The sequence below is a fragment of the Streptomyces sp. NRRL F-5755 genome (assembly GCF_001279365.1).
In the GTDB taxonomy this organism is placed as follows: domain Bacteria; phylum Actinomycetota; class Actinomycetes; order Streptomycetales; family Streptomycetaceae; genus Streptomyces; species Streptomyces rimosus.
This window is the reverse complement of record NZ_LGCW01000297.1, coordinates 1-46351: the sequence shown is the minus strand read 5'-3', so window position 1 is coordinate 46351 and position 46351 is coordinate 1. Positions and strand designations below refer to the sequence as shown.

At 73.6% G+C, this 46351-nt stretch carries 41 protein-coding genes; 28 read left to right on the top strand and 13 right to left on the bottom strand.

The genetic code is table 11. The features are described 5' to 3' along the window. Positions 1–120: 120 nt before the first annotated feature. The 3 genes from ADK86_RS33070 to ADK86_RS33060 form a co-directional block, all read right to left on the bottom strand. The gene (locus tag ADK86_RS33070; protein ID WP_053699922.1) at positions 121–1059 is read right to left on the bottom strand and encodes a M56 family metallopeptidase; all 939 of its coding nucleotides are present in this window, start codon (positions 1057–1059) and stop codon (positions 121–123) included. A 163-nt stretch (positions 1060–1222) separates the two neighbouring features. Further along, a complete protein-coding gene (locus tag ADK86_RS33065) occupies positions 1223–1810 on the bottom strand; it encodes a DUF5134 domain-containing protein (RefSeq protein WP_053699921.1) in 588 nt (195 codons plus the stop codon). 209 nt (positions 1811–2019) lie between these two features. Beyond that, the gene (locus ADK86_RS33060) at positions 2020–2412 is read right to left on the bottom strand and encodes a VOC family protein (RefSeq protein ID WP_030598639.1); all 393 of its coding nucleotides are present in this window, start codon (positions 2410–2412) and stop codon (positions 2020–2022) included. Between the two features lie 196 nt (positions 2413–2608). Here ADK86_RS33060 and ADK86_RS33055 point away from each other — a divergent pair, with 196 nt between their 5' ends. Beyond that, positions 2609–3142, top strand: a complete 534-nt coding sequence (locus ADK86_RS33055; protein ID WP_053699920.1) for a GNAT family N-acetyltransferase — start codon at positions 2609–2611, stop codon at positions 3140–3142. A gap of 30 nt (positions 3143–3172) precedes the next feature. Here the strand turns inward: ADK86_RS33055 and ADK86_RS33050 are convergent, their stop codons facing one another. Next, positions 3173–3856 (bottom strand): glycerophosphodiester phosphodiesterase, encoded by a 684-nt coding sequence (locus tag ADK86_RS33050; protein ID WP_030598635.1) that lies wholly within the window; start codon positions 3854–3856, stop codon positions 3173–3175. 741 nt (positions 3857–4597) lie between these two features. Here ADK86_RS33050 and ADK86_RS33045 point away from each other — a divergent pair. From ADK86_RS33045 to ADK86_RS33030, 4 genes are all read left to right on the top strand, one after another. Next, the gene (locus ADK86_RS33045; RefSeq protein ID WP_053699919.1) at positions 4598–5995 is read left to right on the top strand and encodes a DUF6421 family protein; all 1398 of its coding nucleotides are present in this window, start codon (positions 4598–4600) and stop codon (positions 5993–5995) included. A 47-nt stretch (positions 5996–6042) separates the two neighbouring features. Further along, positions 6043–6804 (top strand): SDR family NAD(P)-dependent oxidoreductase, encoded by a 762-nt coding sequence (locus ADK86_RS33040; RefSeq protein ID WP_078952420.1) that lies wholly within the window; start codon positions 6043–6045, stop codon positions 6802–6804. Next, positions 6801–7871 carry a low specificity L-threonine aldolase gene (locus ADK86_RS33035; protein ID WP_324611433.1) on the top strand — a complete coding sequence of 357 codons (1071 nt, stop codon included), beginning with the start codon at positions 6801–6803 and terminating at the stop codon, positions 7869–7871. Before ADK86_RS33040 ends, ADK86_RS33035 begins: the two co-directional genes overlap by 4 nt. 224 nt (positions 7872–8095) lie before the next feature. Further along, positions 8096–8797, top strand: a complete 702-nt coding sequence (locus tag ADK86_RS33030; protein ID WP_053699916.1) for a B3/4 domain-containing protein — start codon at positions 8096–8098, stop codon at positions 8795–8797. A gap of 18 nt (positions 8798–8815) precedes the next feature. Here ADK86_RS33030 and ADK86_RS33025 read toward each other — a convergent pair whose 3' ends face one another. Beyond that, entirely contained in the window at positions 8816–9529 is a 714-nt protein-coding gene (locus ADK86_RS33025) for a lysophospholipid acyltransferase family protein (RefSeq protein ID WP_053699915.1), read from the bottom strand. Between the two features lie 319 nt (positions 9530–9848). Between ADK86_RS33025 and ADK86_RS33020 the strand changes: the two genes are divergently transcribed. From ADK86_RS33020 to ADK86_RS32995, 6 genes are all read left to right on the top strand, one after another. Beyond that, positions 9849–10139, top strand: a complete 291-nt coding sequence (locus ADK86_RS33020; protein ID WP_003986782.1) for a thioredoxin family protein — start codon at positions 9849–9851, stop codon at positions 10137–10139. Positions 10140–10349: 210 nt separating this feature from the next. Further along, a complete protein-coding gene (locus ADK86_RS33015) occupies positions 10350–10874 on the top strand; it encodes a flavin reductase family protein (RefSeq protein ID WP_003986783.1) in 525 nt (174 codons plus the stop codon). Between the two features lie 261 nt (positions 10875–11135). Beyond that, entirely contained in the window at positions 11136–11924 is a 789-nt protein-coding gene (locus ADK86_RS33010; RefSeq protein ID WP_078620445.1) for an electron transfer flavoprotein subunit beta/FixA family protein, read from the top strand. A gap of 58 nt (positions 11925–11982) precedes the next feature. Then, positions 11983–12945: an electron transfer flavoprotein subunit alpha/FixB family protein gene (locus ADK86_RS33005; RefSeq protein WP_053699914.1), complete on the top strand. Its 963-nt coding sequence runs from the start codon at positions 11983–11985 to the stop codon at positions 12943–12945. 201 nt (positions 12946–13146) lie between these two features. Then, positions 13147–13590, top strand: coding sequence for an ATP-binding protein (locus ADK86_RS33000; RefSeq protein WP_053699913.1), 444 nt, complete (start codon positions 13147–13149; stop codon positions 13588–13590). Next, on the top strand, positions 13587–14444 hold the full coding sequence (locus ADK86_RS32995; RefSeq protein WP_053699912.1) for an RNA polymerase sigma factor SigF: 858 nt from the start codon (positions 13587–13589) through the stop codon (positions 14442–14444). The genes ADK86_RS33000 and ADK86_RS32995 overlap by 4 nt, the downstream gene beginning before the upstream one ends. An 80-nt stretch (positions 14445–14524) precedes the next feature. Here ADK86_RS32995 and ADK86_RS43490 read toward each other — a convergent pair whose 3' ends face one another. Further along, the gene (locus ADK86_RS43490; RefSeq protein WP_053699911.1) at positions 14525–14731 is read right to left on the bottom strand and encodes a DUF5133 domain-containing protein; all 207 of its coding nucleotides are present in this window, start codon (positions 14729–14731) and stop codon (positions 14525–14527) included. Between the two features lie 285 nt (positions 14732–15016). Between ADK86_RS43490 and ADK86_RS32985 the strand changes: the two genes are divergently transcribed. Together ADK86_RS32985 and ADK86_RS32980 are read left to right on the top strand one after the other, a co-directional pair. Further along, complete coding sequence (locus ADK86_RS32985; protein ID WP_053699910.1) at positions 15017–16240, top strand: FUSC family protein; 1224 nt, start codon at positions 15017–15019, stop codon at positions 16238–16240. Beyond that, a complete protein-coding gene (locus ADK86_RS32980) occupies positions 16218–17273 on the top strand; it encodes a PP2C family protein-serine/threonine phosphatase (protein WP_053699909.1) in 1056 nt (351 codons plus the stop codon). The genes ADK86_RS32985 and ADK86_RS32980 overlap by 23 nt, the downstream gene beginning before the upstream one ends. A 27-nt stretch (positions 17274–17300) precedes the next feature. Here the strand turns inward: ADK86_RS32980 and ADK86_RS32975 are convergent, their stop codons facing one another. Together ADK86_RS32975 and ADK86_RS32970 are read right to left on the bottom strand one after the other, a co-directional pair. Then, positions 17301–17819 carry a DinB family protein gene (locus tag ADK86_RS32975; RefSeq protein ID WP_030371352.1) on the bottom strand — a complete coding sequence of 173 codons (519 nt, stop codon included), beginning with the start codon at positions 17817–17819 and terminating at the stop codon, positions 17301–17303. Between the two features lie 120 nt (positions 17820–17939). Beyond that, a complete protein-coding gene (locus tag ADK86_RS32970; RefSeq protein ID WP_053699908.1) occupies positions 17940–21698 on the bottom strand; it encodes a helix-turn-helix domain-containing protein in 3759 nt (1252 codons plus the stop codon). A gap of 310 nt (positions 21699–22008) precedes the next feature. Here ADK86_RS32970 and ADK86_RS32965 point away from each other — a divergent pair, with 310 nt between their 5' ends. Beyond that, positions 22009–23292, top strand: a complete 1284-nt coding sequence (locus tag ADK86_RS32965) for a DUF6986 family protein (protein ID WP_053699907.1) — start codon at positions 22009–22011, stop codon at positions 23290–23292. Between the two features lie 7 nt (positions 23293–23299). On the opposite strand, the gene ADK86_RS32960 is transcribed toward ADK86_RS32965, so the two are convergent. Continuing rightward, entirely contained in the window at positions 23300–24502 is a 1203-nt protein-coding gene (locus ADK86_RS32960) for a TolB family protein (RefSeq protein WP_159394019.1), read from the bottom strand. Positions 24503–24692: 190 nt separating this feature from the next. On the opposite strand from ADK86_RS32960, the gene helR reads away from it, so the two are divergent. The 4 genes from helR (at position 24693) to ADK86_RS32940 (ending at position 29499) form a co-directional block, all read left to right on the top strand. Continuing rightward, a complete protein-coding gene (gene helR, locus ADK86_RS32955) occupies positions 24693–26864 on the top strand; it encodes an RNA polymerase recycling motor ATPase HelR (RefSeq protein ID WP_053699905.1) in 2172 nt (723 codons plus the stop codon). 139 nt (positions 26865–27003) lie between these two features. Next, a complete protein-coding gene (locus ADK86_RS32950; RefSeq protein ID WP_053699904.1) occupies positions 27004–28197 on the top strand; it encodes a hypothetical protein in 1194 nt (397 codons plus the stop codon). A 61-nt stretch (positions 28198–28258) separates the two neighbouring features. Further along, positions 28259–29002, top strand: coding sequence for an alpha/beta fold hydrolase (locus ADK86_RS32945; RefSeq protein WP_053699903.1), 744 nt, complete (start codon positions 28259–28261; stop codon positions 29000–29002). Beyond that, positions 28999–29499 carry a hypothetical protein gene (locus tag ADK86_RS32940; RefSeq protein ID WP_053699902.1) on the top strand — a complete coding sequence of 167 codons (501 nt, stop codon included), beginning with the start codon at positions 28999–29001 and terminating at the stop codon, positions 29497–29499. Before ADK86_RS32945 ends, ADK86_RS32940 begins: the two co-directional genes overlap by 4 nt. 22 nt (positions 29500–29521) lie before the next feature. On the opposite strand, the gene ADK86_RS32935 is transcribed toward ADK86_RS32940, so the two are convergent. Next, positions 29522–30565 carry a LacI family DNA-binding transcriptional regulator gene (locus ADK86_RS32935; RefSeq protein ID WP_053699901.1) on the bottom strand — a complete coding sequence of 348 codons (1044 nt, stop codon included), beginning with the start codon at positions 30563–30565 and terminating at the stop codon, positions 29522–29524. A 345-nt stretch (positions 30566–30910) separates the two neighbouring features. Here ADK86_RS32935 and ADK86_RS32930 point away from each other — a divergent pair, with 345 nt between their 5' ends. Continuing rightward, positions 30911–31867 (top strand): ROK family protein, encoded by a 957-nt coding sequence (locus ADK86_RS32930; protein WP_053699900.1) that lies wholly within the window; start codon positions 30911–30913, stop codon positions 31865–31867. Positions 31868–31947: 80 nt separating this feature from the next. Then, positions 31948–33759: a serine/threonine-protein kinase gene (locus tag ADK86_RS32925; RefSeq protein ID WP_420718896.1), complete on the top strand. Its 1812-nt coding sequence runs from the start codon at positions 31948–31950 to the stop codon at positions 33757–33759. Between the two features lie 71 nt (positions 33760–33830). Here the strand turns inward: ADK86_RS32925 and ADK86_RS32920 are convergent, their stop codons facing one another. Next, positions 33831–35900, bottom strand: a complete 2070-nt coding sequence (locus ADK86_RS32920) for an NPCBM/NEW2 domain-containing protein (RefSeq protein WP_053699899.1) — start codon at positions 35898–35900, stop codon at positions 33831–33833. Between the two features lie 269 nt (positions 35901–36169). Between ADK86_RS32920 and ADK86_RS32915 the strand changes: the two genes are divergently transcribed. From ADK86_RS32915 to ADK86_RS32895, 5 genes are all read left to right on the top strand, one after another. Further along, the gene (locus ADK86_RS32915; RefSeq protein WP_053699925.1) at positions 36170–37429 is read left to right on the top strand and encodes an ABC transporter substrate-binding protein; all 1260 of its coding nucleotides are present in this window, start codon (positions 36170–36172) and stop codon (positions 37427–37429) included. A gap of 13 nt (positions 37430–37442) precedes the next feature. Continuing rightward, positions 37443–38393, top strand: coding sequence for a carbohydrate ABC transporter permease (locus ADK86_RS32910; protein ID WP_420718897.1), 951 nt, complete (start codon positions 37443–37445; stop codon positions 38391–38393). Beyond that, positions 38390–39295 (top strand): carbohydrate ABC transporter permease, encoded by a 906-nt coding sequence (locus tag ADK86_RS32905; protein WP_053699898.1) that lies wholly within the window; start codon positions 38390–38392, stop codon positions 39293–39295. The genes ADK86_RS32910 and ADK86_RS32905 overlap by 4 nt, the downstream gene beginning before the upstream one ends. Before the next feature lie 113 nt (positions 39296–39408). Further along, entirely contained in the window at positions 39409–39702 is a 294-nt protein-coding gene (locus ADK86_RS32900) for a hypothetical protein (RefSeq protein ID WP_053699897.1), read from the top strand. Positions 39703–39775: 73 nt separating this feature from the next. Beyond that, entirely contained in the window at positions 39776–40810 is a 1035-nt protein-coding gene (locus ADK86_RS32895; protein ID WP_053699896.1) for an NUDIX hydrolase, read from the top strand. A 113-nt stretch (positions 40811–40923) separates the two neighbouring features. On the opposite strand, the gene ADK86_RS32890 is transcribed toward ADK86_RS32895, so the two are convergent. Then, positions 40924–42291 carry a dipeptidase gene (locus ADK86_RS32890; protein WP_053699895.1) on the bottom strand — a complete coding sequence of 456 codons (1368 nt, stop codon included), beginning with the start codon at positions 42289–42291 and terminating at the stop codon, positions 40924–40926. A 188-nt stretch (positions 42292–42479) separates the two neighbouring features. Between ADK86_RS32890 and ADK86_RS32885 the strand changes: the two genes are divergently transcribed. From ADK86_RS32885 to ADK86_RS32875, 3 genes are all read left to right on the top strand, one after another. Then, the gene (locus ADK86_RS32885; RefSeq protein ID WP_053699894.1) at positions 42480–43685 is read left to right on the top strand and encodes a geranylgeranyl reductase family protein; all 1206 of its coding nucleotides are present in this window, start codon (positions 42480–42482) and stop codon (positions 43683–43685) included. A gap of 111 nt (positions 43686–43796) precedes the next feature. Further along, entirely contained in the window at positions 43797–45185 is a 1389-nt protein-coding gene (locus tag ADK86_RS32880; protein WP_078952419.1) for a sensor histidine kinase, read from the top strand. Next, entirely contained in the window at positions 45182–45847 is a 666-nt protein-coding gene (locus ADK86_RS32875; protein WP_030371371.1) for a response regulator transcription factor, read from the top strand. Before ADK86_RS32880 ends, ADK86_RS32875 begins: the two co-directional genes overlap by 4 nt. 149 nt (positions 45848–45996) lie before the next feature. On the opposite strand, the gene ADK86_RS32870 is transcribed toward ADK86_RS32875, so the two are convergent. Then, positions 45997–46242 (bottom strand): DUF6332 family protein, encoded by a 246-nt coding sequence (locus ADK86_RS32870; protein WP_003984461.1) that lies wholly within the window; start codon positions 46240–46242, stop codon positions 45997–45999. Positions 46243–46351 lie beyond the last annotated feature (109 nt).

Genomic DNA, 46351 nt, shown 5'->3' with positions numbered 1-46351 from the left:
GTGCGGGGGCGGGCCTGGAGAGCATGGGGAAATCTTCGCCGAGGGGAGCGGGAAGGGCCAGCTAGCCCCGTACGAAGGTACGTTCGTACGTCCGGGCGTCCTCCCCGCTCCCGCGCTCCCTCAGTACGTCAGCGCGCTCAGCCCCGGCATGAACGTCACCAGCAGCGGAACCGCCGGGACCAGCGCCGCGATCGCCGTCATCCGCAGGCGCCGGCCGGGTGTGAAGCGGGGCGCGGGGGCCAGCAGCCGGTGCACGCGGTCCGGGACCTCGGTGCACTGGGCGGGGCACGGGCCGAACACCCCGCGGTCCTCGTTGAGTTCGACCAGGGCCAGGGCAATCGTCAGCCGTCCGAAGCGGCGCGAGGCCACGTCGTCGGCGGCCAGCTCGACCAGCCGGTGCACCTGGTCGCGGAACGCCGCGAAGACCGGGACCTGCGGGAATCCGGCCGCCAGCGCCGACGCGCAGTGCAGCAGGACGTCGTGCCGGGCCCGCGCGTGGCCCTGCTCGTGGGCGATCAGCGCATCGAGTTGACGGCCCTTCAGTCGGCGCAACGCCGCAGTGGTGATGACCAGTTGGGGCGTCGCGCCGGGCAGCCACCACGCCTCGGGGCGGTCGCCCTCCAGGACGACGAGCCGGTCCCCGGCCCGCTCCTCGCCGGGCAGCAGCGGAGCGCGCCGCACCAGGTCCGTACGCCGCTGCCGCCGCCGGGCGCGGGCGCCGCGCACCTCCCGGGTGAGCATGACGGCCGTCCAGGCGCCGCCGCCCGCCAGTACCCCGGCCAGCACGCCGGACCAGGGCCCGTACGCCTTGAGCGCGTACGCCTCGACCACGACGCGCGGTGCGTGGCTGAACAGCTGGCTGCGTACGGCTTCCCAGGCGGCGGCGCCGCTCAGCGACATCGCCAGGACGCAGCACAGGAGAACGGCGGCGACCACGCACTGCCACACCCACAGGGCGAGCACCGGTTCGCGGTCGGGCCAGTCGGCGCGGGCCATCAGGCGCGGCGCCATCGCCGCAGCCAGCGCGCCGAGCATCATCAGCGCGAGGGGGACCATCATGGGCGTCAGCCTATGAGCGCGCGGCTGCCGCCAGGTATGGAACGGCACCGGAAGTGACGTATACCACCGGCGCCGGTGGCGCGGGTGGTGCGCGAGGGACGGACGGCCGCCCAACCGGCCCTGGCGCGCGCCGGTTCGGGGTGCCGGCGTCGGCAGCGGGACGTCAAAGAGTCAACAGCATCGCGAACATCCCGATGCCCATCGCCACGCGGCACGCGCCCACCACCTCCGGCCACGCGGCCCGCACGGGCGCGATCTCGGTGTCCGCCGTACCCGGGGCGGCCGAGGGGGCCAGGCGGACTCCGGCGGCGACGACGTACACCGCGTAGTACGCCAGCAGCAGCCCGGTGAGCAGCGGCAGCCCGCCAGGCCCCATGGAATCCATCCCCTCCATGCTTCCTGTGTGCGCTGCGTGCCCGCCGCTTAGCGGACTGCCGCCGGGGACGGCCACCATCGCCAGCGCCATGTAGACCATCGCCGCCGCGCCCACCGCGTGGTGCGGGTGCCGCCGTAGCAGCGCCCACAGACCTGCCGCGCCGAAGACGACGGCGAACACCCATGGCGTCCAGGGCGGCTGCGCCACCGTGGCGGCGGGGAGCGCCATCACCGCCATGCCGAGCCCCATCAGCGCTTCGCCGCGCGCTTCCCGGCGCTGCGCGGCCGTACCCCGGCGCACACTCGACAGGCAGTACGCGCCCGCCCCGGCGCACAACAGCACCAGCAGCCAGCCGACCCATGACGGTCCGTGCACGGCGTCCTCCCCGCAAGCCGTACGGCGGTCGCGTGCGGACCACGCACACAGCGCGCGGCGTCACACGGAGCCCGGTACAGCCGCATGGTGCCCCGCGGGCGGCCCGGAAACGCCCGCCGGAAACCGGGAACGGGGAGCGCACGGGCGCAAGAGGGGAGCACGGCGGCCCGGGAGGGGGCCGTGAGTACGGGTGGGGCCTGCCGGCGACCTCAGATGCCGGGGCGGTACCGCAGCGGGTGGTCCGCCGGGACCTGCGTCAGCACGATCCGGTGGCCGTCCGGGTCCGCGATCCACATCTCGATCAGCCCCCACGGCTCCTGCACCGGCGGGCGCAGGATCTCCACGCCGTGGGCCTTCAGCTCCTCGTGCGCGGCGGCGGCATCGGCGACCTGGAGCCACAGCTGGAGCGTGGCGGTCGGGGGCTCTGCGGAGCGGCCGGAGACCTCCAGGAAGCCGCCGCCGAGGAAGTACACCGTGCCGCGCTCGGGGCCGGTACCGAATTCGCGATAGATCTCCAGGCCCAGCGCGCGCCCGTAGAACTCCCGCGACCGCTCGGGGTCGGACGGCCGCACCAGCACCCTGCTGCTCAGTACATGCACCATGCTGCGGACCCTACGCCGCCGGGCCCGCGGGCCATGGCCGCGGGGCCGCATCCGGCCCGGCGAAGCCGCCGCACGCGGACCGGACCGGGCGGCGGGCCCGCGGGTCTTGTTAGCCTCCGGTACGGCCGTACGCGTGCGCCGCCCCGCACCCCGGTCCGTACCGCCGCGCCGAGCCACCGGAGAGGACGCCCCGCCCATGACGACCGTCGAGCTGACCTACCGAGCCGCCACCGAGGCCGACGTCCCGGCGCTCGTCGCGCTGATCGAGTCCGCCTACCGCGGCGACGCGAGCCGGGAGGGCTGGACCACCGAGGCGGACCTGCTGGAGGGGCAGCGCACCGATCCGGAGGGTGTCGCCGCGGTGGTGGGCGCCCCGGACAGCGTGCTGCTGGTCGCCGAGAACGCGGGGGAGGTCGTCGCCTGCTGCCAGCTCGAACACCGCGGTGATCATGTGTACTTCGGTATGTTCGCGGTCCGACCCGGCCTTCAGGGCGGCGGCCTCGGCAAGGTCGTCATGGCCGAGGCGGAGCGCACCGCGCGCGCCCGGTGGAACGCCGCCGAGATGCGGATGACCGTCATCCGGCAGCGCTCCGACCTGATCGCCTGGTACGAGCGCCGCGGGTACCGGCGCACCGGCACGATGTTCCCGTTCCCGTACGGCGACGAGCGGTTCGGCATTCCGCGGCGCCCCGACCTGGAATTCGAGCTGCTGGTCAAGACGCTGGACTAGGGCTGCCGGGCGGGCACCGCCCGGCCCGCCTCACGCCGTGAACCGCACCGCCCGCCGGATCTCCGGGAAGTCGGTGACCACGCCGTCCAGCCCGAGCCCGCGGCTGAGCCGCAGCTCGTCGTGGGTGTTCACGGTCCAGCCCAGGACGCGCAGGTCCGCCGCGTGGGCCCGCTCCACCAGCTCCAGGGTGAGCCGGCGGATGTCCAGGGAGAGCGCCGAGGCGCCGACGGCCAGCGCGCGGTCCACCACGTCGGTGCCGTAGTGCTCGGCGACCAGCGCGGTCCGTACGCCGGGCAGCAGCTCGCCGACCGTGGCCAGCGCCGCGTCGTGGAAGGAGATCACCTCGACCCGGGCGGTCAGGTCGCGGGCGCGCAGCACGTCCACGAGCGCCCGGGCGGCGGCCACGTCCTTGATCTCCGCCTGGAGCGGCGCCCGCACCGCGTCCACGATCTCCTCGAACACCGGGACGCGCTCGCCGTAACCCGCGTCCAGGTCGCGCAGCTCGGCGAGGGTGCGGTCGGCGACCGGTCCCGTCCCGTCGGTCGTGCGGTCCACGTCCGCGTCGTGCATGACCACGAGCGCGCCGTCCTTGCTCAGGTGCAGGTCCAGCTCGATGACGTCGAGACCTTCGCGTTCGGCGCGGACGAACGAGCGCAGGGTGTTCTCCGGCTCGACGCCCATCATCCCGCGGTGTCCGATGGTGAGAAAGGACAAGGCTGCCTCGTTTCTGTCGGTGTGCTGCCGGACCGGTGCCGCCCGCCGGCCACGGCTGCCCCGCCCGCGCCGCGCGTGGACCACCGGCTGCTCTCGAAACGGCGCACAGCCTAACGGGCGCCCCAAAGCGCCGGAACGGTGTCGGACAGCCCTGCGACATGGCCGGAACGGGGGCTTGCCACGCCCGGGGCGGGCGCCGGGGGAGCGCCGGAAGTCCGGTGCGGATCACGGGTGTTCGGGTGCCGCGGCTGCCGTGCGGCGGGCGGTGCCGTCCGATCCGTCCGGGGTGTCCGGTGACGCGTCGGTGTCACCCGTGCGTGGGCGAGTCCGCCGGGGGCTGACGCACCCGTACGACGCCGCGGCCGGCGCGGCCCCAAGAGGGCTCCTGCGTCGCCGGGTGCACGGAACCGGTCAGGGACACCAGCCGGGCGCCGGGGCGGCTGCCCGCCGGGCGGCCGGAATTCGACCGGATCCGGTCGCTTCCCGACCACTGCTGAGCGTCCCGCGTCCGTAGTCGCCACGTCGCGTCCCGTATACGGCGGCCGATTCCGGGTACGTGCTGCAGGATGCGCGGCAGGCATGGTTCCGTCGGACAGAAACTTCCGCATCTTCGCAAGCGGGCAGGAAAAAAGTGCGTGACCATGGGGGTCGGGCAGAACATTTTCCTCTGGAGCTCTTGAGAAGTCGAAGACCCCCTGGATACCGTGGCGGCACAACAGGATCTCCTGCCGGAGGGTAGTCATGACGGAAATTCTTTCGCCTGTGGGTGCCCCAGGCGCCACCGCCACCGCAGAGCGTGTGGTGCGGCACCCGGCGTGGCCGGTGCTGAAGGACGCCATCGAGACCATCCGCCCGTGGCAGTCCAAGGACGGCTCGATCGACTTCGCCGCCGAGGGCGCGCCCGCCGCCGACGCCGTCCGGCACGAGGTCGAGCGCGCGATATCGGCCATCGAAGAGCTGGCGCCGCTGCTCCCGCACGACGCCGCCTACCACCGGGCGCTGGTCGCGGACCTGCGCCGCTGGGCCGACGACGGCTTCGCCGTACCGGACTTCCTGGACTCCCTGCTGGCCTTCCACCCCGCGCGGCAGCGCTCCGACGGCCTCCAGCACCTGGTCGTCTTCCCCATGTACACGCAGAACGGCAACCCGGACCGCAACTTCGAGGCGGTCGTGCTGCGCATGGTCTGGCCCGAGTGGCTGGCCGACCTGGAGCGCACCCGCTACGACAACCCGATGTTCTGCGGCATCACCTTCGAGGACTTCACCGCCGGGTACGACACCAACTCCGCCGTCCTCTTCCCCGAGACCATCGCCGTGCGCGAGGCACCCGAGCGCTTCACCTGGGGCGGCATCTTCTGCGACCGCGAGGCCGCCCGCTTCCGCCGGGTCAGCGAGGCCGCGGTGGCGACGCTGGGCGTCGAACTGCCCGACGACATCCGCGCGATGCTCGCCGACCAGCAGCGCTGCCAGGAGGCGTTCGTCCTGTGGGACATGGTCCACGACCGCACCCACAGCCACGGCGACCTGCCCTTCGACCCCTTCATGATCAAGCAGCGGCAGCCGTTCTGGATGTACGGCCTGGAGGAGCTGCGCTGCGACCTGACCGCCTTCAAGGAGGCCGTGAAGCTGGAGGCCGAGGGCGTCCGCCAGGCCCGCGACGTCCAGTACGCGGTCATCTTCGACCGGCTGTTCCGCTTCCCCGTCACCGGTGACCGGGTACGCAACTACGACGGCCTCGGCGGCCAGCTGCTCTTCGCCTACCTGCACCGGCACGACGTCGTACGCTGGACGGACAACACCCTGCACATCGACTGGGAGCGGGCCCCGCAGGTCACCAACCAGCTGTGCGGCGAGATCGAGAAGCTGTACCGGGACGGCATCGACCGGCCCAAGCTGGTCCACTGGTTCGCCGCCTACGATCTCGTCTCGACCTACCTCGCCCCGCACCCCGGCTCGACCTGGGCCAAGGGGCCGGACGCCCTCGACCTCGACAAGCCGCCGCGCAAGCTCGTCGACGACGTCCTGCCGGACGAATTTCCGCTCAGCATGTTCTACGAGGCCCTCGCCAAGAAACTGCGCGGCGTGATTGCCTCCACGAAGGGCATCACGGCCCACAGCGACATGCCGGTGGCGGTGTGAGCGCCGGCGGCACCCAGGGCAGGCCGGAGCACGAGGAGACGAGGGACATGAGTACTGCGACCAACGGCCAGGGGCCACTGGAAGGCGCGGTCATCGCGGTGGCCGGGGCGGCGGGTCCCGCCGGGCGGGCGACGCTGCTGCGGCTGGCCGAGGCGGGCGCGACCGTGGTGGCCGCCGACGCGGACGCCGCGCGGCTGGCGGAGGCGGTGGACGCCGCGCGGTACGCGCACGGCGGCGCGACCGTCACCGGCGACACCGTCGACCTGCTGGACCTCGACGCGACGCGCGCCTGGGCCGACCGTACGGAGAAGGAGTTCGGCCGGATCGACGGGCTGGTGCACCTGGTCGGCGGCTGGCGCGGCTCCGCGTCGTTCGCGGAGACCGACCTCGGCGACTGGGACCTGCTGGAAAAGCTCCTCATCCGTACGGTCCAGCACACCTCGCTGGCTTTCCAGGCCGCGCTGGAGCGCTCCGGGAACGGGCGGTTCCTGCTGGTCAGCGCGGCGGGCGCGAGCAAGCCGACGGCCGGTAACGCCGCGTACGCCGCCTCCAAGGCCGCCGCCGAGGCGTGGACGCTGGCCCTCGGCGACGCCTTCCGCAAGGCCGGGGGCGAGGCGGGGCCCAAGGCGGCGGCTGCCATCCTGGTCGTCAAGGCGCTCGTCAACGACCAGATGCGCGCCGAGCGCCCGAATGCCAAGTTCGCGGGCTTCACGGACGTCAAGGACCTGGCCCAGGCCGTCAGCGGCGTCTGGGAGCGGCCCGCCCAGGAAGTGAATGGACAGCGTCTGTGGCTGACCCCCGAAGCGTGACCGAACGCAAGACCGACGCCCAGCGGCACCACGACCCGGCGGTGCGCGGTTTCGCCAGCGACAACTACGCGGGTGTGCACCCGGAGGTGCTGGCGGCCATCGCGCTCGCCAACGGCGGTCACCAGGTCGCCTACGGCGAGGACCAGTACACCGAGCACCTCCAGCGCGTCATCCGCAGCCACTTCGGGCAGACCGCCGAGGCGTTCCCGGTCTTCAACGGCACCGGCGCCAACGTGGTCGCCCTCCAGGCGATGACCGACCGCTGGGGCGCGGTGATCTGCGCCGAGAGCGCGCACATCCACGTCGACGAGTGCGGCGCCCCCGAGCGCGTCGGCGGGCTGAAGCTGCTGACCGTACCGACCGAGGACGGCAAGCTCACGCCCGAGCTGATCGACCGGCAGGCGTACGGCTGGGACGACGAGCACCGCGCCATGCCGCAGGTCGTCTCGATCGCCCAGAACACCGAGCTGGGCACGGTCTACACCCCCGACGAGGTGCGGGCCATCTGCGAGCACGCGCACGAGCGCAACATGCTGGTGCACCTGGACGGCTCGCGGATCGCCAACGCCGCCGCGTCGCTGGACGTCCCGATGCGGGCGTTCACCAACGCGGTCGGTGTGGACGTGCTCTCCCTCGGCGGCACGAAGAACGGCGCCCTGTTCGGCGAGGCCGTGGTGGTCATCAACCCGGACGCGGTACGCGCGATGAAGCACGTACGCAAGATGTCCATGCAGCTGGCCTCCAAGATGCGCTTCATATCCGCGCAGTTCGAGGCCCTGCTGGCCCGCGACCTGTGGCTGCGCAACGCCCGGCACGCCAACACGATGGCCAAGCGGCTCGCCGCCGGCGTCCGTTCGGTCGACGGTGTGGAGATCCTCTACCCGGTGCAGGCCAACGCCGTCTTCGCGCGTCTGCCGCACGATGTCACCGAGCGCCTGCAGAAGCGTTACCGCTTCTACTTCTGGGACGAGGCGGCCGGCGATGTCCGCTGGATGTGCTCCTTCGACACGACCGTGGAGGACGTGGACGGGCTGGTGGACGCCCTGCGGGAGGAGATGGGGCGGTAGGCCGCGCGACGGACGGCGCGCCTGGCAGCTGACCGCGGTCAGCTGCCAGGCGCGTTGCTGTCCGGTGCGGAGTGCACTGTGTTGGACTATCCAGTGCGGTTTGCTGAACCACGACCCGCTGTGCTCCAATGCCTCCCGGAGGCCGCCGACCGGTCCCGAAGCCCGTGGCGGCCGCATCCCCGCCGCCCGGCGCTTCTGCCCGACGATTCCCGAGGCACGCGACGATGACTCTCCCCCTGCACGTCTCCGACGAGGTACGAGCCCTGGCGCCCGGCTTCGGCTACCTCGCCGTCGAGGCGCACGGCCTGACCAACGGGCCCAGCGACGAGACCTCCTCGGCCCTCCTGGACGCCGCCGCCCGCAGGCTCGCGGAGCGGCTGGACGGCCGGGCGCCGCAGGACGACCCGCACATCGCCGCCTGGCGCGCCGCGTACACCGCCTTCGGCAGCAAGCCGTCCCGTACCCGCAACTCGGCCGAGGCGCTGGCCAAGCGGGCCCTCGCGGACGGCGGGCTGCCGCGCATCAACCGCCTCGTCGACCTCTACAACGCCATCAGCGTGGCCCACCTGATCCCGGTCGGCGGCGAGGACCTGGACCGCATCCGGGGCGGCATGCGGCTGGTGCGGGCCACCGGCACCGAGCCGTTCGTGACCGCGGCCGGCGGCGAGCGGGTGACCGAGCACCCGGAGCCCGGCGAGGTGGTGTGGTGCGACGACGAGGGCGTGACGTGCCGCCGCTGGAACTGGCGCCAGGGCGTACGGACGCGGCTCACCGACGCGTCCGTGAACGCGCTGTTCCTGCTGGAGCGGATGGCCCCGATGACCGCCGGGGAACTGACCGCGGCGGCGGCCGAACTCGCCGAGACGCTGGAGAAGACCTGCCCCGACGCGCGGATCGAGGTGGGGGAGCCGCGGCTCTTCGGCTGAGCCGCGGCCCCCGGCCGGTCAGGCCGTGGCCCCCGGCGCCGGTGCCGTGCCGCCGAGGTGCGCCGGGACCCACCAGGTGTCCTCGGGGCCCTTGGGGCGTACGGGATACGCGCGCTGCGCCGCCTCCAGCAGGTCCTGCACACGGGAGCGCAGCCGGTCGGTGATCTTCTCGGTCTGCTCGTCCGGCGACGCCTCCACCGGCTCGCCGACCCGGATGGTGATCGGGAAGTGGTTGCGGCCCAGGTCCCGCTTGTGGCCCTTGGTCCACAGCCGCTGGGTGCCCCACAGCGCCATCGGCAGCAGCGGCACACCCGCCTCCTGCGCCAGCCGGGCCGCGCCCGACTTGAAGGTCTTCAGCGTGAAGGACTCCGAGATCGTCGCCTCCGGGAAGACCCCGATGATCTCTCCGCCGCGCAGCGCGCTCAGCGCGTGCTTGTAGGCGTGGACGCCCTGCGCGCGGTCCACCGGGATGTGCTTCATCGCGCGCATCAGCGGCCCTGACACCTTGTGCCGGAAGACCGACTCCTTCGCCATGAAGCGCACCAGGCGCTTGGCCGGGCGGGCGGCCAGGCCGCAGAAGATGAAGTCCAGGTATCCGATGTGGTTGCTCACCAGGACCGCGCCGCCCCGCCGGGGTATGTGGTCGGCCCCGGCGATGTCGAACTTCAGGTCGAGCGCCTTGAACGCCGCGCGGGCGGCGCCGATGACGGGCGGGTAGACGAGCTCTGCCATGTCGGGGACCCCTTTTCTGTGCCTGGGGAGGGTTCTCCCGGCGAAGAAGTTACGCAGCCGTAAGTATGCGGCTTTCGGGAGATCGTGCCCGATCGGCGGCCCCGGGGCCACCGTACGGGCCCCCGCCGCCGGGAGATCCTCGTCACGTGGTGGTCACCTGGTGCGATTTCCCCTCACCGCGGACGGTACACCGGGCACCCGGCGGCGGGAATGATTGCGGCCCCGCCGACGCTGCACCGGTCGACGGCACAACCGGGCAGGAACGGGAGGGCGAGGTTTGCGAGGGCAGGACGTGGGGACCCGGCTGGGGGCCGCCGGAATGGGCGCGGAGCTGGGGGAGCGGGCCACGCTCGTGCAGTTCTCCAGCGCCTTCTGCCAGCCCTGCCGCGCCACCCGGCGCACCCTGGCCGAGGTGGCGGACATGGTGGAAGGGGTGACCCACGTCGAGATTGACGCCGAGGCGCACCTCGACCTGGTACGGACGCTGCGCATCGAGCGCACGCCCACGGTGCTGGTGCTCGACGGCGACGGCGCGCTGGTGCGCCGCGCGGCCGGACAGCCCCGCAAGGCCGACGTCATCGCCGCGCTGGGGGCCGCCGTCCGTGATTGATCTCCCAGATCTCCGGCGTTACTTGACTGCCCGCCACACGCATCGTCAGGGTGACGTCATGCGGCCAGGACCCCTTCTTCACGGACGCGCGCCCGCGGACCCTCCGTACGCCGCCGGCGAGCGCTGTCCCCGTACGTGAGCGGCGACGACTCCCGCGGTGCCGGTGACGGCGCCGCGCCGGCCCGGACCCCACGGCAGAAGGACACCACCATGACGGTACCGACCGACCTCGGTACGCCCCGCGCCGCCACCCCGGACCTGCTGCGCTCCGTCTTCCGGCAGCACGCCGCCGGCGTCGCCGTGATCACCGCGCCCGGCCCCCGTCCGGCCGGCTTCACCGCCACCTCGCTGACCTCGGTGGCCGCCGACCCGCCGCTGCTCTCCTTCGGCATCAGCACCGGCTCCTCCTGCTGGCCCGCGGTCTCCGAGGCCGGGCACATCGGCGTCCACATACTCGGTGAGCACCAGCAGGAGCTGGCCACCACGTTCGCGCGGAGCGGCGCCGACCGCTTCGCCCCGCCGACCTCCTGGCGTCCGGGGCCGCACGGGGTGCCGCTGCTGGACGGTGTGCTGGCCTGGCTGGTGTGCAAGGTGGTGGCCCGGGTGCCGGCCGGCGACCACCGGATCGTGCTCGGGCAGGTTGTCGAGGGCGACCCGGAGGGCTACGCCGGGACGGCCGGGCGCAGCCGCCCGCTGCTCTACCACGAGGGCCGCTTCAACGCGCTGCGCGACTGAGCCCCGCTGGGCTCCGCAACGCGGCTCGTTCAACGCTTCGCACGGCCCGCCGGTTCCGCGCCGGGGGCTCTCGCGCCCCATCCGCATCCGTTGGCAACGTCACAGTTCAACGGCCTTGCTTACGGGGAAAAGGGTGGGTGTACTGGCGAGTAATATTTCGGTCGGCGCGGGAACCCCATCCGGCCGGATGCCGCCCCAACAGGCGCCTATGCTGCCAGCACAAGGCAGTTCGGAAGAGTCGAAGCAGGTAGGAGAGCCGGCGTGAGCCTGAGGATCGTTGTCTGTGTGAAGTACGTGCCCGACGCCACCGGCGACCGGCACTTCGCCGAGGACCTGACCGTCGACCGCGACGACGTGGACGGCCTGCTCTCGGAGCTCGACGAGTACGCGGTCGAGCAAGCCCTGCAGATCAAGGAAGCCGCCGACGACGACGCCGAGATCACGGTGCTCACCGTGGGCCCGGAGGACGCCAACGACGCGCTGCGCAAGGCCCTGTCGATGGGCGCCGACAAGGGCGTGCACGTCGAGGACGACGACCTGCACGGCACCGACGCGCTCGGCACCTCCCTGGTACTCGCCAAGGCCATCGAGAAGACCGGCTACGACCTGGTCGTCTGCGGTATGGCCTCCACCGACGGCACGATGGGCGTACTGCCCGCGCTGCTCGCCGAGCGCCTCGGCGTGCCGCAGGTGACGCAGCTGTCCGAGGTCTCCGTCGAGGGCGGCACGGTGAAGGGCCGCCGGGACGGCGACACCGCCACCGAGCAGCTGGAGGCGTCGCTGCCGGCCGTCGTGTCGGTCACCGACCAGTCCGGCGAGGCCCGTTACCCGTCCTTCAAGGGCATCATGGCCGCCAAGAAGAAGCCGGTGGAGTCCCTGGATCTGGACGACCTGGACATCGAGGCGGACGAGGTCGGCCTGGCGGGCGCCTGGACCAAGGTCGACGAGGCGGCCGAGCGTCCGGCCCGCACCGCGGGCACGATCGTCAAGGACGAGGGCGAGGGCGGCAAGCAGCTCGCCGAGTTCCTCGCGGGCCAGAAGTTCATCTGAGCCCGGCGGATTCCCGTCCTTCCCACCGCCCGCATTCTTCCCGCAGGAGAGCAATCCCATGGCTGAAGTCCTTGTCTACGTCGACCACGTGGACGGCGCCGTCCGCAAGCCCACCCTCGAACTGCTCACCCTCGCCCGCCGGATCGGCGAGCCGGTCGCCGTGCACCTCGGCCCCGGCGCCGACACCGCCGCCGCGACGCTCGCCGAGCACGGTGCGGTCAAGGTCCTGACCGCCGACGCGCCGGAGTTCGCCGACTACCTGGTCGCGCCGAAGGTCGACGCGCTCCAGGCCGCCTACGAGGCCGTCTCCCCGGCCGCCGTGCTGCTGCCGTCCTCCACCGAGGGCAAGGAGATCGGTGCCCGCCTCGCGGTCCGCATCGGCTCCGGCATCATCACCGACGCCGTCGACCTGGAGGCCGGCGACGAGGGCCCGGTGGCCACCCAGTCCGTCTTCGCGGCCTCGTACACCACCAAGTCCCGCATCACCACGGGCACCCCGGTCATCACCGTCAAGCCCAACTCCGCCGCTCCGGAGGCCGCCCCGGCCGCCGGTACGGTCGAGCAGCTCACGGTGACGGTGGCCGAGACCTCCAAGGGCACCAAGGTCGTCTCGCGCACCCCGCGCGAGTCCACCGGCCGCCCGGACCTGACCGAGGCCGCGATCGTGGTCTCCGGTGGCCGCGGCGTCAACGGCGCCGAGAACTTCCCGGTCATCGAGGCCCTCGCCGACTCGCTCGGCGCGGCCGTCGGCGCCTCGCGCGCCGCGGTGGACGCGGGCTGGTACCCGCACACCAACCAGGTCGGCCAGACCGGCAAGTCCGTCTCGCCGCAGCTGTACATCGCGGCGGGCATCTCCGGCGCGATCCAGCACCGCGCCGGTATGCAGACCTCGAAGACCATCGTCGCCATCAACAAGGACGCCGAGGCGCCGATCTTCGACCTGGTCGACTACGGCGTGGTCGGCGACCTGTTCGAGGTCGTCCCGGCCCTCACCGACGAAGTCAAGGCCCGCAAGGGCTGACCCGCCGGGCACGGCGCGAACCGCGCCGCGCCGGTGACGAGCCCAGGGCCCGTACGCACCCGCGTACGGGCCCTGGGCCTGTTCCGGGGCGGTGAGGGCTTACGTCCCGCACGCGGGGACGTAAGCCCCGGGTTCCGGGTCGCCCGGCGGGCACAACGGGGGTGCCGGAACCCGACCGCGGAACCGAAGGAAGACCCCACGATGCCGCTGCCCCACGCCCCGACCGACCCCTGCGTCCGCGCCCTGCGGATGCGCCTGCCGACCGGCCCCCGGGCTCCCCGCCTGGCCCGCGAGTCGGTCAGCGCCGTCCTGGACCCCCACCGCTACGCACTCGGCGACGGCCGTACGTGCCTGTCCGAGGTGGTGGCCAACGCCGTCCGGCACTCCACCGCCCCCGACCTCCCGCTGATGCTGATCGGCGAGGCGGACGGCAGCCTCTTCGCGGCGGTCAAGGACACGGCCCGTACGGTGCCGATGACCCCCGCCACCGCAGACGGGCCACTGGCCGAGGACGGCCGGGGCCTGGAGGTCCTGGGGGCGCTCGCGGACGGCTGGGGCTTCGACCGGACGCGGTCCGGGAAGTGGGTGTGGTTCCGCGTGCGCCACCCGCGCTCGGACACCGCCGAGGGGCAGGTGGCCGCGTGAACACCGAATACGCGTCCGTACGGGAGAGACCCGGGACCGGACCGGCCGGGCTGCCCCTGCTGGAGGACGCCGGAGCGGTCACCCCGGAGGACGCCCGCGAGGTGTCCCGGCTCTTCTTCGAACGGCTGGCCGCACTACCCGAAGGCGACCCCGCCCGCCGCTACGCGCGCGACTGCCTGATCGAGATGAACCTGTCCCTGGTCCACTTCGCGGTCCGCCGGTTCCGCAGCCGGGCCGAGGAGACGGAGGACATGGTCCAGGTGGGCACCATCGGGCTGATCAAGGCGATCGACCGGTACGACCTCGCGCGCGGCACCCCGTTCAGCGCCTTCGCCGTCCCGTACATCGTCGGCGAGATCAAGCGCTTCTTCCGGGACACCAGCTGGGCGGTGCACGTCCCGCGCCGCCTCCAGGAACTCCGTATCGACCTGGCCAGGGCCCGCGAGAAACTCGCCCACGAACTGAACCGCGCGCCCACCACCTCCGAACTGGCCCGGCACCTCGAAATGGACGAGGAAGAGGTCATCGAGGGCCTGTACGCCGGAAACGGCTACTCCGCCGATTCCCTGGACGCGCCGCCGGAGGAGGGCGACGCGCAGACCGCCGGCGCAACCCTGGCAGCGCGCCTGGGCGGCGAGGACCCCGACCTGGAAAAGGCCGAGAACATCCAGGCGCTCAAACCGCTGCTGGACGGCCTGGAAGAGCGGGACCGGCAGATTCTGCACATGCGCTTCGGCGCGGAAATGACGCAGACGCAGATCGGCGAGGCCCTGGGCATCTCACAGATGCAGGTGTCGCGCCTGCTGACCCGCATTCTCGCGAGCCTGCGGGAGGGAATGCTGGAAGCGAATTGAGGGACGCGCGCCGCGCCCCGTTACGGGAAAGGCCCGCCTGCTGCCTGCTGTCCGGCAGAAGGCGGGCCTTCCCCGTCCGCTCAGGCCGCCCGCCGGTACTCCGCGTCCTGCGCGCGCAGCAGGCGGCGGGCCTCGCGAAGAGCGGCGGCCGGATCGCGGTGGCCGGTGTAGACGCCGAGCGTGTAGGAGATGTCGTCGAGGCGGGCGGCTTCCGGAGTGCCGTTCCGGGTGAGGCGCTGGTGTTCGTGGACGAGGTCGCGCAGCACCTGGTAATTGATCAGTCGCATGGGGTGGCCTTTTCTGTGCGGGAAACCGGGTGATCGTCGCCGGGGAATGCCCATCCATTCGCCTGCTGCCTTTTCGGTGCCCCGCGGGACGGGGCACCGGCGGGACCTACGGCCCCTGGTGCACGGGACTTCCGCCGGTTCGCAGCAGTCCAATCGGCCCCTTTTCCCGCCGCGCCCGCATTTCGTCACCGAGGGCCGCATATCCGGTGTCCGTAACGGACATCACAAGATTTCGGCGGCCGTCACAGGCCGGAACGGCCGGTGCGGTGAACGGAAGGGGAGCAGGTGCGCGAGGAGAACACGGGGGCGGCCGGACGCCGCGCGTGCACCGCGCTCGCGGCCGTGCGCCCGGCGCGCCTGCGGGACGGGCCCTGGGCCGTGCGGTGGCTGGTCGCGGTCCGCGCGAGCGTCGCGGCCGCCCTCGCCTGGCAGCTGTGCTCCAGCGTGTGGGGGACGCCGCGGCCCGCCCCGGCGGTCGTCGCCGCGCTGCTCGTCGTCCACCCGACGGTGTTCCGGTCCTGCACGGCGGGCCTCCAGTACGCGGCCGGGTGCACGCTCGGCGCGCTGATCGCGCTGCCCGCCGCGGTCCTCGTCGGGCCGACCTGGCTGAGCATGGGCGCCGTACTCCTGCTGTCCCTGCTGGCCGCCGGGCACGAGCGGCTGGGCGAGCACGGCCTGCACGTACCGATCACCGCGGTCTTCGTCCTGCTGCTCGGGCCGAGCCACGCGCGGGAGATCGGGCCGCACCTGCTGCAGATCGGGGTGGGCATCACCGTCGCGGTGCTCTTCAACGCCCTGCTGCCCCCGCCGCTGCGGCTGCGCGCCGCCGAGGCCGCCCTCGACCGGCTGCGCGCGGAACTGGCCGGAGTGCTGGACGGGGTGGCCGACGCGGTACGCAAGGCCCGGCACCCGGACGAGGTACTGGACCCGGGCCGGCGCGACCGCCTGACGGATCTCATCACCCGGGCCCGCGGCGCGCTCGGCCAGGCGCACGAAAGTCTGCGCTGGAATGTGCGCGCGCCGGACCGGCACACCGTCTGGCACCTGGACCAGCGGGTCCTGGAGAGCCTGGAGCGCGTCGCGCACGACGCGGAAGCGGTCGTCGCCGCGCTCGGCGGCCTCGCGGCGCAGTATCCGGCCGCCGTGCGGCCCGACCCGTACGACACGGCGGAGACGGACGCCTGGGACCAGGAGTTCCGGGCCGGTTGCGCGCGGCTGCTGACCTGTCTGGCGCTGTGCGTCCGCGGCTGCCGGGGCGGCAGCCCGCACCCCGTCCTGCCCGCCACCCGCCGCGTGTGGCGGGAACTCGCCGAACGCTGCGGCGACCGGCGCGGCAGCCTGGACGCGCGGCTGGCCGAGTGGCGCCTGCTGATGCTCCTCGACCGGTCGCTCCAGCACGTGGCGGGCGGGCGCCACCGTACGGCGCAGGCTGCCCGGAACCGTACCGCCACCACCGAACTCACCGCCGTCGCCGGGGAAGAAGCCCATGCCGCCGCCGAGCACCGCTGAGCGCCCCACCGGGAAGGGGCGCCGCCGGACCGGACGCCCCAGGACCGGGCACCCCACGGCCGGACGCCTCCGGACCGCGCGCGCCCGGTGCGCGCTTCTGCTGCCGCGCGCGCTCTTCGTCCTCGCCTTCGCCCTGTTCGTCCTGGCCATCGTGGCTGTGTCGGCCGGCTCGCCGAGCCGGGTCGCGGCCGGGCCGGTGTCCGAAGCGGCGGTGTGCACGGCACTGGCCGCCGCGCCGGTGGCCGCCGTCGGCGAGGCGGTACGGCAGCGGCGGCGGCGCGCCCTGAGCCGGGCGGACACCTCGGCCGCGACCGCGCAGCGGGTCCTGCTGCGCCCGCTGCCCGGCCGGATCGGGGACCTGCGCCTGCGCGGCACCTACCTCCCGGCCCGGACCGCGCCCCGCAGCGGCGGCGATCTCTACGACGCGGTACGCGGCCCGTACGGCACCCGGCTGCTCATCGGCGACGTACGCGCCAAGGGGATGCTCGCGGTGGAGGCGTCGGCGGTGCTGCTCCGCGCGTTCCGCGAAGCGGCGTACCAGGAGGAGGCGTTGACCGGGGTGGCCCGGCGGCTGGAGGGCGAGGCGCGGCGGCATATCGCGCGGCTGCCGGGCGCGGAGACGCCGGAACGGTTCGCCACCGCCCTGCTGGTGGAGATCCCGTCCGGGCCGGTGGCCCGGGTGGTCCACTGCGGGCACCCGGAACCCCTGCTGATCCGGGACGGGCTGGTACGGGTCTGCCCGCCGGAGCGGCCCGGCGCCCCCATCGGCATGGCCGACCTGGTGGGGACCGGGCACACGGTCCATACGCTGCCGTTCCGGGCGGGGGACCGGCTGGTGCTGTACACCGACGGGTTCACCGAGGCGCGCGACGCGGCGGGGCGCTACCAGCCCTTCGCCGAGCGGGTCGCGGAACGGGCCGCCGCTCCGCTGGACGACCTGGTGGAAGGGCTCCGCGCGGACCTGGTCCGGCACACGGGCGGGGAACTGCGGGACGACGCGGCACTGCTCGCCGTCGAGCGCGAGCCCCGGTGAGCCGCCCCGTCCCCGCCGGCCCGGACGCTACTCGCCCGTCGCGCCGTCGATCCGCTCGCGCAGCAGATCCGCGTGGCCGTTGTGCCGCGCGTACTCCTCGATCATGTGGACATACACCCACCGGAGGCTGATCGTCCGGCCGTCCTTCGTGGTGAAGGTGTCGTCCAGGCCGCGGTGGGCCACCGCCTGGTCGGCGGCGTCGATCTCGGCGCGCAGTGTGGCGAACGCGTCCTCGGCGGTGGCGGTGTCGAGCACCTCGAAGTCCGCGTCCGGCTGCTCCTCGGTGTAGTACAGGGGCCCGACCTTCTGGCCCGCGACCCGGAAGCGGAACCAGCTGCGCTCCACCTCGGCCATGTGCCGGACGAGGCCGAGCAGCGTGAGGTTGGACGGTTCGGCGCTCGGCCGGACGAGCTGTTCCGGCGTGAGGCCGGCGCACTTGCTCAGCAGGGTGTCGCGGTGCCGGTCCAGCCAGCCCTGGAGCATTGTGCGTTCGTCCGCCACGTAGGGCTCGGTGCGGCGGTCGACTTCTGGTGCGGTCCATGTCATGCCGGAGAGTGTCACCCGGCAGGTGCGGGGGACGCCACAAGATTTTCTCTTCGCGCGGCCCGGCTGCCGTGGCGCCGACAACCTGGGTACCGGGCCTCGGCCGGGTGTGCATGCGGGCTCTCAGCGGTCACAGATCGGCTCGTACGGCACGTCGGGCAGCAGCTCACGCCAGCGCGCGGGGCCGGTCCTGCCCACCAGCGGGCAGATGCGCCCGGCCACCCGGCCCGCGTCCAGGTCCCACAGGCGCACCGAGCCGTCCGCGCCGGTGGTCGCCAGCGTCCCGCCGTCCGCCGCGTAGGCCACCGACCACACCACGTCGGTGTGCCCGGTCAGCGTGGCGGTCTGCGTACGGGCGGCGGTGTCCCAGATCCGTACGGTGCTGTCGAAGCCGACCGTGGCCAGCTGCCGCCCGCGCGGCGCGAAGGCGATGCCCCGCACCGAACCCGTGTGGCCGCGCAGCACTCCGGAGCCCCGCCGGCCGCGCACGTCCCACAGGCGCACCGTCCGGTCGTTGCCCGCCGAGGCCAGCGTGCGCCCGTCCGCGCTGAACGCCACCGCCCACACCGCGCCCGAATGCCCGCGCAGCACCCCGGCCTGACGGTGCGTGGCGACGTCCCACAGCCGCACCGTACGGTCGTCGCTCGCGCTGGCCAGCAGCCGCCCGTCCGGGCTGAACGCCACGGCGTTGACGAAGTCGTCGTGGCCGGTCAGGACGGCGGAGCCGCCCAGCGCGAGGTCCCACAGCCGTACCGTGCCGTCCTCGCTCGCCCCCGCCAGCAGCCGCCCGCCGGGGGCGAAGGCGACCCCGAACACCGAACCGTCCGCGCCGGTCAGCAGCCGTTCACGGGCGCCGCTCGCCGCGTCCCACAGCCGTACGCTCCCGTCGGCGCCCGCGGTGGCGAACGTCCGCCCGTCCGGGCCGTAGGCGAGGTCCCGCACCGGCCCGTGGTGGGCGCGCAGCGGCGGCCCCAGCTGCGTACGGGTGCGGACGTCCCACCGCTGGACCGTGCCGTCGACGCCCGCGGCGGCCAGCCGCCGCCCGCCGGGGGCGAAGGCGACGGCGGAGCGGCCGGACACCGGCCGGGCGGTCAGCGCGGCGCCGGCCGGGTTCCACAGGGCGATCGTCCGGTCGAAGCTGCCGGTGGCCAGCGTGTGGCCGTCCGGGGAGAAGGCGACGGCGAGGACGTAGTCGCTGTGGCCGGTGAAGGCGGCGACGGTACGGAGGGTGGCGACTTCCCACAGGCGCGCGGAGCCGTCGCCGGACGCGGACGCGAGGGTGTCGCCGTCGGGGCAGAACGCCAGCGCGTTGATGTCGTCGTTGTGGCCGGTGAGCCGGGCGCGGACGGTCATCCGGCGGGTGTCGTACAGCGTGACCGTGCGGTCCGTGCCGCCGACGGCCAGCGTGGCGCTGTCCGGGCTGAAGGCCACGGCCACGACGCCGTCGCCGTGCCCCGAGCGGTCGGCCAGGACGCTGGGGGCGGCGGGGCGGGCGGTGGCGGACAGGGCGCTGCCGGGGGCGGACGCGGTCAGCGACGGCGGCAGCCGCCAGACCCGGACCCGGCCGTTGGCGTCCCCGCGGGCGAGCAGCCGGCCGTCCGGGCTGAACGCCACCTTGCCGGGCCCGGCGCCCCCGAGGCCCGGCAGCCGCGCCATCGGCCGCATCCGGGGCGCGTCCCACAGGGTCACGCCGCCGCCGGGTCCGGTGGAGGCGAGCACATCGCCACCGGCCGCACCGCCCCGGCCCGCGGGCGCGAAGGCCACCTCGCCGCCGTCACCGCCGCCGGGCACGGTGACGGCGGGCGTACGGCGGGCGGCGTCCCGGACCCGTACGGAGCCGTCCGCCGCGCCCGCGGCCAGGAGACGGCCGTCCGGGCTGAAGGCGACGCCGCGGATCCGCGGCGCACCGGACGTGAGCGCGGTGACCGGCGGGCGGCGGGTGCGCCGGTCCCACAGCCGGACCGTGCCGTCCGAGCCGCCGCCCGCCAGGAGCCTGCCGTCGGGGCTGAACGCGACGCCGTTGACCGGGCCGTGATGCCCCGTCAGGCGTCCGGCGAACGGCCGGGCCTGGGTGCTCAGCAGCGCGCTGCGGGAGGCGGGGGAGGGGCGCAGCCGGTACGCCTCGGCGGCGAGCAGCATGGCCGCCTCGGGCTGCCCGGTGGCCACCTGCGCGGAGCGGGCGGCCAGTTCACCGGCGTACGCGTCACGGCGCCCGGCCTCCGCCGTACGCCACTGCTGCACCGCCAGCACCCCCGCGCACACGGCGAGCACGAGCAGCACGGCGAGGGTGCCCGCGATCCTGCGGCGCCGCCGCACCCGGCGGCGGTCGGCACGGGCCGCGGCCGCCTCGCGCTCCTGCGAGGCGTGCAGGAACTCCTCCTCCAGCGGACTGAGACCGGCGTTCTCCCCCTGCTGCCCGGCCCACTCGCGCGCCACCGCCAGCCGCGTGCCCCGGTAGAGCGCCGCGGTGTCCCGGCCCTCCCGCTTCCACGCCCCGGCCGCCTCCGTGAGCCGCTGGTGGACGACGAGCCCGGCCCGGTCGGCGCGGATCCAGCCGCGCAGCCGTGGCCAGGCCCGCAGCAGCGCCTCGTGGGTGATCTCCACGGTGTCCGCGTCGAGGGTCAGCAGCCGGGCGCGGACGAAGACGTCGATCACGGCGGCGGTCTTCTCCGGGTCCGGCAGATGCTCCAGCAGGCGTTCGTGCGGCACCCGGCGGCGCGTCTCGCCCGCGATCTCGCCGACCTGGACCAGCCGCAGCAGCACCTGCCGCGCCGTGTGCCGCTCCGCCGGGTCCAGTCCGGCGTGCACCCGCTCGGCGGTGGTGGCGACGGCGCCGTGCAGACCGCCGGTCAGGCGGTAGCCGGCGACGGTGAGGGTACGGCCGGAGCGCTGCTGCCAGGTGGCGAGCAGGGCGTGCGCCAGCAGCGGCAGCGTGCCGCCGGCCACCGGCTCGTCGTCCCCGTGGATGCCCAGATCGGACAGCAGCAGCTCTTCGAGGCCCGGTTCCAGCTCCAGCGCCGCTTCCCGCGCGGGGCGGGTGATCGCCGCGCGGACTTCGCGCACGGACATCGGGCGCAGCGCGAAGACCCCGGCGGACAGGGCCGGGGCGAGCGCGGGGTGGTCCAGGCACGGGCCGTAGAAGTCGGCGCGGACTGCGATGACCACGGCGCACGGGGCGTCCCGGGCGGCCGTGCACAGCGCCGTGACGAAGGCGCGCCGCTCGTGGGAGTCCTCGCAGGCGGTGAAGACCTCTTCGAACTGGTCGACGACGAGGACCAGGCGCGGGCGGGGGCCGAGCGCGGCGCGGACGGCGGCGGCGCAGCGCTTGGGGGCCTCGGCCAGTTCTTCGGCGGAGGGGGCGGAAGGGGTGCCCGGTCCGGCCAGCGCCGCGGCCAGTTCGGTGAGCGGGTGCGCGCCGGGCGTCAGGACGCGGACCGGCCAGTGCCGGGAGCCGGGCAGCGCCCCGGCGCGCAGGGCGGGCAGCAGTCCGGCCCGCAGCAGTGACGACTTGCCGGCGCCGGACGGGGCCGCGAGGACCAGCGGGCCCGCGCTGTCCACGCGCTCGGCGAGGCGGCCGACCAGGGCGGCGGTGGCCCGCTCGCGGCCGAAGAACCAGGGCGCGTCCGCCGCGGTGTAGGCGGCCAGCCCCGGATACGGGCAGCGGTCGCCGGGGGTACGGGCGGCCAGCAGGCGGCTGAGCGTGCCCTGGGCGGCCAGGGCCGCGTCGCAGCGGCGGGCCACGTCGGCGGTCGGCGGCTTCTCCCCGTTCTCGATCTTGCTGAGATAGCCCTTGCTGTAGTGCACCAGCTGGGCGAGGGACCGCAGGGAGACCTCCCGCTCCCGCCGCAGCCGCCGCAGCGCGTCCCCGAACTCCTCCGGCATCTGCCCCCCCCACGCCTCGTGCGGCGGGACCGGGCTCCCCGGCCGCCCGCACCGCGCCGGAAGGCTACGCACGGCACTTCCGGCTCAGTCGTGGATCGGCGGAGAAGTACCGAAAGGGATGAAACGGGATACCCGGCGCGCGGGCGCACGGCGCGCGCAATGGGGAACGCTCCCCATGTGAGGCCCGCGCGTTCCGGTCCCCGGAGGGTGTTGACCTGCGATCTCGGCCCGGATAACTTCGCTCTACGGATTGTTGATTCCGTAACGCGGAAACTCTGCGGGTCGGTGCGAACAACTGGGAGGGTGTCGGATGGGGCAGCACGAGACGGTGGCGACGAGCCTCGCGCCCACCGTACGCGAGGAGATATCCACCGCTCTCGCGGACGTGGACGCGGACCTCGCGCGGCGCTACCCGGGCGACCCCGGCACCCGGCAGCCGGTCCACACCGTCTACGTCCCCGGCGACGCCGTCACCGCCGGCACCCTCCGTGAATGGGGCGACGCCGCCCTCGCCGCGCTCGACGAGCACGCGCCGGACGCCGAGGCGTTCGCCGGCGTCCTCGGCATCCCGGACGAGCTGGCGGAGCCGGTGTACGAGCGGGTCCGGGCCAAGCTGGAGCGCGAGCCCGTCGAGGACCTGCGCATCGACTTCGAGGACGGCTACGGGCCGCGCCCGGACGCCGAGGAGGACGAAGCCGCCGCCCGCGCCGCCGCCCTGGTCGCGGCGGCCTACAAGGACGGCACCGCGGCGCCCTACATGGGCATCCGCATGAAGTGCATGGAGGCCGCCGTCCGCGACCGCGGCATCCGCACCCTCGACATCTTCCTCACCGGCCTGATGGCGGCCGGCGGCCTCCCCGGCGGCCTGGTGCTGACGCTGCCCAAGGTCGGCTACGCCGAGCAGGTCACCGCCATGGCGCGGCTGCTGGAGGCGTTCGAGAAGTCCCACGGCCTGCCCGCCGGGCGGATCGGCTTCGAGATCCAGATCGAGACCACCCAGTCGATCCTGGGCGCCGACGGCCGTGCCACCGTCGCCCGCATGATCGAGGCCGCCGGGGGCCGCGCCACCTCCCTGCACTACGGCACCTTCGACTACAGCGCCTCCTGCGGCGTCAGCGCCGCCCACCAGGCTCCCGACCACCCGGCGGCCGATTACGCCAAGGCCGTCATGCAGGTCGCCGCGGCCGGCACCGGTGTGCGCCTGTCCGACGGCTCGACCAACGTCCTGCCGGTCGGCGCGACCACCCGGGTGCACGACGCCTGGCGGCTGCACCACGGCCTGGTGACCCGCTCGCTGGCCCGCGCGTACTACCAGGGCTGGGACATGCACCCGGCCCACCTGCCCACCCGCTACGCCGCCGTCTACGCCTTCTACCGCGGCGGCCTGGAGCAGGCCGCCGCCCGGCTCACCGCGTACGTCTCCAAGGCCGGCGGCGACGTGCTGGACGAGCCCGCCACCGCCAGGGCGCTCAGCGGCTATCTGCTGCGCGGCCTGGACTGCGGCGCCGTGGACCCGGCCGAGGTCGCCCGGCTGACCGGGCTCACCCGCGCCGACCTGGACGCCCTCGCGGGCCGCCCCGCGCCCACCGCCTGACGCCCCGTCACCAGCGGCGTACGAACACGTCGTACGCCGCGTTGGTGTCCCCGGGCACCAGATCGGCCGCGTCCGAACTGAACGCCACCGCCCGGCCCCCGCCGTCCACCGCCCCGCTGCCCGCCCGGTCACCGGGACCCACGGCCCGGCGCTGTCCGCTCCGTGCGTGCACGAGGACCAGCCGGCCGTCTTCCGCGACGAGCACCCACCGGCCGTCCCCGCTGACCGCCTTCGCCACCGCGCCGTCGCCCGCCACCCGCCAGGTCCGCCCGGCGCGCAGATCGCGGACGTAGGCGTGCGAGCCGGGCGCGGTGCCGCCGGGCAGGACGTTGGTGGCGGTGGACGTGTAGGCCGCGTACCGGCCGTCGGCGCTGAGCTGCGCGAGCCGCGCCGGGCCGTCGGCCGGGGAGCCGTCGTGCGTGATGTCCGCCTGCTCGACCGCGCCGGTGTCCCGGTCGCGCACGAACACATCGCCCGTGTCGGGGCCGCTGCCGCCGCGCCGGTGGATGCCGTACGCCGCCACCCGGCCGTCCCGGGAGAGCGAGCCACCGGCCGCGACCGGATAGCCCGAAGGCCCGGCGGGGGTGAGGAGTTCGTCGGCTCCGCTGTCCAGGTCGCGGACGTACAGCAGGACGGGGGCGTTGCCGTGCCGGTTGGTGATCGTGTACGCGAGGTGCCGCCCGTCGGCGCTGAGCCCGACGACGTCGCTGATCTCGCTGCCGATCGGCGGGTCCTTCGGACGCACCTGCTCCGTCGTCCCGGCGCGGCGGTCGTGGACGTACGGGAGCGGATAGCGCGTGCCCGTCGAGAACGCGACGTACCGCCCGTCCGCGCTGATCGCCAGGGGCCCGCCGCCGTACCCCTGCGGCTTCGGCACCTGCGCGAGCTGCCCGGTGACCGTGTCCTTGACCAGCAGCGCGGGGAAATAGCCGGCGCCCAGGTTCGGGGCGGCCGACCAGAAGACGACGTACCGCCCGTCGGCGCTGACGGCGGCGGGCCCCGACGCCCCGTCGGCCTGCGCGCCGTCCGAGGCCGTGCTGACCCGCTGGACCGAAGGCGCGGATCGGGCGGACGGGGGCCCGGCGGCCTGCGCCTGGCCCGGGGCGCACAGCCCCGCCACGACAGCGCCCACCGCACCGGCTCCGGCGACCGCGCGTACCGACCGCGACATGCCCCACCCCATGCCCGCCCCCAGAAAAAGAAAAAGCAAGGAGTCCCCACTCCTTGCCACTCTCAATGTATAGCGCACAGGGGGGCTTGCGGCAAGGCCCCGGTCGTGCCGCACAATCGCTCGCCGAGGCCAGGACCTGCGGAAACGGGAGACACGTGCAGCACGCGCCGCGGCGCGGGCGTACGCGCGGCAGGACTCCGCAGGGCGGCCCAGGATCGGAGCTGACACCATGCATTCCCTGACCACCAGCGTGTTCGACCTTCCCGACCGCCTGTCCGCCAAGGCCGACCCGAAGCTGACGGCGGCCGACGAACGGCACTTCGCGGCCATCGCGGAGAGCCTGGACCGGACCATCACCGAACTGTCCGACCGCCTCGACGCCGAACTCAAGGCGCCCGGCGGCACCGGCCGGCAGGCGATGGACCGCGACGCCGAGGTCCACCGGATGACCGGACGGCTGCGCGCCCTGCGCCGCTTCGGCCTCGACCTGTGCCTGGGCCACATGGCCGGCGCGGACGGCGCCGAGCCCGTGTACGTCGGACGGCTCGGCCTCACCGACAGCACGGGCCGACGGCTGCTGGTCGACTGGCGGTCCCCCGCGGCCGAGCCGTTCTTCGGCGCCACCCACGCCGACCCGATGGGGCTGGCGAGCCGCCGCCGGTACCGCTGGACCGACGGCCGGATCACCGACTACTGGGACGAGGTCTTCACCGCCGAGGGCCTGGAAGGGCACGCCGCGCTCGACGACCACTCCGCCTTCGTCGCCAGCCTGGGCGGCAACCGTTCGGCACGGATGCGGGACGTGCTCGGCACCATCCAGGCCGACCAGGACGCCATCATCCGGGCGGGCTCCCGCGGTGCCCTCGTCGTCGACGGCGGCCCCGGTACGGGCAAGACCGTCGTCGCACTCCACCGCTCCGCCTACCTCCTGTACTCCGACCCGCGCCTCGGCCACCGCCGCGGCGGCGTGCTGTTCGTCGGCCCGCACCGGCCCTACCTGTCCTACGTGGACGACGTCCTGCCCAGTCTCGGCGAGGAAGGCGTGCAGACCTGCGTCGTGCGGGACCTCGTCGCCGAGGGGGCCGAGGCGGCGGACGAGAGCGACCCTGAGGTGGCCCGCCTGAAGTCGTCCGCCGGCATGGTGAAGGCCATCGAAAAGGCCGTCGGCATCTACGAGGAGCCGCCCACCAGGGGAATGACGGTCTCGACCGACTGGGGCGACGTCCGGCTGACCGCCGACGACTGGGCCGAGGCGTTCGAGGCACCGGACCAGGGCACTCCGCACAACGAGGCGCGCGAGCAGATCTGGGAGGAACTCGTCGCGATCCTGCTGGACAAGCTCGACGGCGACGTCCCTGGGCACGCCTTCGAGCGGTCGCTGCGCTACGACGAGGAACTGGTCACCACCCTGCACCGCGCCTGGCCGCTGCTCGAAGCCACCGATCTGGTCTCGGACCTGTGGACGGTCCCCGCCTATCTGCGGCTGTGCGCCCCCTGGCTCAGCGCCGACGAGGTGCGCAGGCTCCAGCGCAAGGACGCGCCCCAGGCATGGACGGTGTCCGACCTGCCGCTCCTGGACGCGGCACGGCAGCGTCTCGGCGACCCGGAGGCGGCCCGCACCAAGCGCCGGCACGCGGCCGTGCTCGCCGCCCAGCGCGAGCGCATGACGCAGGTCGTCGACAATCTGATAGACGCGGCCTCCGCCTCCGGTGCCGACCTCGACGAGGGCGAGGGCCTGGTGACGATGCTGCGCGGCCAGGACGCCCAGGTCAGCCTGGTGGACGAGGCCGAACTGACCCTCCCGGAACCGGACCGGCTGGCCGGCCCGTTCGCGCACATCGTGGTGGACGAGGCGCAGGAACTGACCGACGCGGAATGGCAGATGCTGCTGTCGCGCTGCCCGTCCCGCAGCTTCACCATCGTCGGCGACCGCGCCCAGGCCCGGCACGGCTTCACCGAGTCCTGGCGGGAACGGCTCGAACGGATCGGCCTGGACCGGATCGAGGTGGCCTCCCTGACCATCAACTACCGCACGCCGGAAGAGGTCATGGCGGCGGCCGAGCCGGTCATCCGGGCCGCGCTCCCGGACGCCAACGTGCCGACCTCCATCCGCCGCGGCGGCATCCCGGTCGTGCACGGCTTTGTCGCCGACCGCGACACGGTCCTCACCGACTGGCTCGCCGCCCACGACGACGGCATCGCCTGCGTCATCGGCGATCCCACGTTCCGGGCGACGCCGCGCGTCCGGTCGCTGTCCCCGGAGCTGGCGAAGGGCCTGGAATTCGACCTGGTCGTCCTCGTCGATCCGGACGGCTTCGGCGACGGCGTCCAGGGAGCGGTCGACCGCTATGTCGCGATGTCCCGCGCGACGCAGCAACTCGTCATCCTGACGAGCTCCTGAGACCGGGCGGCCGGCCGGGTCGCGGACGCTCCACCCGTACCGGACGTTGTACGGAGAACGGCTGATTGCGGACGTCCCTCCGGGCGCGCTTGTATGCGCGTACCCCGTACGGGCGGGGTGGCGGAGACCAGGGGGGAACATGGCGAAGCGGATACGTACGGGCCTGAGCGTGGCCGTCGCGGTCGGGGTGCTGTTGTCGGGGGAGGCGGCGTGGGCCGGTGACGGGGGCGCGTCCACCGTCACCCGGGTGAGTACGGCGGCGGACGGCGGCCAGCTGTCCGGCCCGTCGCACATCGCCTCGATCAGCGCCGACGGCCGCTATGTGGCCTTCTGGACCGGCGCGCCCGAGCTGGGCGGCGAGGGGAATTCGTCCCACATACTGGCCGTCAAGGACCTGCGTACCGGGCGGGTCGAGCGGATACCGGGCGCACGGCGCGAGGACGGGGCCGGGATCGACAACGTCCCGCGCATCAGCGCCGACGGCCGCTTCGTCGCGTACTCCACCGGATACGTCGGAAAGCGTTCCGCGTACCTGCACGACCGCCGCACCGGCCGCACCACCCACCTGGTCCCGCCGCCCGGCTCCCCGGCCGGCGGCGGGAGCGGCGAGGTCACCTCGCTGAGCGCACACGGCCGTTCGGTCGCCTTCCGGGCCACCGGCCCCGCACCGGACGGCCCGGTGCTCGACTACGTACACGACACGCTCACCGGCCGCACCGAACTGATCACCCCCAAGGCGCCGGGCGACAACGCGAAGTACGGGATCGTGCGCGGTGTCTCGCTGAGCGGGACGGGCCGGTGGGTCGCGTACGTGCTCGACGAGCCGGAGGGCGGCGGGCAGGACCTCTTCGTACGGGACCGCTGGACGGGCACCGTGCGCCGGGCCGACCTGAACCCCGACGGCACGCCGATGGATGAACGGCGCCTGCGGCTGGGCGAGTTGAGCGACAACGGCCGCGCCGTGACGTTCAGCGCGGACTCCCGGCGCACACCGGTCCGCTCCGGAGCACCCGGCTGGTTCGGCTACGTACACGACCTGCGCTCCCGGCACACCCGGCAGGTGGGCCGGGAGCGCGGCTTCCCCACGGCCGTCAGCGGCGACGGGCAGCGCGTGCTGGAGAACTACGACGGCCGGCTGACACTGCACGACCTGCGTACCGGCGAGCAGTACCCGGTCGCGAACGGCTACCTGAACCACGCCGCCCAGCACGCGCTGAGCCGGGACGGCCGCAGCGTGGTCTTCGGCTCGGTCCTGCCGGACCTGGTGCCGGGGGACACCAACGGCGCGTACGACGTGTTCGTACGGCGGTTCGACGCCGGGGCCGGCGGTTGAGGGGGATTGCGCCCGGTTGAGGCCGGGTTGTACGGGCGGTGATGGCGGGCATGTGGATCACATGACTCACGCCGGTTTCTTCACCCGCGGCTACGGGCCTCCGCCACGCGAGGACCGCCCGGCCATGGTGCTCGTCCACGGCCTCGGACTCTCGGGGCGGTACTTCGTGCCGCTCGCGCGCCGGCTGGCCGCGGGCGGGGCGACCGTACTGGTGCCGGACCTGCCGGGCAACGCGCGCTCGCGGGCCGCCGCGCCGCGCGCACCCGATGTCGCACAGTGCGCCGATGCCCTGGCCCGCCTGCTCCAGCGGCTGTCCCCGGGCCCGAGTGTGCTGGTCGCCAACTCGGTCGGCTGCCAGGTGGCCGCTTCCCTGGCCGCCCGCCACCCCCACCTGGTCAGCCACCTCGTACTGGTCGGTCCGGCGCTCGAACCGGGGATCTCCGGGTGGCGCCAGTTCGCCCGGCTCGTCGCGGACGCCCCCAAGGAGCCCATCGGCCTGCTCCGCCTGGCCGCCTTCGACTACCTGGTGACCGGCCCCCTGCGCTGCGCCGCTTCCTTCGGCCACGCGCTGCGGGACGCGGCCGGATCATTCGAGGGGAACCTGTCCCGCGTCCGCGCGCCCACGCTCGTCGTACGGGGAGCGGGTGACACCATCGCCTCCGGCACCTGGACCCGGCGCGTGGCGGGCCTGGTCGCCGACGGGCGCGCCACGGACCTCCCGGGCGCCGCCCACGCGGCCCACTTCGGCGCGCCGGACGCCATGGCCGCACTGATCGGGAAGTTCACGGTGGGAGGGGTCGGATGAACTCCGCGAAGACATCCGGCCGGGCACCGTCCGGGCGCACGCAGCGCCGCTCGCTGTGGCTGCGCGTGCTGCCCGGCATCTCCCCGAAGCGCCGCGGTTTCATCCTGGCCTGGTGGGGGTTCGCGCTCACCTTCGGCGGGATGCGCCTGCTGACCTGGCTCATCCACATCGACGTGGCCGGGGTCGGCGACGTACAGGCCGGCGGGGTGCACCTGCACCACTACGTATGGGGCATCCTGCTGCTCGCGGTGGTGGGCGCGGCAAGCCTGGCCGAACGCTCGGCGCGGGCACGCGCCTGGCTGGGACTGGCCTACGGGGTGGGCCTCGCCCTGGTCGTCGACGAGGCGGCACTGCTGATCAGCCTGGAGGACGTGTACTGGGACACCGAGGGCGGCATCAGCATCGCCCTGGCCATCGCCCTGATCGCCGTCGTCGGCAGCGTCCTCGCGTTCACCCGGGGGCGGCGGGCTTCCAGGGGCGATCCGGACGACGGCTGACGCCCGAGGGCGGCGGCGCTGATCAGTTGCCTGCCGGGGGTGGCAGTTCGCCTGAGCCGCGGGGGATGAGGCGGGTGGGGATTTCTTCGCGTCGTGGCGGCCCGTCGGTGCCGTCGAGGCGGCGGAACAGCATGGTGGCGGCGGTGCGGCCGAGTCGTGCCGCGTCCTGCGCCACGACCGTGATCGCGGGGGAGATCAGGTCGGCCAGCTCGAAGTCGTCGAAGCCCACCAGGGCGACCGGGTGCGGGCGTTCGGCGAGCACCCGGACCGCGGTGACCGTCACCCGGTTGTTGCCCGCGAACAGCGCGGTGACCGGCCGCGGCCCGTCGAGCATGGCGGTGGCCGCGAAGCGCACCCGGTCCGGCGCGGTCGAGCCGAGGGAGACCCACGCCTCGTCCACCGGCAGCCCGGCCTCGGCCATCGCGCTGCGGTAGCCGCGCAGCCGCTCGGCGGCGGTGTGGATACGCGGCTGGTCGCCGAGGAAACCGATGCGGCGGTGGCCGTGCGCGATCAGGTGCGCCACCGCGTCGCGGGCGCCGCCGAAGCTGTCGGAGAGCACCGTGTCCGCCTCGATCCGGCCCGCCGGGCGGTCCACGAAGACGGTCGCCACGCCCGCCGCGATCTCCGGCTCCAGATAGCGGTGGTCGTCCGCGGCCGGGATGATCACCAGCCCGTCCACCCGGCGCGCGCACAGCGCGAGCACCAGCTCCTGTTCGCGTGCGGGGTCCTCGGCGCTGGACCCGTTGATCAGCAGCGCGCCGTGGTCGCGGGCGACCTCCTCGACGGCGCGGTTCAGCGGCCCGTAGAAGGGGTCGGCGAGGTCCTCCAGGACCAGGCCGATGCTGGCGGTGCGGCCCTTGCGCAGGATGCGCGCGGAGTCGTTGCGGCGGAAGCCGAGGGCGGTGATGGCGTCCTGGACGCGGCGTTCGGTGTCGGGCGTGACGCCGGGTTCGCCGTTGACCACCCGGGAAACCGTCTTCAGGCCGACCCCGGCGCGCGCCGCGACATCCTTCATCGTCGGCCGGCTGCCGTAGCGGCGGGAGGTGCCCCGGGCGGTGTCGGTCACGGTGCGCGGTCCTGATTCTGTCGGCGGCGGCGGGCGCCGGGGCGGGCGCGGCGGCCGGCCCTGGTGCGGCCACGGCGGCTCCGGCACTCGCTCCGGCTGTTGCTGGAGAGACGGGCGGGGCGGGTGTGGCGGTTCCCGGTCCGGTACGCCGATGATGGGACAGGGCGCGACCGGGCGGCCGGTGTGTGGGACCGGCCGGGCGGAGCGCCCGGCGGTGCCGTGCGACGGTGCGCGGCACGGCGACGAGCATAACCTCTGGACAACGTTGTCAAACGCGACGAGACTGGCGTTCCCGTGCCGGACCCACACCCTCCGGCCCCCGCGCCACCAGGAGATTCCACACCGATGCAGACGGACCTCAGCGCAGCGCTGGACATCGGCGGCACCAAGATCGCCGGAGCGCTGGTGGACGAGCGGGGCACACTGCTCGTACGCACCACCCGGCCCACCCCCGCCGACCAGGACGGCGCCGCCGTCCTGCGCGCGCTCGCCGAGGTCGTGGCGGACCTGACCGCGCGCCCCGAGTGGGCCGGGGTGGCGGCCGTCGGCATCGGCAGCGCGGGGCCGGTGGACGCCCGGCGCGGCACGGTCAGCCCGGTCAACATCCCCGGCTGGCGCGACTTCCCGGTCGTCGCGGAAGTCCAGGCGCTGGTCGGCGCGCTCCCGGTCGTCCTGGTCGGCGACGGCGTGGCGATGACCGCCGCCGAACACTGGCAGGGCGCCGCCCGCGGCTACGCCAACGCCCTGTGCATGGTGGTCTCCACGGGCGTCGGCGGCGGCCTGGTGCTGGGCGGGCAGCTGCACCCCGGCCCGACCGGAAACGCCGGGCACATCGGCCACATCAGCGTGGACCTCGACGGCGACCCGTGCCCGTGCGGCGCCCGCGGCTGCGTCGAACGCATCGCCAGCGGCCCCAACATCGCCCGCCGCGCCCTGGAGAACGGCTGGCGGCCCGGCCCCGGCGGGGACACCAGCGCCGCCGCCGTGGCCGCGGCGGCCCGCGCCGGCGACCCGGTGGCCCGTCACTCCTTCGAGCGGGCCGCGCAGGCGCTGGCCGCCGGGATCGCGGCCACCGCGGCGCTCGTCGAGATCGAGATCGCGGTGATCGGCGGCGGCGTGGCCGGCGCGGGCGACACCCTCTTCGTCCCCCTGCGCCGCGCCCTGGACGACTACGCGACGCTCTCCTTCGTCCGCGGCATCACGGTCGTACCGGCACAGATGGGGACGGACGCCGGGGTGGTGGGCGCCGCGGCGGCGGCCGCGCAACAGTCCCGTCTCGATGCCTTCGTCCCGACGGTCTGAACGGTTCGCGGGGCCCGGCACGCGCCCTAGGCTGTTGCCGACCATGACCGGGGACGAGTGGTGCGAACGGGGCGAGGGGCGTGGACGGTGTGGACGAGCCGGGTGACGTGGGCGGCGCGGCCCGTGGCGGGGGCTCCGGCGGCGGGGACCTGACGGGGCGGGTGCTCGGCGGGCGCTACCGGGTCACCGGGCAGATCGGGCGCGGCGGTATGGGCGTCGTGTGCCGGGCCGTGGACGAGGTGCTGGGCCGGGAGGTCGCCGTCAAGGTGCTGCGCGCCTACACCGACGCGTCCGCGCCGGAACTGGCCGACCTGCGCACCCGTATGCAGCGCGAGGCGCGCGCCGCGGCCCGTGTCCGGCACTCCGGCGTGGTCACCGTGCACGATGTGATCGACGAGGACGGGCGCCCGGTCATCGTCATGGAGCTGGTCGACGGCCCCTCGCTGGACGACGCCCTCGACCGGTACGGCGCCATCGGCCCGCGCGACATCGCCGCCATCGGCGCCAAGGTGATGGACGCGCTGGACGCAGCCCACCAGGTCGGCGTGCTGCACCGGGACGTCAAGCCCGGCAACGTCCTGCTGGAGGGCTGGGCGCGGCGCGCGGGCCGCCCGGGCGCCGGGGTGGGCCGCGTGGTGCTCACCGACTTCGGCATCGCCAGCATCGAGGCGCCGGACGACGGGGCGACCACCCATCTGACCCGCAGCGGCGAACTGGTCGGCTCGCTCGACTATCTGCCGCCGGAGCGGGCCCAGGGGCAGCCGCCGTCGCCCGCCTCGGACATCTGGTCGCTGGGCATGACGCTGTACGCGGCGGTGGAGGGCAACGGCGCGCCGTTCCGCCGGACGTCGGTGTGGTCGACCCTGACGGCGATCGTCTCCGAACCGCTGCCCGAGCCGGGCCGGGCCGGTCCGCTGACGCCGGTGCTGCACGCGCTGATGGCCAAGGACCCGGCCGCCCGGCCGAGCGCGGCCGACGCGCGGGCGATGCTGGCGGCGGTGGCCGACGGGCGGGACACGATGGCGCTGGGCGCCGCGCGCACGCCGACCGCGCCGGACGTCCGGTCCGCGCCGCTGCCTCCGCCGCCGGGCGGTGGGGGAGCAAGTCCCATTCGAACAGGGCCGGTTGGCGTACCGGCGTCCGCCGCGGCGAGCCTGGGGGAGCGGGAGTCCAGCGCCGTACCGGTCCCGGGCGACCGCCCGCGTCCGGCCGGGCGCGGGCGCCGTCCCGCCGTGCTCGCCGCCGCCGTGGCGGCCGTGCTGCTGGCGGGTGGCGGAGTGACGTACGCCCTGATGAACCAGGACTCCGGCCGTACGGTCGCCGAGCGTCCGCCCAGCGGCTCCCCGGAGGAACAGGCCGGGCCGGCCGGTGCGTCGGGCGCCCCGAAGGAGACGGGGGAGGTGAAACCGGAGGGGCACGGGAAAGCGACCGGGGACGGTGCGCAGAAGGAGAGTGCCGGGCCTGCCGCCTCCGCCAAGCCGACGCGAGGCGCGGCATCGGAGAAGCCCGGCGGCAACAGCAGCCCCGGAAAGGGTACGGGCGGCAGCGCTTCCGCCGGGCCGGGCGGTGCCGGCGGCGCCACCGCCCCCGGAGGAGGCGGGCCCGAGCCCCGCGCGTGCGTGTCCATCGGCGGGGGCAAGTTCGACTGCCAGGTGTGGCGCACCGCCGCCTCGTACACCGCCTCCTTCCGGCGCGTCGGCACGCTGAACGCGGGCACCAACTACTTCTACTGCCAGGCGGACCTGGGCCGCCGCGAGACCTTCAGCCGCTGGACGAACACCTGGTGGGGGAAGACGGACGACGACAGCGGCAACTCCGGCGTCTACGTCAGCGTCGTCTACGTCAAGGGCGGCAAGAACGACGGGCCGGTGCCGGGGCTGCCGACCTGCTGACGCCGGACGGCCGTACGCCGATGGCCGGGCGGGCCCGGAGCCCGCCCGGCCGATGCGGCCGTGACGGCGCGTCAGCAGCTGAACTTGGCGTCGGCCCAGTCGCCGTGGTCGTACTGGTACCCGTCACCGACGTCCTGCACCACCAGCCGTACGGTGCGCGCCCCGGCGACCGACGCGCTGACCGCCTTCGCCGGGTCCTTGCCGGTCAGCTTGCCGCTCTCGGCGACCCGCTGCCCGTCGGCCCACACCTCGAAGGACACCGAGCCCTGGTCGCCGGTCTCGTCGTCCACGCCGACCTGCGCGCTGAACGCCGAGCAGGTGCCGCCCGTGTAGTACGTGATCTCACTGGGCGCGTGGGCGCCCAGCCCCTTGGGGTAGGTCACGCCGCCGATACGGAGCGGCGTGCCGTCACCGGCCCGGGGCCCGCCCACGCTCATGTCCCGCTCGACCGGCCCGTAGCCGTTGGTGGCGGTGATCCAGGTCAGGTCGCTGGCGTACGAGGTGCCGGCGGGCGGCGCCTGTACGGCGAAGACCGGCAGCGGCAGCGTCTGCGTGACCCGCTGCCCGCGCGCGGAGCGGTAGTCGGTGGTCAGCGCCAGCTCGTACGCGCCGGGCTTCGTCCCCGCCAGCGGTGCGATCTTCCAGGCGGTGACCAGTTCCTTGTCCGGCGGCAGGGAGGGCGATCCGGTGGACGTGACCGGCTCGACGCGCCAGCCCTGCGGGCCCTTGAGGGAGACCTTGACGTCGAACGCCGGGGTCCGGCCGAGGTTGCGGGTGAGCGTGGCCACCCGGGCCTGTGCGCCGACCTCGATCGGCTCGATGCCGTCGGCGCCGGTCTCGACGGCCGGCGGGTAGTGCGCCCAGCGGCGGTCGGGGGAGACGCGGTACACCAGGGTGCCGTGCGCCGGTACGGTCGCGGCGATCTCACCGGCGGTGTGGGTGTCCTCGTGCTTCCACAGGTCCCGCAGCCGGTAGCCGCTCGCCTGCGGCAGGCCCGCCTCCTTGGCGGTGGTGGCGATGCGCTGCGGCCGGTCGGACTCGTTGAACAGCGCCACCGCCCGGTCGCCGTCGGCCAGCGGCTTGCTCAGCACCCACCGGCCGCCCGCCGACTTCAGCACCTCGGCCTGCTTGCCCAGCGGGTCCTGGTCGAGCCCGATGATCTCGCGGTTGCCGAGGATGTCGTACGTCGCCCGGGACGCCTTGCGCAGGTCGGTGCCGATCAGCAGCGGCGCGGCCATCATCGACCACAGGGAGAAGTGGCTGCGGTACTCGGTGTCCGTCATGCCGCCGTTGCCGACCTCCAGCATGTCCGGGTCGTTCCAGTGGCCGGGACCGGCGTACTTGGCCAGCGGCGCGTTCTCCTTGAAGATCCCCACCACGCTGTCCCACACGTCACCGATGTCGCCGGTGGTGCGCCACAGGTGCCCGACATCCGCCGCCCACTCCCACGGCTTGTTCTCGCCCCACTCGCAAATGCTGTAGACGATGGGGCGGCCCGTCGCCTTCAGGGCGTCGCGCATCGTGGTGTAGCGCTGCTTCGCGTCCACCCCCTGGTTGTTGCAGTTGTCGTATTTCAGGTAGTCCACTCCCCAGTCGGCGAACTGCCGGGCGTCGGAGTACTCGTGGCCCAGCGCGCCGGGCATGGCCCTGGCACAGGTCGTGGTACCGGCGCTGGTGTAGATGCCGAGCTTCAGCCCCTTGGAATGGACGTAGTCGGCCAGCGCCTTGATGCCGTTGGGGAAGCGGGTGGTGTCCGGGACGAGCTTGCCGTTCGCGTCCCGGTCCTTCTGGGCCCAGCAGTCGTCGAGGTTGACGTACTCGTAGCCCGCGGCCTTGAGGCCCTTCTCGACGAAGAGGTCGGCGATCCCCTTGATCATCGCCTCGTTGAAGTCGGCTCCGCAGTGGGTGGAGTTCCAGTTGTTGAAGCCCATCGGAGGCGTCCTGGCCAGGCCGTCGGGCAGCCGCGGGGCGGCGGACGCGGCTGTCGCGGCGGGCGTGGTGGCAGGCGCGGCCCCGGTGTCGGCCGTACGGGCCGCGGCGGGCACGGCCGTCATCCCCGCCGCGCACAGGAAGGCCGCGGAGAGCGCTCCGACGACTCTTCGCCGGGCGCGCCGGGGAGTGAGGGGGGTGTGCGGGTGCATGATGCGCGTCCTCCGTTCTCGGAGAGAGCAGTGAAGTCATGTACCGGTCAATAGCGAGTGTTTACGGTAAGGCTTGTTGGACTGTGTTGGAAGACAAAAGGCGGCGGTCGGGGAGCAGCCCGCCAAAAGCCTTGACGGATGCACCCGTTGGGAGTGAGATCCCAGCACTCGCGTTCGGTTCTGTTCGGTTCCATCGCTGAGGAGGGGGAGACATGGTCCACTCATCGGGAAACGGCCCGGGCGGGTGCGCGCACCGGGCGGTGCGCGGGGTGACCCGGAGGTCCCTGTTGCGCGGCGCGGCGGCCGGTGCGGGGGCGGTCGCCGTACCCGCGCTGCTCACCGCGTGCGGCGACGGTCCGGACGGCGGCGTCACCCTGGGGTCCAACGCCTCCGACGCGGTGCCGAAGCGGGCGTACGCCGACGCCTTCGCGGCGTACGAGAAGAAGTCGAAGAAGGACGTGAAGGTCAACACGGTCAACCACGAGAACTTCCAGGAGAACATCAACCGCTACCTCCAGGGCACGCCCGATGACGTCTTCACGTGGTTCGCCGGTTACCGCATGCAGTACTTCGCGCGAAAGGGCCTGCTCGCCGACATCAGTGATCTCTGGAGGGAGTTCGACGGGTTCTCCGACGCGGTGAAGAAACAGTCCACGGGCGAGGACGGCAAGCAGTACTTCGTGCCGTACTACTATTACCCGTGGGCGGTCTTCCACCGTAAGAGCGTTTTCCGGACGCGGGGTTATGAGATCCCGAAGAACTTCGATCAATACCGCGCGCTCGCCCGGCAGATGCAGAAGGACGGCCTCACCCCATTCGCCCTGGGCGACAAGGAAGGCTGGCCCGCCATGGGCACCTTCGACTACCTGGACATGCGGGCCAACGGCTACGACTTCCACATCGCGCTGATGCGCGGGGAGAAATCCTGGACCAGCCCCCAGGTACGGCAGGTCTTCGACCTGTGGCGCGGCCTGCTGCCGTACCACCAGAAAGGCGCGAACGGGCGGACCTGGCAGGAGGCGGCGCAGTCCCTCCAGCAGAAGAAGACCGGTATGGCGGTGCTCGGACTGCCGCACCCGGGCCAGCAGTTCACCGCTCACAACCGCGCGGACCTGGACTTCTTCCCGTTCCCCGAGATCGATCCGGCATTCGGGCAGGAGGCGGTCGAGGCACCGGTGGACGGATTCCTGCTGGCGAAGAAGGCCCGCAACCGGGCCGGGGCCGAGGACCTGCTGACATTCCTCGCCACCCCGCAGGCCGAACTGATCTACCTCAAAAGCGACCCGAACAACGTGGCGGTCAATAGCGGGGCCGGCACCGGCTCCTACGACGCCCTGCAGAAGAAGGCCGTCCGGCTGGTCTCCGGGGCCCGGCAGATATCGCAGTTCATGGACCGCGACACCCGCCCCGATTTCGCCTCGACCGTACTGATCCAGGCGATCCAGCAGTTCATCGGCGACCCGGACGACATCGACGGGCTGGTGAACGGCATCGAGCGGCAGAAGAAACAGATATTCGCCGCGGACTGACGCCGTGACCACCGTGAACCGGACGACCGGCACCCGGCCGGCCACCCCGCCGAAGACCGTGGCGCCGCGCCCCGCACGGCGCCGGGGCCCGCGCCGCCACACCCGCCGCGACCTCGCCGTCCTGTGCGTCCTCCTGGGCCTGCCGATCCTGCTCGACCTCGCCCTGGTCTGGGGGCCCACCCTGGCCTCCGTCGCTTTGTCCTTCACCACCTGGGACGGCGTCGGCGACCTCCACTGGGCGGGTTTCGGCAATTACGCGGACCTCTTCGCCGATTACCCGCAATTCTGGCCGGCGGTCCGCAACAACCTGCTGTGGCTGGCCGCCCTCGGGCTGCTCGCCACGCCGTTCGGGCTGCTGCTCGCCGTCCTCATCGACCGCGGCGTACGGTTCAGCCGCTTCTACCAGTCCACGCTCTACATGCCGGTGGTGCTCTCGCTCGCCGTCGTCGGCTTCATCGCCCAGCTGATCCTCTCCCGCGACCAGGGCGCGCTGAACGCCCTGCTGGGAAACCAGGACAATCCCGTCGACTGGCTCGGCGACCCGGACCTCAACATCTGGATGGTCCTGCTGGCCGCCTGCTGGCGGCACACCGGATACGTGATGATCCTCTATCTCGCCGGGCTGAAATCCGTCGACCCGGAACTCAAGGAGGCCGCGGCGATCGACGGCGCGAACGAACGGCAGGCGTTCTTCCGGGTCGTGCTGCCGGCGCTGCGCCCGGTCAATGTCATCGTCGGCGTCATCACCGTCATCGAGGCACTGCGCGCCTTCGACATCGTCTACGCCGTCAACAAGGGCCGCAACGGGCTGGAACTGCTGTCCGTGCTGGTGACCGACAACATCATCGGCGAGGCCAGCCGGATCGGTTTCGGCTCGGCCATCGCGGTCGTCCTGCTGCTGGTCTCCCTCGGATTCATCATCACCTATCTCGTCCAGGAACTGAGGGGGGAACAGCGGCGATGACCGTTTCCGCGGTACGCGTCCGGCGCCCGGCGCGCCCCGGCGGCCCGCCCGGCCGCCGCGGCCGTTTCGGCGTGCACGCCTTTCTGCTCGCCGTCTCGCTCGCCTTCCTCGCCCCGCTGCTGCTGGCCGTCTACGCGTCGCTGCGCCCGTACGAGGAGACCGCCCGGGACGGCTATTTCTCCTTGCCGAGCCGGCTCTCCCTCGACTACTACCGGCAGGCGTTCACCGATTCGGGCATGGGACGGCATTTCCTGAACTCACTGCTGATCACCGTGCCGGGCGTGCTGATCACCCTCTTCCTGGCGTCGTTCACCGCCTTCGCGGTGGCCCGGCTGCGGCTGCGCGGTTCCCTGGTCCTGCTGATGGTCTTCACGGCCGGGAACCTGCTGCCGCAACAGGTCATCGTCACCCCGCTCTACGTGCTCTTCAACAAGGTGCCGCTGCCGTACCGGATGTCCGACTCGCTGACGCTCTACGACTCGCTGTGGGCGGTGCTCGCCGTACAGGTCGCCTTCCAACTGGGCTTCTGCGTCTTCGTGCTCGCGAATTTCATGCGGACCCTGCCGCCGGAAATCCTGGAGGCCGCGATCGTGGACGGCGCCGGGGTGTGGACGCGCTACCGGCACGTGACGCTCCCGCTGTGCCGCCCGGCCCTCGCCGCCCTGGGCACCCTGCAATTCACCTGGATGTACAACGACTTCCTCTGGGGCCTGGTCTTCCTGTCCACCGGCGACAAACTCCCGGTCACCTCGGCCCTGAACAATCTGCGCGGGCAGTTCTTCACGGACTACAACCTGCTGGCCGCGGGCTCGGTCATCGTCGCCCTCCCCACGATCGTCGTGTTCCTCCTTCTGCAACGGCACTTCATCGCGGGACTCACCCTGGGCGCGAACAAAGGGTGACGGGAGGGTCCGGGAACGGGCGCCCGCGTACGGGAAAACCGCGCGCGGGCCCTTGCCGGGTGCGCCCGGGGCGGCGACGCTCCGGCTACATCCCGAGCGGGAAGGGAACCGTCATGACGAACGCACAGATGTGGGCGCTGATCGTGGGATTCGCGTCGCCCATCCTCATCGCGGTCATCAACCGGCCCGAGTGGTCGCAGGCCGCCAGAACGCTGGTGCAGGTGATGGTGTCGGTGCTGGTGGGACTGGGGAGCGCGCTCTTCGCCGGGGACTTCGCCGGAAAGGACGTGGTGAGCAGCATCCTGGTCGCCGCCGTCGCCGCCATCAGCGCGTACAAGGGCGTCTTCAAACCTGCCGGGATCGCGCCGAAGGTGGAAAAGGCCACGTCCCCGGCCGCCCGCGGCTAGGCCGGGCCCCGCAAAAGTTTCCGTGGCAGGGTGTTACGGGCAACTCACTGGGGTCTAGGGACAAGGGGGCAATGTGATCGTCTGGCTGAACGGCGCGTCCGGTGCGGGAAAGTCCACCGCGGCCCGGTACCTGCTGGACCTGCTTCCCGGAAGCACGCTCTACGACCCCGAACTGGTCGGAAGTGAACTGCGGCTGATGCTGCCCGCCGCGCGGCTGGAGGAGATCGGCGACTACCAGGACCTGCCGGCCTGGCGCCGGCTCGTCGTGGACACCGCGGCGGCCCTGCTCCACGAGGTGCCGGGGCCGCTCGTCACGCCGATGCCACTGCTGCGCCAGGAGTACCGGGACGAGATATTCGGCGGCCTCGCCTCGCGCCGGGTGCCCGTGCGCCACGTTCTGCTGCACGCCGAGGAAACGATCCTCCGCGAGCGTCTGGCGCGGCGTACGGACCACACCGGCGACGGCGCGCGCGGCCGGGGCGCGCGCGGCCGGGACCTGACCCACCTGGAGTCGTACGAGGACGCGCTCGGTTGGCTCAAGCAGGACGCGCACGTCATCGACACCGCCCGGCTGACGCCCAGGGAGACCGCCGAGCGGATCGCCGAGGCGGTCCGGGCGGGGGCCGGGGCCTGCGACATCGTGCAGACACCCGAACCCACGGCGGAGACCCTGGCAGCCGGGGTGCTGCTCTTCGACGACGCCGACCGGGTGCTGCTGGTGGACCCGACGTACAAGCCGGGCTGGGAGTTCCCGGGCGGTGTGGTGGAGCCCGGCGAACCGCCGGCCCGCGCCGGGCTCCGCGAGGTGACCGAGGAACTGGGCATCCAACTGCACAGCCCGCCCCGCCTGCTGGTGCTCGACTGGGAGCCGCCCCAGCCGCCCGGCTTCGGCGGGCTGCGGATGCTCTTCGACGGCGGCCGGCTGGCCGGCGAGCAGATCCGCGACCTGCTCCTGCCGGGGCCGGAACTGCGCGGCTGGCGTTTCGCCACCGAGGAAGAAGCGGCGGACATGCTGCCCCCGGTGCGCTGGAACCGGCTCCGCTGGGCCCTGCGCGCACGCGAACAGGGACGCCCGCTCAACCTTGAGGCGGGCGTCCCTGTGGGATGAGGTCCTGCGGCTGGTTCCGGAATCAGACACAGGGTCCGGGGCGACGGCAGGGAGGGCTCCCGGCCGGTGGCGTACGGGCTGCCGGTGCCGTACGGCTTCGCTGCCGGCGGCTGCTACCGCTGCGCGTACTGCTCGGCGTACCGCTGGAGAAACAGCGCCTCGGCGAGCGAGAGGCGCTCCAGCTCCTCGGGCGAGACGCTCTCGTTGACCGCGTGGATCTGCGCCTCCGGCTCGCTGAGGCCGATGAGCAGGATCTCGGCCTCCGGGTAGAGCGCCGCCAGGGTGTTGCACAGCGGGATCGATCCGCCCATACCGGACGTCTGCATCTCCGTGCCGTCGTACGCCTCGCGCATTGCCGACGCCATCGACGCGTACGCCGGGCTGCCGGTGTCCGCGCGGAACGGCTGGCCCTGGCCGACCTGCTCGACCGAGACCCGCGCGCCCCAGGGGGCGGCGTTCTCCAGGTGGGCGGTGAGCAGTTCGGTCGCCTTCACCGCGTCGGTGCCCGGCGGAATCCGCAGGCTCACCAGTGCCCGCGCGCCCGCCTGCACGGACGGCGTGGCGCCGACCACCGGCGGGCAGTCGATGCCGAGGACGGTGACGGCCGGGCGGGCCCAGATGCGGTCGGCGACCGTGCCGCCGCCGGTCAGGCCGACGCCGTCGAGCACCTTGGCGTCCTGGCGGAACTCCTCCTCCGGGTACTGCAGCCCCTCCCAGGTCGCGTCGGCCTCCAGCCCGTCGATCGTCGTCGAGCCGTCCTCGCCGCGCAGCGAGTCCAGTACGCGGATCAGCGCCGCCAGCGCGTCCGGGGCGGCACCGCCGAACTGGCCGGAGTGCAGGTTGCCCGCCAGGGTGTCCACCTGGACGCGGACCAGCGTCATACCGCGCAGCGTCGCCGTGACCGTCGGCAGGCCGACGCGGAAGTTGCCGGTGTCGCCGATCACGATGGTGTCGGCGGTGAGTAGTTCGGGGTGGGCCTCGGCGTACCGCTCCAGGCCGCCGGTGCCCTGCTCCTCCGAGCCCTCCACGATCACCTTGACGTTGACCGGCACGCCGCCGTGCTCCTTGAGCGCCCGCAGCGCCGTCAGGTGCATGATCAGGCCGCCCTTGCAGTCGGCGGCGCCGCGCCCGTACCAGCGGCCGTCCCGCTCGGTCAGCTCGAAGGGCGGCGATATCCAGGCCGACTCGTCCAGCGGCGGCTGCACGTCGTAGTGGGCGTACAGCAGCACGGTCGGCGCGCCCGCCGGGCCCGGCAGGTAGCCGTACACGGACCGGGTGCCGTCCGGGGTGTCCAGCAGCGCCACGTCCGTGAAGCCGTCGGCCCGCAGCGCGCCCGCCACCCACTCCGCTGCGGCCTCGCACTCGCTCCGCGGGAACTGCGCCGGATCCGCGACGGACTTGAAGGCCACCAGTTCGGCCAGCTCGGTCCTGGCCCGGGACTGCAGCGAGGCGACGGTGTGCGCGAGCGGGCTGTCAGGCATGGAACGCTCCTTGTGGGCGCGGCGTTGTACACGTGGGTTCACGTGCGGGTCCGTCCGGCGCGCCGCACCGGACCAACCGTACGTACGGGCGATTGTGGGGCCGATCTTCCCACAGGACGCTCGCCGGAGGGCGAGCCGTAGGATGCGGGCGGTACGCGGCACGGCATCGAACGGGAGCAGAAGCACAGGTGAGCAGCGACAACGCAGCCGAGGGGAACCAGCAGGTGTGGGACGTCGTGGTGGTGGGCGCGGGGCCCGCCGGTGCCTCGGCCGCCTACGCCGCGGCGTGTACGGGACGCCGCGTCCTGCTCCTGGAGAAAGCCGAACTGCCCCGGTACAAGACCTGCGGCGGCGGCATCATCGGGCCGTCCCGCGACGCCCTGCCGCCCGGCTTCGACCTGCCGCTGCGCGACCGGGTGCACGCGGTCACCTTCTCGCTCAACGGGAAGCTGACCCGCACCCGCCGCTCGAAGCACATGCTCTTCGGGCTCATCAACCGCCCCGAGTTCGACGCCCAGCTGGTCAAGACGGCCCAGGATGCCGGCGCCGAGCTGCGCACCGGCGTCACGGTCTCCCGGGTCGAACAGCACGGCTCGGCGGTGCCCGACCGGCGGACCGTCGCCGTCGTGCTGGGCGACGGCGAGGTGGTGCTGGCCCGCGCCGTGGTCGGCGCCGACGGCAGCGCCGGCCGGATAGGCGCGCACGTCGGCGTGAAGATGGCCCAGGTCGACCTGGGCCTGGAGGCGGAGATCCCCGTCCCGCCGACGGTCGCCGAGGACTGGGCCGGGCGGGTGCTGGTGGACTGGGGCCCGATCCCGGGCAGCTACGGCTGGGTCTTCCCCAAGGGCGACACCCTCACCGTCGGTGTGATCTCGGCCCGCGGCGAGGGCGCCGCGACCAAGCGCTACCTGGACGACTTCATCGGCCGGCTCGGCCTGGCGGGCTTCGAGCCGAGCATCTCCTCCGGGCACCTGACCCGCTGCCGCGCCGACGACTCGCCGCTCTCCCGCGGCCGGGTCCTGGTGTGCGGCGACGCGGCCGGGCTGCTGGAGCCGTGGACCCGCGAGGGCATCTCCTTCGCGCTGCGCTCCGGGCGGCTCGCGGGGGAGTGGGCGGTCCGCGTCTCGGAGGCCCATGACGCGGTGGACGCGCGGCGCCAGGCGCTGAACTACGCCTTCGCGATCAAGGCCGGGCTGGGCGTGGAGATGGGGGTGGGCCGCCGGATGCTCACCGTCTTCTCGCGCCGCCCCGGCATGATCCACGCGGCCCTGACCGGCTTCCGGCCCGCCTGGCACGCCTTCGCGAAGATCGTCCGGGGGACGACGACGCTGGCCGAAATCGTACGGACGCATCCGGTCGCGCGGCGGGCGCTGGGGGCGATGGACCGGCCGTGACGGGGCAGACCGCCGGAGGCGGTGTCCCGTCGTCGGCTACTCCCTGTGGAGTACGTCCGATCACCGCGCCGGGCTGACGCCCCGTACGGCGTTCCGGTCTAGCGTGGCGGAATGGAGAACGGACGGCCGCCGTGGGCGCGGCCCTGCCGCGGCTCCGGCGACGGCCTCGGCCCGGACCGGTGGCGGTCCCGGGACGACGACGGTGACATGCCGCCGGGCGGCCGGTTCGGCGCGTGGCTGTTCCGGGGCTCCCCCGATACGCGGCTGCCCTGGGCCTCCACGGCCGTCCTCACCGTGTTCGTGCTGGTCGGCACGCGGTTCGCGGCGCGGAACCAGCCGGACCGCGTCGATCTCGACGCGCTCGCCCACGCGCTGCTGCTCGCGGGCATGGTGCCGCTGCTCTGGCGGCACCGCTTCCCCCGTACGGTCGCCCTCGGTACCGCGGCGGCCACCGCCGCCTACCTCGCCGCCGGATATCCGTACGGCCCCTTCCTGCTCTCCGTCGCCCTCGGCTGCTTCGCGGCCGTCGTCGCGGGGCAGCGGGTGGCGGCCTGGACGGCCGTCGGGCTGGTCTGGGCGAGCCATCTGCTGGTCGGCCACTGGCTCTACCGCTGGCTGCCGCCGTCGGGCGACGGGCCCGCGCCCTGGGGAGAGCAGCTGTTCGTCACCGTCCTGGTGGTGGCGGTCGTGGCGGTGTCCGAGCTGGCGCGCGTACGGCGCGAACAGTTCGCGCGTATGCGAGCCGAGCGGGCGGCCGCCGCGCGGCGGCGGGCCGACGAGGAGCGGCTGCGCATCGCCCGCGAGCTGCACGACGTGCTGGCGCACAGCATCTCCGTCATCAACGTCCAGGCGGGCGTCGGACTCGCCCTGCTGGACGAGGACCCCGAGCAGGCGCGTACGGCCCTGACCACCATCAAGGCCGCCAGCAAGGAGGTGCTGGGCGAGGTACGGCAGGTTCTGGCCACGCTGCGGACCCCGGGCGACGCCCCGCGCGCCCCGGCGCCCGGCCTGGACCGGCTGCCCGAACTGTGCGGGCAGGCGAAGGACGCCGGGCTCGCCGTGCAGGTCACCGAGCAGGGCCGCCGCCCCCGGCTCTCACCGGGCGCCGACCTCGCCGCCTTCCGGATCGTCCAGGAAGCGCTGACCAACATCGTCCGGCACTCCGGCTCCCGCACCGCCCGGGTCGGGCTCGTCCACCTCCCCGGCACGCTGGAGATCACGGTCGACGACGACGGGCCCGCGACCGCCGCCGGACGGGCCGGGGACGTGCGCGGAACCGGGGACGCCGGAGCCGTCGCCGGAGGCGGCAACGGCCTGGTCGGGATGCGGGAACGGGCCGCCGCCCTCGGCGGCACCGTCGAGGCGGGCCCGCGGCCGGACGGGGGATTCCGGGTGCACGCCCGCCTCCCGCTGCGCACGGCGACACCGGCGCCGGACGCCACCGGCTCAGCGCGCGCTACGGATACGGTGAGTCCCACCGCCACCGAGGAGGAGACGTGATCCGGGTACTGCTCGCCGACGACCAGCTGCTGGTCCGCGCCGGATTCCGGGCCCTGCTGGACGCCCAGCCCGGCATCGAGGTCGTCGGCGAGGCGGCGGACGGGGAGGAAGCACTGATCGCCCTGCGCGAGCAGCGCCCCGACGTGGTGCTGATGGACATCCGGATGCCGGTGCTGGACGGGCTCGCCGCGACCCGGCAGATCACCGAGGACCCCCGGCTGTCCGCCGTGAAGGTCGTCATGCTCACCACCTTCGAGATGGACGAGTACGTCTTCGAGGCGATCCGCGCGGGCGCCGCCGGTTTCCTGGTCAAGGACACCGAACCGGAGGAACTGGTACGGGCCGTACGCGCCGTGGTCGACGGCGACGCGCTGCTCTCACCGGGCGTCACCCGCCGCCTGATCGCCGAATTCGCCGCCCGCTCCAAGGAACCGGCCGCGGACGGCACGCTCTCCGTGCTCACCGAACGGGAGCGGGAGGTGATGGCACTCGTCGGTCTCGGGATGTCCAACGAGGAGATCGCCCGCCGCCTGGTCGTCAGCCCGCTGACCGCCAAGACCCACGTCAGCCGCACCATGACCAAGCTGGGCGCCCGGGACCGGGCCCAACTGGTCGTACTGGCCTACGAATCGGGGCTGGTGCGGCCGGGGTGGCTGGGGTAGGGGCGGCCGGGGCGACGACCGGCCCGGTCGCCCGCGGCGACGCCGGTACGACCGTGAGGCCGGCGGGGAGGGCGTGACCGGCGGGGAGGGCGTGGCCGCCGGGCGCAGCGTAACCGGCGGGCAGAACGTACCCGCCGGGCGGCAGCTCGCTATCCGGCCCGGCGCCCGGTGAACCGGCGCAGCACACGCACCACCCGCCACACGAACGCCACGCCCGCCGCGCTGCCGGCCGCCGCCAGCAGCACGCCGGTCCCGGTCCGGCCCGGGTCCGTGAACAGCAGTGGGCTCAGCACGGCGCCGAAGGCGAGAGCGGCCACGAACACGCCGGTCAGCAGGGCGAAACCGATCTCGACGGTCATCGCGTCACGCTCGGCCTGGGAACGGGTCGGAGACATGGTGGCAGCTTGTCATGCGGTGGGCGATGGTGGGTGGTTGGTCGGCTGGGAGCTTTCTTGGCTGCGGTTGCGATCCCTTTCTTTCTCCCCCCCGCCCCCCGCCCCCCAC

Bases quoted from the DNA above. Each gene is read 5' to 3' on its own strand.
- ADK86_RS33005 (WP_053699914.1), top strand. From the start codon at position 11,983: ATGGCTGAAGTCCTTGTCTACGTCGACCACGTGGACGGCGCCGTCCGC.
- helR (WP_053699905.1), top strand. From the start codon at position 24,693: ATGCATTCCCTGACCACCAGCGTGTTCGACCTTCCCGACCGCCTGTCC.
- ADK86_RS32880 (WP_078952419.1), top strand. From the start codon at position 43,797: ATGGAGAACGGACGGCCGCCGTGGGCGCGGCCCTGCCGCGGCTCCGGC.
- ADK86_RS32980 (WP_053699909.1), top strand. From the start codon at position 16,218: ATGCCGCCGCCGAGCACCGCTGAGCGCCCCACCGGGAAGGGGCGCCGC.
- ADK86_RS32930 (WP_053699900.1), top strand. From the start codon at position 30,911: ATGCAGACGGACCTCAGCGCAGCGCTGGACATCGGCGGCACCAAGATC.
- ADK86_RS33045 (WP_053699919.1), top strand. From the start codon at position 4,598: ATGACGGAAATTCTTTCGCCTGTGGGTGCCCCAGGCGCCACCGCCACC.
- ADK86_RS32900 (WP_053699897.1), top strand. From the start codon at position 39,409: ATGACGAACGCACAGATGTGGGCGCTGATCGTGGGATTCGCGTCGCCC.
- ADK86_RS32945 (WP_053699903.1), top strand. From the start codon at position 28,259: ATGACTCACGCCGGTTTCTTCACCCGCGGCTACGGGCCTCCGCCACGC.
- ADK86_RS33030 (WP_053699916.1), top strand. From the start codon at position 8,096: ATGACTCTCCCCCTGCACGTCTCCGACGAGGTACGAGCCCTGGCGCCC.
- ADK86_RS33015 (WP_003986783.1), top strand. From the start codon at position 10,350: ATGACGGTACCGACCGACCTCGGTACGCCCCGCGCCGCCACCCCGGAC.
- ADK86_RS32940 (WP_053699902.1), top strand. From the start codon at position 28,999: ATGAACTCCGCGAAGACATCCGGCCGGGCACCGTCCGGGCGCACGCAG.
- ADK86_RS33020 (WP_003986782.1), top strand. From the start codon at position 9,849: ATGGGCGCGGAGCTGGGGGAGCGGGCCACGCTCGTGCAGTTCTCCAGC.
- ADK86_RS33000 (WP_053699913.1), top strand. From the start codon at position 13,147: ATGCCGCTGCCCCACGCCCCGACCGACCCCTGCGTCCGCGCCCTGCGG.
- ADK86_RS32950 (WP_053699904.1), top strand. From the start codon at position 27,004: ATGGCGAAGCGGATACGTACGGGCCTGAGCGTGGCCGTCGCGGTCGGG.
- ADK86_RS33055 (WP_053699920.1), top strand. From the start codon at position 2,609: ATGACGACCGTCGAGCTGACCTACCGAGCCGCCACCGAGGCCGACGTC.
- ADK86_RS43490 (WP_053699911.1), bottom strand. From the start codon at position 14,731: ATGCGACTGATCAATTACCAGGTGCTGCGCGACCTCGTCCACGAACAC.
- ADK86_RS32965 (WP_053699907.1), top strand. From the start codon at position 22,009: ATGGGGCAGCACGAGACGGTGGCGACGAGCCTCGCGCCCACCGTACGC.
- ADK86_RS33025 (WP_053699915.1), bottom strand. From the start codon at position 9,529: ATGGCAGAGCTCGTCTACCCGCCCGTCATCGGCGCCGCCCGCGCGGCG.
- ADK86_RS33070 (WP_053699922.1), bottom strand. From the start codon at position 1,059: ATGATGGTCCCCCTCGCGCTGATGATGCTCGGCGCGCTGGCTGCGGCG.
- ADK86_RS32975 (WP_030371352.1), bottom strand. From the start codon at position 17,819: ATGACATGGACCGCACCAGAAGTCGACCGCCGCACCGAGCCCTACGTG.
- ADK86_RS32970 (WP_053699908.1), bottom strand. From the start codon at position 21,698: ATGCCGGAGGAGTTCGGGGACGCGCTGCGGCGGCTGCGGCGGGAGCGG.
- ADK86_RS33060 (WP_030598639.1), bottom strand. From the start codon at position 2,412: ATGGTGCATGTACTGAGCAGCAGGGTGCTGGTGCGGCCGTCCGACCCC.
- ADK86_RS32920 (WP_053699899.1), bottom strand. From the start codon at position 35,900: ATGCACCCGCACACCCCCCTCACTCCCCGGCGCGCCCGGCGAAGAGTC.
- ADK86_RS32905 (WP_053699898.1), top strand. From the start codon at position 38,390: ATGACCGTTTCCGCGGTACGCGTCCGGCGCCCGGCGCGCCCCGGCGGC.
- ADK86_RS32870 (WP_003984461.1), bottom strand. From the start codon at position 46,242: ATGTCTCCGACCCGTTCCCAGGCCGAGCGTGACGCGATGACCGTCGAG.
- ADK86_RS33040 (WP_078952420.1), top strand. From the start codon at position 6,043: ATGAGTACTGCGACCAACGGCCAGGGGCCACTGGAAGGCGCGGTCATC.
- ADK86_RS32890 (WP_053699895.1), bottom strand. From the start codon at position 42,291: ATGCCTGACAGCCCGCTCGCGCACACCGTCGCCTCGCTGCAGTCCCGG.